Below are 57,031 nucleotides of genomic sequence, written 5' to 3'. Positions count from 1 at the left end.
CTCGGCTCGTTCAGTCCGCCGATCTTGTTGAGCAATACCGGGCTGCACAGCGGCGCAAACTCCACCTCGATGATCAGTTCTACCTGCATCGACGGCCAGTTGCCCGTCCCGAATGCGATGAACACGTCCACGTCGGGGTTGCTGATATCGTCGAGCCGGCGCGGCGTGACGATGGAAATCCGCACGTCCGGATAGGCGTCGCGGAAATGCGAAATATAGCTGCACAGCCAGTTGGAGGCAAAGCCCGGCGGGCAGCTGACGGTGATCGAACCGCTGACACCGCGGCTGGCATGGCGCGAGGCCGACCCGGCAATGGCGTTCAGCGCCTGCCTGATATCGGCGGCATATCCCAGCCCCTGCTCGGTCAGCTCGATCCGCGTACCGACCCGATTGAAGATCTGGAAGCCGAGTTCCCGCTCCAGCAGACGCAGCTGATGGCTGATGGCGCTGCGCGTCAGGTTCAGCTCGTCGGCGGCCTTCCAGACCGTCCCGTGGCGTGCAAAACTCTCCAGCGCACGCAAAGCCTGTGTCGATGGAATTCTCTGCATAGGCGCCCTCCTGATCTAACCGAAGGCTAGTCCGGATTTTGAGCATTGGCGAACTTAATTTGTCGAAGGCGGGAAAACATTTCACTTTTTCGAAGATCCGATCGGCGCTTAACTGACTGCAGCAGCTCAGCCGATCTCTCCAGCGAAACGAAGCCCCCGTGCCGATATCCGCCGCCCAGACATCTGCTTTGACCTATGTCGAGACCCTCCGGGCCGACCTGTCGGACTGGACGGCACGGATCTTCTCGTTGGGCGAAACGGCCTGGCGCGAATATGAATCCGCCGCCTGGTATGTCGATCTGCTGCGCAAACGGGGCTTTTCCGTCGAGGAAGGCTCGGCCGGCATGCCGACAGCCTTCTGCGCCGAATGGAGCAACGGTCCCGGCCCCACCATCGGCATGTACGCAGAATACGACGCCGTACCCGGCAATTGCCAGGCGGCAACGACACGGAGAGAGCCGCGTGAAAACCTGAGCTTCGAGGCTGGCGGCCATACCGACCCGCATTCGGCGCTCGGCATCGGTTCGCTCGGCGGCCTGCTGGCCACCAAGGCGGCGATGCAGCGGCATGACATCAAGGGCACCCTGCGCTTCACCGGCGAACCAGCCGAAAAGGTTCGCGGCTCCAAGCCGATCCATGCGGCGAAGGGCTATTATGACGGACTGGACGGCATGTTCTCGTTCCACCCGTTTTATATGCTGCCGATGTGCAATACGGTGCGCTGGGATACCCATTGCGGTGCGGCCTATTCGATGATCTACCGCTTCGTCTGCGACCAGCCGGAAGCCTGGGGCCGCAGCGACGATGCGCCGATCCCGCAATCGCATTCCGCCGTGCGCGCACCCGGCGCCAACGATGCGCTGATGACCATGTACATGGCGTCCAAGGCCCTGCGCGATTCGATGCTCACCCATCAAGGCGGCTGGTCGATCAGCGAGGCGATCCTGACAGCAGGTCAGGCAACCGCCGACAACCTGCCGGCAGGCCTTGCCGAAATCCAGTACATGATCCGCGTGCCGACCATCGCCATGGCCGAGCAGGTAACCTCGGTGCTCGACCGCAACGCCAATGCCGCCGCCGCCATGACCGGCTGCCGCCACGAGCGCCACTGGGTTTCGAAATCCCGCCCGGGCCTTGCCAACCACGCAATGGCCAACCTCGTCTGGGACGCCCTTCAAACCGTCGGGGCGCCGCGCTGGGATGAGACGGCAAAGACCGCCGCCCGCGAAATCCAGGCCAATCTCGGTGTCGAGGCGATGGAGCACCCGTTTATCGGCGAGATGGAAAAACTGATTGCCCCGCAAGACGTTGAAGCCATCCTGCGGCGCGATCTCGCACCCTCGCAGCTCAATTCCACCTCGGACGATTACACCGACATGAGCTGGCACGCCCCGACCGCCCGTTTCTACATCGCCCGCCCGGCGCTGAAAGCCCCATCCGGCCATACCTACCCCGTCTGGGTCTCCAATGCGCTTGGCGGCATACCCGCCACCATCGACCCGACCGTGCTCTGCGCCGCAAAAACCATTGCCCTCTCGGCTGTCCGGCTTTTGCAAGACGATACCGTTCGCAAAACGGCCAAAACCGAATTCATCGAGCGCACCGGCGGCGGTATTGGCGGATCCAAATGGATCCCGCCGCTTTGCGACTACGAACCACCCATCCATTTCCGCTGGCCCGAATATGTGACCACAGCCCGTGGCCGCGACTGGTGGATCCCCAAACCCTCAACCCAGGAGGCATGACATGCAGTTCAACGAGCCTTTTTCGCTTCAGCGCCGCAACCCGAAGGGCGGCACCGCGCCGCTCACCCGCTGGGGCTTCAAGAACGAAACCGATCCTTTGACCGACGTGCTGCTCGGTTCGCCGGCGCATCTCAGGCATCTGTCGACCAGTTCGCTGTCGCGCAAGCACCTGCGCGAGGCTCCCTGCAATATTCAGGTGGCGCAATCGCAGCACAAGGAGCTGGTTTCGGCCTACGAGCATTTCGGCGTGAAAATCCACTGGCACGAACCGACGCCGGAATTGCCGATGCAGGTCTATTCGCGCGATTCAAGCGTCATGACCCCCTATGGCGCCATCATCACCGCCATGGCCAACTGGTGGCGGCGCGGCGAAAACTACGCCGCCATCCGCACCTATGAAAAGCTCGGCATCCCGATCTACGACATGGTGACGGCAGGGACCTTCGAGGGCGGCGATTTCAACGTCATCGAGGACGGCGTCGTGCTGATCGGCTGCGGCGGCGCCCGCACGCAGGAGGAAGGCGCCCGCCAGGTCGAGGACTGGTTCAAAAAGGAGGGCTGGGAAACCCGCCTCGCCTTCATCGACGAATATTACGTCCATATCGACCTGATGGTCGTGCCGATCGCTCCCAAGCTGACGGCCGTCTGCCTTGCCTGCACCGAGCCGGGCATAGTCGATTGGCTGAAGGCCAAGGGCCACGAAATCATCGACGTCCCCTTCCAGGACACGATGGCGCTGGGCTGCAACTTCATGTCGCTCGGAAAAGATCGGGTCATTGCCCCGACATCGTCGACAACCTTGATCGAAAAACTCCGCGCCCGCGGCTTTGAGGTCGCCGCCATCGACATGAGCGAAATCTCCAAAACCGGCGGCGGCATTCATTGCATGGCGCAGGCGCTGGTCAGGGAAGCAGCGTAAATACTTCAACTGATTAGCCGGCATAGTCTCCGCATCGACGGGAGAACATGCCGGCTGCAATGACCGAAAATGCCACTCGAGGCTTTAACATTGCCAGATTGCGCTTCGTTTTCGGTGTTTATTTCACCGTCAGCATCGTCTGCATACCGGCCTCGTAGTGCCCTTTGAGATTGCAGAAGACAAGATAGGTTCCAGGTTTCAGGTTTGCTTTCAGCTGGCCGCTGGCGCCCGGCTTCAAGTCGGAGACTTCGCCCATGCTCTTGAGTTGATCTTCATCGATCCGATGCTTGGCCTTTATCAAGGGGATCTTCTGATCCGCAGATTTGAGCTTCACCACAACCATTTCGTGCTCTTCGGAGATGGCATCGTTGTGGACGGAAAAGGTAACCGGGCCGGGGCTGGCAATTGCCGGATCAAGTTTCAGAGACATCGCGCCGCCGCCCTCGCCACTTTCAAGAACCTTGATCGTCGTGTCGGCCCAGGAGGAAGAAGCCATGAACGTCAAAGCAGTGGCTGCGATGGTAGCCAGGATAGCGCGTGGAATTCTAACCATGTGAAAGTCCTTCGTTACGTGGCGACAGATGCCGCTTGCCTCTCTCAACGTTTCACCTGACAAGAGGCTGAACATGCACCGCACTCTTCCACCGACGGCGACTTTGGCGATAGGAGCCAGGTCCGGAGCTTGCTTAGCAGCCCGCCGGAAAGCGATGCGAGGAACAGGTGAGCCGATGGGCATAGCAAACAACCGATTGGGCTTGTCCCTGATTGTCCTTGCGATATGGACCGCGATCACCATCATCGGTGGCGCCCTCGGCGCCGGTTTCAATGGCTCCAGCACCGATCCGCTCGGCCAGGGCGTGCACGCAGCCTTTGTTGCTGCGATCGTCTTCCTCCTGGGTATTTCGTTCATCTGCCGCTGGAACGACCTCGGGCTCAATGCGCCGGTCTCCATGCGATCGCTGTCTGTGCTGTGGTTACCGCTGGTCCACATCGCGTTTTTCTGCTGCGTGATGATGGTGTTCGGTGTTCCTGCCCCAGGTGTCACGGCCTCCATCTTTATCAACACTCTCCTGATCGGCATTTCCGAAGAGCTGATGTTCCGCGGCATCCTTTTCAAAGCATTACGGTCGCGCTGCTCGATCCGGTCAACCGTCTTGATTTCCAGCCTGCTGTTCGGTTTTGTCCATCTGCTGAACGGGTTGTCGACGGGCTTCATCGCAGCAATCCCGCAAGCGATTTTCACCTTTTGCCTCGGTGTTTTGTTCATTGCCGTCCGAATCAGGACGGGCTCCCTCTATCCGGTGATCCTGCTGCACGCGGGCTGGGATTTCTGCATATTCATGCTTGATGCCAGTCCCGGCGGCCAGCTTTGGAGTGTTACAGAGCTCTACATTCTGGCATCGGTTCTCCCCCTCTACGGCCTCTATCTTCTCCGCGGGTCAGGCACCGAACCATCGAATAGTGGCACTGCCTAAATGCGGGCTTGCAGAATACCGGCACAATGCAATGGAGCCGCATGGGAACGAAGGAGGCCGTCTTGAACGATTGCAAGCAGCGCCTCTCAGGGCCTTTCCGCCATCCCTTTAAAGCCGCTAAAGTCCCCACCGAATCGAGGAGTATCCGGACCAAGCATGACAGACCTTCACAGACGTTTTCCCTGCATCCCCAATATGGAGAAGGCGGCCGCGCGGCGCATGCCGGGGTTCGTGCATGACTATCTGATCGGCGGCCTTGGCCGGGAAAGCGGCGTCCGGCGCAATGCCGACAGCTTCGACACGATCGAACTGATGCCGCGTTATCTCTCGGAAGTGCCCTCGCCTGATCTCAGCGTCACGCTGTCGGGCAAACGGTTCGACGCGCCGTTCGGCATTGCCCCGCTCGGTCTTGCCGGTTTGCTGTGGCCCGGCTGCGAAATGCCGCTGGCCAAGGCGGCCAAAGCCCACAATATTCCGCATGTGCTCTCCACCTTCGCCAACCGCGCCATGGAAACCATCGGACCGATCACCGGCGACAATGGCTGGTTCCAGTTCTACCCGCCCAACGATCCCACCATGGAAGCCGACATGATCGCGCGTGCTGCCCGGTCCGGCTACCAGACGCTGGTGCTGACCGTCGATATCCCTGCCCCTACCCGCCGCGAGCGCGATATCCGCAACGGCATGTCCGTGCCGCCGATCCTCGATCTGAAGACGATGTTCCAGATCGCCACCCATCCGCATTGGGCAAGCCATGTGCTGCGCCACGGCATTCCCGATTTCGAGAACCTGTCGCCTTACTATCCCAAAGGCTCGTCGCTGAAACAGTCAGCGGAATTCGTCGGCCGCGTCATGACCGGTCATCTCGGCGCTGAGCGTGTCCGCCGCATCCGCGATGCCTGGAAGGGCAGGCTGCTGATCAAGGGCGTGCTCGACGTTTCGGAAGCGCAGGCTTATCTGGCCATGGGTGCCGACGGCCTGATCGTCTCCAATCATGGCGGCCGCCAGCTCGATGCGGCCCCCACCGCCGTCTCCGTCCTGCCGGCTATCCGCCGTGCGCTGGGTCCAGATGCGTTAATCGCCGCCGATGGCGGTATCCGCTCGGGCCTTGATGTAGCCCGTCTGCTGGCGCTCGGCGCCGATTTCGTGCTGATCGGCCGCCCCTTCGTCTTTGCCAGCGCTGCAATGGGTGCTTCCGGCGGCGATCACCTGATTGATATCCTCAAGGCCGAACTGTCCGGCGCCATGGCCCAGCTTGGCTGCCGCACGGTCGCCGAGCTGCCCGCCTTCCTCTATGCGCCCGCCCCTCTCAGTGCCCGGCAGGGCTGAAGCGGAGACCAGAACCATGACCGTCATCGACGACCTGATCGAAGCCCTTGGCACCGACGTGGTGCTCACAGGCGATGCCATTGGCGGCCGCTATCGCAGTGATGCCAGCGGCACCGGCAGGTTTCTGCCGCTTGCCGTGCTGCGTCCCGCAAGTACGGAACAAGTCTCGGCGGCCCTGGCCATCTGCGACCGTAACCGCCAGCCCGTCGTACCGATGGGCGGCCTCACCGGTCTTGCAGGCGGCGCCAATGCGCGCGCCCGCGATATCGCGATTTCGCTGGAGCGCATGTCGGGCGTCGAGGACGTCGATACGGCCGCCGGCACCATGACCGTTCTGGCCGGCACGCCGCTGGAAGTGGCACAGCTGGTCGCGGAAACTGCCGGTTTTCTGCTGCCGATCGATCTCGGCGCCCGTGGCTCCTGCCAGATCGGCGGCAATATCTCTACCAATGCCGGCGGCATCCGCGTCATCCGCCACGGCGTCACCCGCGACAACGTGCTCGGCGTCGAGGCCGTGCTTGCCGACGGTACCGTGCTGTCGTCGCTCAACCGCATGACTAAGAACAATACCGGCTACGATCTGCGCCAGCTGTTCATCGGCTCGGAAGGCACGCTGGGGATCGTCACCCGCGCCGTGCTGCGCCTGCGTCCCCTGCCTGCCGCCCGGCTGACGGCGCTGTGCGCCATCGAAAGCTATGCGCATGTCGTCTCGCTGCTGAAATCCGCCCAGCGCGGGCTTTCCGGCCTGTCGGCCTTCGAGGCCATGTGGCAAAGCTATTTCCGCTTCAATGCCGAGGCGCTCAACCTGACGTTCTTCGACAAAGCCTATCCGTTTTTTGTGATCATCGAGCAGGATGTCGATGGCAGCGATGAGGACAAGGACCGTTTCGAGGCGTTCCTCGGCCAGGCCTTCGACGACGGCATCGTCACCGACGCGCTGGTCGCCCAGTCGGAAAAGGAAGCCCGTGCCTTCTGGTCGGTGCGCGAAGGTCATATGATGGATCATCTGCTGCCCGGCCTGATCAATCTCGACGTCAGCCTGCCGGTCGGTCAGCTCGACGATTTCGCCGGCGATTGCGAGAAAGCGATGCTCGCCCGCTTTCCTGCCGCCCATGTCTCGTTCTTCGGCCATGTCGGCGACAGCAATCTGCATGTGGCGGTCTGGACCGAGACACCGAGCGAGCACGAAATCGACGCGATCGCCTATGATCTCGTCCGCACATACCAGGGTTCGATCTCCGCCGAACACGGTATCGGCACCCTGAAGCGCGATTTCCTCGACCATTCCCGCAGCGAGGCCGAGATCGGCGTCATGCGCCGCATCAAGACGGCGCTCGACCCCAACGGCATCATGAATCCCGGCAAGGTGATTCCGCCGCGATAGCGCGCGAAAGAAAGCCTCGGCGATATTCGATCTTGGAGCGGCATCAGCAAAGACTGGCATTGCCGGCCAATCTCGGCAAAGATGGCTGCTCCGAAAACCGGAACCGGGAGAACACCATGCTGCCTCTGCCCCGTACCGGCGCGCTTGCCGCGCTTATCGTTTCCATCGCCCTCTTGCCATTGTCAGCAGCGCTCGCGGCCTCGCCCGAGCCTGTCAAGGCTGAGCATGGCATGGTCGTCACCGCTCAGCATCTCGCGTCCGATGTCGGCGTCGAGGTGTTGAAGAAGGGCGGCAATGCCGTCGATGCGGCGGTTGCCGTCGGTTATGCGCTGGCCGTTGTCTACCCCACGGCCGGCAATATCGGCGGCGGCGGGTTCATGACCATCCGGCTGAAGGACGGCAAGACCACCTTCCTCGATTTTCGCGAACGCGCGCCGCTGGCGTCCACCAAGACCATGTATCTCGACGACAAGGGCGAGATCGTCAAAGGTGCCAGCACCGCCGGCTATCTGGCAGTCGGCGTTCCGGGCTCGGTCATGGGCTTCGAGACGGCGCGTGAAAAATACGGCACGCTGTCACGGCAAGAGCTGCTGGCGCCCGCCATCCGTTTCGCCAAGGACGGTTTCGTGCTCGACCAGGGCGACGTCGCCTCGCTGCAGAACGGCGCCAAGAAACTGTCTAAGGACAAAGCCGCCGCCGCAATCTACCTCAAGCCGGATGGCAAGACCTTTTCGATCGGCGAAACCCTGGTCCAGCCGGAACTGGCCGCAAGCCTGACCAGCATTTCGCAAAAAGGACCCGACGCCTTCTACAAGGGCGCCATCGCCGACGATATCGTCAAGGCGAGCGCTGCCACCGGCGGCATTCTCGCCAAGGCCGATTTCGAGCAATATTCGGTCCGCGAACTCAAGCCCGTGACCTGCAATTATCGCGGCTACGAGATCGCCTCCTCGCCGCCGCCAAGTTCGGGCGGCGTGATCATCTGCGAAATCCTCAATGTGCTGGAAGGCTACCCGATCTCCTATCTCGGTTATGGGTCGGCTGACACCGTGCATGCGATGGTCGAGGCGATGCGTCATGCCTATGTCGACCGCAACTCGGCGCTCGGCGATCCGGATTTCGTCGAAAATCCGGTCGAAAAGCTCACCGACAAGGCCTATGCCAAGGAAATCCGCGCCAAGATCAATCCGTTCAAAGCGGGAGTTTCAAAGGACCTGATGCCGAAGGGCATGGGCGAAAGCACCGAGACGACGCACTATTCGATCATCGACAACGATGGCAACGCCGTTGCCGTCACCTATACGCTGAACGGCTCGTTCGGCGCCGGCGTCGTGGCGCCCGGAACCGGCATCCTGCTCAACAATGAGATGGACGATTTTACCTCCAAGCCCGGTTCGCCCAATCTCTACGGCCTGGTCCAGGGCGCGGCAAATGCGATTGAACCGAAGAAGACGCCGCTGTCGTCGATGAGCCCGACGGTCATCTCCAAGGACGGCAAGCCGTTCATGGTCATCGGCAGCCCCGGCGGCGCCCGTATCATCACCATCACGCTGGAAGCGATCATCAACGTCATCGACCACGGCATGAGCCTGCAGGAAGCCATCGACGCCCCGCGCATCCATCATCAATGGCTGCCCGACAAGGTCTATATGGAACCGTTTGCTCTCTCGTCCGATACGCTGAAACTGTTGACGGAAATGGGCCATGATGTCGGGATCGATGCCAGCTGGCCGGTCTGGGGCCAGGCTGCCGGTATTCTCGTCGGCGGGGAAAATCTGGCGGAGATCGAAGAGGGCGGCGGCGCCCGCTACAACGGCGCGATGGACAGCCGCGCGACGTCCGGGGCTGCAAGGGGATATTGAGAATACCCTCCCCTTGAGGGGGAGGGTCGGCGCGAAGCGACGGGTGGGGTGACCTGCGGCATATGCTATTGCTTATGGCGTTCGCAGTGATCACCCCCACCCGCAGCTACGCTGCGACCTCCCCCCTCAAGGAGGAGGTAAGCTAAACCTCACCCCAGAAACCGCTTGATCGCCTCGACCTCGTTCGGCCGGATGTCATGACCGCCGGTGTGCCATTCCGTTTCGACGCTCGCCTTTTGTGCGGCAAAATAATCGGCAAGCGCCTGCGTCAACGGAGCCGGGCAGATCGGGTCGCGCTGGCCGGCGGTGATCAGGATCTTTTTTCCCGAAAGCGCCAGATTGTCCTTCGGCTTGAAGGGAATGAGCGGATGCAGCAGGATCGCCTTGTCGAACAGGCTGGTCTCGATCAGCAGGTTGGCGAGAATGTTGGCGCCGTTGGAAAAGCCAAGGCCGATCACTTCAGAGGCCTTGTGTTCCTGCGCCAGCGTGCTGACGAACGCCGCCATCTTATCGGTCGCGCGGGCGAGATCGGCCATGTCGTAGACGCCTTCGCCGGTACGGCGGAAGAAGCGCGCCGCCCCGTGTTCCGACACGTCGCCGCGTGGCGAGACGATCGTCGCATCGGGCAGGACATCGCTGCCGAAGTCGAAGAACTGCCGCTCGTCGCCACCGGTTCCATGGAGGACGAAGAAGATCGGATTTCCGGGTGCACCGGCCTTCAGGCGGTGCACATAGCCATAATCGGTCATAGTATTTCTCCTCAGCCTTCGAGCTTTTGCAACTGCTGCTCCAGAATGGGCCGCAGGTGCTTGTGCTGCTGCGGCAGCTTCAGTGCTTCACCCAGATGTGCCGTATCTTCGTCGCGGTCAAAACCCGGTTCGTTGGTGGCGATCTCGAACAGGACGCCGCCCGGCGTGCGGAAATAGATCGCCCAGAAATAATCGCGGTCGATCACCGGTGTGACATGATACCCGGTGTCCATCAGGGCCTTGCGCACTTCCAGCTGCTTTTCCCGGTTTTCGACCGAGAAGGCGACATGATGCACGGAGCCCGCACCCTGCAGGCCGCGCTGGATGTTCGGCATGGTTTCAAGATCGATCAGGCCTGCTCCATTGCCGCCTGGCACGATCAGCCGGGTGACCCCATCCCTGGCGTCCAGCGTCTCGTAACCCATGAACTTCAGCAGCTCGACTGTAGCCCCTTCGTCGCGAAGACGCATGGCGACCGAGTGGAAGCCGCGGATCGCGTGATCTTCAGACACTCCGTTGGCGGTCCAGGCCAGACGGTTGTCATCGCGGACCTCCACCAAGGCAAAACCGTCGCCATCCGGCCCTGCAAAGTTCAAGCGCTTTTCACCAAAGGTCTGTTCGGCCTTCATCCCCGAAACGCCGCGCTGAGACAGCCGGTCGCTCCAGAAATCGAGCGAGCCCTCGGGAACGGAGAAAACCGTGGTACCGACTTCGCCGGTTCCAGGACGGCCAGGCCCCATGTCGGGAAACGGAAAATAGGTCATCACCGAACCGGGAGTGCCGGTCTCGTCGCCGTAATAGAGATGATAGACATCGGGCGAATCGAAATTGACGGTCTTCTTGACTCGTCGCAGGCCGAGCGTGTCGGTGAAAAACTGGTTATTGGTACGGGCGTCTGCCGCCATCGAGGTGACGTGATGCAGTCCTTTGATCTGAGTGAGCATGATCTGGTCCCTTTCTGCCCGAGATGGGCTTCGTGTCGCCGTTATAGATGTGCCCATTTCTTCAAGAACGGTAGACACGCAGAGCTGCACGCATTGTCTTCATTTGCTGAACAGTCAAAAATTACTGTTCAAGGAAACACTGATCATTGTGCGTGGATTGTCGCGCCGGCCATCAAATCAGGGAAAGCGCGCGGGGCTGCGGATAGATGGTCTGCGGGATTATTGAAGGCGCGGGAAGAAGAAATAATTGCAATCTAAAGAATGATCATGAAATGCGGGAAAAACTAAAAGTTGACAAGCTGGAGAGGACAGCCTATGTCAACGTTCATCGATAGTTGTTTGACTGATATTTGTTTCTGCCCGCGCTCGACGCGTCTCTGACGAACTTCCCCTTCAAAAATCGAGACTAATGTTCTCCGTGCGTCGCACGGTGACGGATACATGTTGCTATTGAAAGGGTTCGTTATGACCACTGGCACAGTTAAATGGTTCAATTCCACTAAGGGCTTCGGCTTCATTCAGCCTGACAACGGCGGCGCGGACGTTTTCGTTCACATCTCCGCTGTTGAGCGTGCCGGCATGCGCGAAATCGTCGAAGGCCAGAAGATCGGCTACGAGATGGAACGCGACAACAAGTCGGGCAAAATGTCCGCTTGCCAGCTCCAGGCTGCCTAAATCGGATTGAGCCTCTCCGGTGACCACGGATGTACTGGCATCGTTGACGAGGCAAAATCCAACGGAAGGTCAGGCAAATCGCCTGGCCTTTTTTCTTGGCTGAACAGCCACTATGCGCACCGTATTCGACAGAACGATCTGGGCGAAGCGCCGGTGCGACAGCACCAGGATTTGATTTTGACCGAAAATTCGACAAAAATCCGCGATCAGGCGGAATCGGCATTCAGCCGTACACAGACCCAGTTCATGGCCCGCACCCGGACGATTTCAGAAATCGATGCGGTCGCCGCCGCGCGTGATGCGAAGACACTGCGGTTGCGCGAATTGCGGCTGGAAAAAGAAGCTGCGGCAACCGCCAAGGCTGCGGCATCAGAGAAGTCAACAAAACGCTGATTTTCTATTGAGGCTTTCCCAGCCGCCATATGGCTGTTATCATTCAGTCTTATTAAGACAGGACAGAAAAGTCCGCCGCATATCTATTTTTTTGCTGCATCCACTCTATCTTGGGGAAGCGCAAAATGCGAAACGAGACTTATGTCGGCTGGCACGGCGACGCATTCTGTCCCGGCTATCACGACCAACCATAAATCCGCAAACAAGGACGACGAAGATTGAGACACGCATCCGATAATGGCTTTGCCGATCGGCGCAAAGCCGCAGCCGAAGCCAAGCAGCAGCTTTTGAAGAAGTATGCATCGGCACCGAAGGCTGACGATCCAGAACTGGCAGCCAAGCTCGCCGAGCGGCAGGCCAATACGGCTGCGCGCGAAGCCCGGCGCGCCGAACGCGACCGCCTGAAGCAGGAAGAAAACGAGCGCCAGCTCGCTGAAGCTGCAGCACTGACGGCAGCTGCTGAACTGGAATCCCGCGCTGAAGCCATCGCCCGCGAAGAAGCCGCCCGGGACCGCATTGCCCGCGTTGTCGCCGACGAGGCCGAACGCAAGGCCGAACGCGATCGCCGCTATGCCGCCCGCAAGGCCCGCCAGCGCTAATTACGAGTGAAGGCCGGACAAGGTCCGGCCTCCTCATTGGCTCCATAGCCGAAAACTCCCGCACCCTTATCAAAACCCGTTATCACATTGTTGTAACGACCCAGTTTGGATGATCTATATCAACCGAACGAGCGGGAGAGTGCGATGTTGAGCGCGGTGAAAAAATTCGGCAATTCGGCTGGCGTCATCATTCCCAAGCCGCTTCTCGTCGAATTCGGCGTCGAAGCCGGCGACAGTGTCGAGCTTAAGGTAGAAGCTGGGAGGATCGTCATCGAGCGTGTGATCAATCCACCTCGCCAGGGCTGGGCCGAGGATGCCAGGAAACTGGCTGCGTCTGGGAACGATATCCCCGAATGGCCTGAATTCGGCAATGAAGACGATGCTGCTCTGACATGGTGACGCGCGGTGAGGTCTGGCTCGCAGCACTCGATCCCCCGATTGGTAGCGAAATTCAAAAAACCGGCCGTGCCTGATCCTCCCACCAGCGGAAATCCACGACCACCTGCGCGCCGTCATCGTAGCGCCAATGACGTCCGGCAGCCACCCAGCAGGCTTTCGGGTCCCCGTCACCTTTCAGGGCGTCAATGGGCTTATCCTCTTGGAACAATCCCGCGCACTCGATAAAAAACGGCTCGTCAAACGTCTGGGTACCGTCCCAGCCTCCGTCCTCAGACAGACGTTGAGGACGCTACGAGAGCTTTACGAGGAATAAGACGCTCATGCGCCCTCGCCGCTCTCTGCCAGTTTTTTCTGCTCCATTGCCGCCTTCACGGTCGCAGCAGCAGCTGCAGCCGCCGATGGGTCGTTGCTTGCGACCTGAACTGTCGGCGAGGCGAAGACGACGCCGTTGGCGGTGAACGCTTCGCGAATCATCATATAGGCCTTCCGGCGGATCGTCGTCTGGTATCCGGGCTTGGTCATCATCGCAAAACTCAGGTTGATACCGTAATCACCAAACTGCTCGACACCCTTCATCTTCAGGGTCTCCAGTATCATCGACCCGTATTCCTCATCCTCAAGCAGCGCCGCTCCGACGCCCTTGACCATCTTACGGACCTTGTTGATGTCCGTGTCGTACCCGACCGAGATCGTGAACTTGTCGATCACCCAGTCACGGCTCATGTTCTGGACCGCACCCAGCGTTCCGAAGGGCACGGTGAAGACGGGGCCACGGTGGTGGCGCAGCCGAACCGAACGGATGCTGAAGGATTCCACGGTTCCCTTGTAGCTGCCGCTCTGGATATATTCCCCGACCCGGAAGGCATCGTCCATCATGTAGAAGACGCCGCTGATCACATCCTTGACGAGGGTCTGAGATCCAAAGCCGATCGCCACGCCAAAGATCCCTGCACCAGCGATCAGCGGAGCGACCTGAACCCCAAGCCCAGAGAGCACCATCAACACCGCGATCACCGCAATAACGACTGCAAGCACGGTCCGCAGCAGCGGCAACAGTGTGAGCAGCCGTCCGTTTCGCGCCGCATGTGCCGTATCGCCCGTAGCGGAAGCCCGCGCTTGTTCCAGCGTGCGGTTGATCACTGCCTTGACGATCTGCCAGAGAATGTCGGCGACAAGCAGAATGACCGCGCCCGCCAGAACACCTTGGATCAGGCGATCGGTCATCGCCTCACCGGTAAACATCGAGGATCGCTTGCTGACGATGACGCCGAGCCAGAGCACGGCGAGCGTTATGATAACCGCCCGGGCGCCGCGTTCCACCAGCACCTCGATGATGGGATTGCCGCTACCGGGCATGTCTGGCTGGCCTGCGAACGCGTTTCTGGCCATCGCGGTGGTCGCTTTCAAAAGCCCCGGCAGAACGAGTGCGTAGATACCCAGCCAGAGAACGACGACCAGACCGGCGACCCACAGCGCCCATAGCAGGCAGAGATAGAATGTCAGCGCCCATTCCATCGCCCCGCGGCCATGCGGCCGTGCGATCGCCGCCGGCCGGTTCCAGACGGTTTCGATGGCGACAAGCAGCAATCCGAGGCCGAGCGCATAAACCACCACGCCCCGCACCGCCGGCATGATGTTCAGCGCCGCCATGACGCCGGCCAGCGCCCAGCCGGCGAACAGGATGCAGGCGAACCGGAAGATGCGTTTGTACCAGAAGGCTCCCGACGCATGATCGGTCAATGCCAGACCGGCCCCGCCTTCAACGCCATTTGCCGTGTCCGGTCCGAGCAGCAGCAACCTGGCGATACGGATGACGAAACGGCAGGCAATAACACCCAAAAGCAACGGCAGCATCATCGCGTCGAGCAGCGGTGGCCATGTCATCGCCATGAACAGGCCAAGGCTGGCGAGACTGAAGGCGACCAGAGGGGCCAGCAAGGCAAAGAGGTGACGGCCGGCCGCGTACAAGGGTTTTTCACGCACGCCGTTTGCTTGAGCCAAACTCGCATGCGCGCGGTTGTGGCGCGCGATACGGTGGAACAGCCATTCAGCACCAAAGCCGATCAGCACCAGCGTCAGAAAAAGCAGGAACACGCCGAAGGGACCGTGGCCGTTGATATCGGATGCGATGGTTTTGCCTGCGCGCATGAACTCGGAGGAAACCAGTGGAATGGCCTCTCCGATGCGGCGCAGATGATCCCGGACCTGGTCCCCCCAGGCGTTGAACGCTGTGGCGGACATGTCCGTATCGGGCTCGACAACCGGTGCGGCCGTCTGCTTGTTGAGCAGGGCGCGGATCTCTGGATCATCCAGCAGCTTGATCAGCTGATCCACCTTGTCCGCCGAAGCCGGCGGGCTTGCAGCCTGTGCAAGGACGGGCTGGATAGACGATGTGGCTGCGCCAAACGCCAAGGCCACAACGAACCAAAACTGCAAAACCAACAGCCGGATGTCACGAGACTTTTTCACGTGCCGAACCCCTCAACTCATTCCACCCCACATGCACTTACGTACATTTGAGAGTGTTAGAGCATTCACCGGGGCCTTTGTCACCTGCATCCGCGCGACGCAAATACAACGCATATGGTTTTACGCCGTACGGCCGATTTCGGGCATGAGCTTCTGCGGAGGCTAACCTTTCGTAACGTAAGCTATGGCTGCAGCCAGCGTCTCACCGGAAAAGGGTTTGACGACCAGTTGCACGTTCGGTCCGGGCGTCACGCCCTCGACATCGCTGTGGCCGGTGGCAAAGATCACCGGCAGCCCGGCGACCAGAGCCTTGGCGCGCTCCGCCAGCATCACTCCCGACATGTCGGGAAGCCCGACATCCGTGACAAGCACATCGATGGGCCGTTCGGACAGAACTCCAAGCGCCGTCTTGGCGTCGGCCGCCTCGAACACGGTGTAGCCCTGGTCTTCCAGCATATCGACCGTACTCGCGCGGATCAGCCAATCGTCCTCGCAGACCAGGATCGTCTGTTTTTCGCCGGGTTGCGGGGTGTACTCGGCCTGCGCCACCGGCGGTTCAGGGGCCGATGGCGCCGCCGGTGCCTTTGCCAGGACATGACGGATACGGCGGGCAAGCGCCTCGCGTGTATAAGGCTTGCTCAACAGTTCGACGCCTTCGTCCAGCCGTCCGGAATGGACAATCGAGTTTTCCGTGTAACCGGAGGTGAACAGGACGCTCAGTTGCGGCAGCCGCTCCCGGGCCTTGCGGGCCAGCTCCGGGCTTTTCAACGTTCCAGGCATGACGACGTCAGTGAACAGAAGGTCGATCGAGACGCCGCTTTCGATAACCGTCAGGGCGCTTTGCGCATCCTTGGCTTTCAAGACCCGATAACCCAGATCGGTAAGGATGGCGACGACGGTTTCACGCACCGCTTCGTCGTCTTCTGCCACGAGGATCGTTTCGCTGCCCCCTGTAATGGGGCCGGCTTCGCGCTCGACAATCAGGTCTTCCGATTGCGTCGAGCGCGGTAGGTAGATCTTGATCGTCGTGCCATGGCCAAGTTCGCTGTAGATCTTGATATGGCCGCCGGATTGCTTGACGAAACCATAGACCATAGACAGGCCGAGCCCGGTGCCCCGGCCCTCGGGTTTGGTGGTGAAGAACGGCTCGAAGACCTTTTCGAGCGTTTCTGGCGACATCCCGGTGCCCATATCGGTAACCGCGAGCAGCACGTATTGCCCAGGCGGAACATCGTCGTAGGCCTCGGTATATTTGGCATCGAGATAGGCGTTACCCGCCTCGATCGTCAGTTTGCCGCTACCATTCATCGCATCGCGCGCGTTGATGGCGAGATTGAGGATGGCGTTTTCGACATTGCCCGGATCGATATGGGTGTTCCATAGGCCACCAGCGATGATCGTTTCGACCTCGATCGCTTCGCCAAGCGATCGGCGCAGAATATCATCGAGATTGCGCACCAGACGGCCGATATTGACAACCTTCGGGGCAAGCGGCTGGCGGCGGCCGAATGCCAGCAATTGCGAGGCGAGTTTCGACCCGCGGGCGACGCCGGCCATGGCATTCTGGATGCGCTGTTCGGCCCGCTCGTTGCCCGGCACTTCGCTGACCAGCAGCTGCAGATTGCCGCTGATCACCTGCAGGAGATTGTTGAAGTCGTGTGCGACGCCGCCGGTCAGATTGCCGATCGACTCCATCTTCTGGCTCTGGCGCAAGGCATCCTGCGTCTGAATCAGCTCTGATGTCCGGGCTTCGACCCGCTGTTCGAGCGTCGCAGCCAGTTCCGCCAGCGCGGCTTCGGCAACCTTCTGCTCCTGGATATCGGTATTTGTGCCGATCCATTTTTCGATCCTGCCGGAGCGGTCCCGCAGCGCCACGGCACGGGCGATATGCCAGCGATAGGCACCGTCATGGCGGCGCAGCCGGAATTCGGCTTCGTACTGCTGACCAATATGACGTGCCGCCGCCCAGGCTTCGGCGGCGTTCTTGATATCGTCCGGATGAACGATGGCTCCCCACCCATCCCCATCCAGCGTGCCGGCGGGCGCGCCACTGTAGCGGTAAACGCGGTCGTTGAACCAGTCCAGCTGGCCATTCGGCTCGGCGGTCCAGACGTGGTTGGGCATCGACTGGGCCAGATTGCGGAACCGCGCTTCGCTCTCGGCAACCACCCTTTCGGCAAGCTTGCGGCTGGAAATATCGACGAAGAGAGCCGCAAATCTGTCCGGCCCCGCCTTGCGTGCCCGAACCTCGAACCAGCGGCCGTCCAGGGCTGCCACCTGAACTTCGAAAACCTTGGCTATGCCGGTATTGACGACCTCGGCATAGGCTTCGAATATGTCATCCGCAATCGCCGGAATGACGTCGCGGACGCTACGCCCCAGGGCACTGTCGACCGGCACCCCGGAATGCCTTTCGAAGGCCGGATTGACCTCGACAAACCGGAAATCGTGGATCAGACCCTGGCGGTCGCGCATCACTTCGCCGACAAAGAAGCCTTCCTGCATCTGCTCGAACAATCCGCGCCAGCGCGCCTCGCTTTCACGCACGGCAGCCTCAGCGCACTTGCGGTCGGTGATATCGAAGGCGATGCCGATGAACCGCCTCTGCCCACTTTCCGGGCTGGACACGACCTCGCCACGCCGGGCGATCCAGCGGACCTCGCCGGTTTTCGGATCGACCCGGCGATACTCGACATAGTCGAGCGGATTGCTCTGGCTCAGTTTTGCCGGGCCGCTATTGGCGCGGTCGTCTGGATGCAGAAGGCCGACCAGGAGCTTGTCGGTCACCACGACGTCGGGGGCAAGTCCCCAGATCCGGCGATACTCGTCCGAGACATCCAGCATGCCGGTGTGCGGATACCATTCGAACGTGCCGATACCGCCCGCCTCCTGGGCAATGCGCAGCCGCTGTTCCGTGCGGACGCGTTGGGTCGTATCCTTGATGATCGCCAGCACGCCAGCCGGCGCGCCGTTTTCGTCCGGCACCGGGCTGTAGTCGAGATTGAGCCAGACGTCCTCCGGCGAACCATTCCGCTCGATGACCAGATGCTGGTCCCGATAGGCGAGCGTCCCGCCGCCGCGCACGACCTTGAGCACATTGGCGTTGAATTCCGCCACTTCGGGCCAATATTCCCGCACGTTCGAACCCAGCGAAACCGGATGGCGCTGGCCGGCAAAGGCGGCGTAGCCCTCATTATAGATCATCACGCCATCCTCGCCCCACAGCAGGATCATCGGCACCTTGGCGCGCAGGATGATGGCAACAATGGATTTCAGATTTTCCGGCCAGCTCGACAGCGGCCCGATCGACGTCTTTGCCCAGTCGAACTGGCGGATCAGCTGTGCGAGTTCGCCACCCTCGGCGAGGAACGGGTATCGCGTGTCGGATGCAGGCGCTTGCATGAAAACCTGAAATGAAAAGAGGAGCCCCGAGCCGCGAAATCAATCGTCAGCAGGGGCTAGATAGCGCGGTTTATCCGCACATCAATCGGGCACCGGCAGATTTTCGCCATTTTTCAGAGAGGCCTCAAACATTCTTTCCTTTCGTATGGCGCGGCAACCATCATCCGGCAGGAGGATCGCGCTGTCATGGCTCAAAAGGCATCAATTCTGCCTTTCGACGCCTTAGATGGAACAAAATGATGCGTTGCACAATTATCATGAGCAAATTTGCGAAAGAGGTTTTTTAATGGATACCAAGGTGAGCCAGTACAGGACGGAACCGGGCCGATGGCAGCAGCTTGGCGCCATGCCGGACAAGGACGGCGTGAATTTCGCGCTGTTTTCGGCGCATGCGGAGCGCGTCGAACTCTGCCTGTTCGATGACAGCGGGTCGATCGAGACGGCGCGGATCGAGTTGCCGGAATACACAAACGAAGTCTGGCACGGCTACGTCCCCGGCCTGAAGCCCGGCACGCTGTACGGTTACCGCGTCCACGGCCCCTATGATCCGGCAAACGGCCATCGCTTCAATGCCAACAAGCTGCTGATCGACCCCTATGCCCGCGAATTGGTCGGCGATATCGCCTGGTCGAAGGCGCATTTCGGCTATGATGTCGAAGCGGAGGACAAGGACCTGTCCTTCAGTGACACCGACAGCGCCGCTGGCATGCCGAAATGCCGGATCATCGATCCGAAATCCTACGACTGGAAGGCCGATCGCCGCCCCGACATTCCCTGGTCGAAGACGATTTTCTACGAAACCCATGTGAAGGGCTTCACCCAGCTGCACCCGGCCGTTCCCGAAAACCTGCGCGGCACGTTCGAGGGGCTTGGTCACAAGGCGATCGTCGACTATCTGAAGAGCATCGGCATTAGCTCGGTCGAACTGCTGCCGATCCACTTCTTCCCGGATGATAGCCATCTGACGGAGAAGGGGCTGCGCAATTTCTGGGGCTATAACAGCCTCGGTTTTTTTGCGCCGGCGAACCGCTACTACGGCCCGCGTGGCATGGACGGCTTCCGCGATATGGTGCGGGCGCTGCACGACGGCGGTATCGAGGTCATCCTCGACGTGGTCTATAACCACACTGCAGAAGGCAACGAGCTCGGGCCGACCCTGTCGCTCAAGGGCATCGACAATTACTCCTACTACCGGACGCTGCCCGACGATCACCGCTATTACATCAACGACACCGGAACCGGCAATACGGTCAACACATCGCATCCGCGCGTGGTGCAGATGGTGACGGACTCGCTGCGGTACTGGGTTGAAGACATGCATATCGACGGCTTCCGCTTCGATCTTGGCACCATCCTTGGCCGGGAGCCGGACGGTTTCGACCAGCGCGGCGGCTTCTTCGACGCAGTGTCGCAGGATCCGGTGCTCTCCAAGGTCAAGCTGGTCGGCGAGCCGTGGGACATCGGTCCCGGTGGTTATCAGGTCGGCGGCTTTCCTCCGGGCTGGGCCGAATGGAACGACAAGTACCGGGACACGGTGCGTGACTACTGGAAGGATACCGACGGCACGGCGCCCGATTTCGCCGCGCGCCTGCTCGGCTCCGGCGATATCTACGACCAGCGCGGTCGGCGTCCCTGGGCGAGCGTCAATTTCATCTCGGCCCATGACGGCTTCACCCTCAATGACCTGGTTTCCTACAACGAGAAGCACAATGAGGCGAACGGCGAAGACAACAAGGACGGACACAGCCACAATCGCAGCGACAATTACGGTGCGGAGGGGCCGACCGGCGATGCCGCGATCAACGCCATGCGCGACCAGCAGAAGCGCAATCTGCTGGCCACGCTGCTGTTATCCCACGGTACGCCGATGCTGCTTGCCGGCGATGAATTCGGCCGTAGCCAGATGGGCAACAACAATGGCTATTGCCAGGACAACGAGATCAGTTGGGTGCACTGGGACAATCTGCCGGACAGCGCTGAAGAATTGCGCAATTTCGTCCGGAAACTGACGGCGCTGCGTGCCGCCCAACCCCTGCTTCGCCGGGAAAGCTGGCGTGACGGCATGACCGTGACCTGGCTCAATCCCGGCGGCGGCGAGCAGACGCAAGAGCAGTGGCAGGACCAGGGCGGCACGACGCTCGGTGTGCTTCTTTCCCGTGCAGACCTCAAGCATGTCGAAGGCGTCTGGTCCGAGACCTTGATCCTCTTCAATCCGCATGATGGGCCTGTGCCCTTCACGCTGCCGGGGTCACCATCCGGGACGTGGGCTTTCGCCCTCTCGACAGCGGACGTTTCGGAAACTGGGACCGCGAAAAACGCGCAAACCGTCTTGGAGCTTCCAGCTCGCAGCCTGACACTGCTTCATCCCGTGTGACACGGCATAACGGCTAACCAGCGCCACCAATGGGGCGCTTTATTCCGCAGCCTTTGCCCTCTGGGATGGCCGCGCCCTGCGCCCTGGAATGAGCTGGGTGTAGAGCGCCGCATACTGTTCGGCGCTCCGCTCCCAGGAGAAGTTGGCCTTCATGCCCTGGTTCTGCAGACGGGCCCATTTTTTCGGCTCGCGATAGGCGGCAAAAGCGCGATGGATGGAGAGCCGCAGGTTCTCGGCCGTTGGCGGATGAAACTGGAAGCCGGTAGCCACGCGGGCGGAAATTGCCGCGTCGTTGGCATCGATGATCGTTTCCGAGAGACCGCCCGTGCGCGACACAACCGGAACGGCACCATACCGCAAGGCATAAAGCTGGGTGAGACCACAGGGCTCGAAGCGCGACGGCTGGATGATGACATCGCAGCCGCCATGGATGAGATGGGCGGTGGCCTCGTCATAGCCGATGCGCACGCCGATGCGATCGGGGTGGCGGCCGGCGATAGCCAGAAGTGCCGTCTCGATATGCTCCTCGCCCTTGCCGAGCACGATCAGCCGGCCGCCGAGGGCGGCAACTTCCTCCGCCACCTCGGCCAGCATATCGCCGCCCTTTTGCCAGGTCAGCCGCGTCACGGCGGCAAAGACCGGCCCGGGGCCGTCGTCGAGCCGAAAGGTCTCCAGCAGTTTGGCACGGTTCTGACCGCGCAGCCTGATCCGCTTGTGATCGTAGTTGACCGGCAGGTAGGCGTCCGTGGCCGGGTTCCAGATCTCCATGTCGATGCCGTTGACGATTCCCGTCAATGTCCGTGGACGGGAACTCAGCGCACCGGCCATGCCCATGCCGAGCTCCGGCCCGATGACTTCGCGCGCGTAGGTGGGGCTGACGGTCGTGATAGCGCTGGCAGTGCGGATACCGCCCTTCAGATAGCTGACATCGCCGTAATATTCGAGGCAATCGAGCGACACGGCTTCCGGCGGCAGACCGATCTGGCTGACGACGGAGGTTGGAAACTGCCCCTGGAATGCCAGGTTGTGGATGGTCAGGACGCTCGGAACCTTCTTGGCATTGCTCGAATACTGCATGTAGACGGAGGTCAATGCAGTCTGCCAGTCGTGGGTGTGCACGACATCTGGAGACCAGTCCGCAAGCAATCCGCCTGCGATGGCCGATGCCACATAGGACAAGACTGCAAAGCGTTTCCAATTGTCCGGATGATCGCGGCCAGTCTCGTCGAGATAGGGACCGCCGGGACGATTGTAGAGGGCCGGCGCATCGAGGATCAGCAGATCAAGTTTCTCGTACCGGGCTTCCAGAAGCGAGGCCGGGGCACCGAACAGGTCGGGGAAGAAATAGACCTGCCTGGCATCGGGAAGTTTTGCAAACAGCTGCGGGTAACCAGGAACCAGCGTGCGCGTATAGCAATTGTAGCCCTCAAGGGCCTTTGGCAGCGAGCCTGTCACATCCGCAAGCCCGCCGGTCTTGATCAATGGGAAAATTTCCGACGTCACCGAAAGTATCTTCACGCAGGTCACGTTCCTTTTACCACCGGTTGGCACTGCAACGCACATTCACGAGCACGTCGGCGAACCCCATGATGTTGTAAAGTGACGCCGCTGTCCGCAGAAAAGCGCAGCGCGGTGCAAAAAATTTTGCATCGCAAAATCAACCGGCGGGAACGGCTGAACTTTCCATTGCCTCTCGCGCGCCGGAACGGTGGTGCCGCGAGACCCTGACGCCGAGACGTGGAGTGCCGATCCCGCGGCACCCCACGGACTGTCGAAACTCAGGCAGTCTTGCCGCGTTTACGCGCGATGGGTTCGATTGGGGTTTCGTTCTTTACGACGGAAAGTTTGGAGGTCTTGACCGGCGCTTGGATGTCTTGCGCCGCCGAATCGGCCTCCTCGGTCAATTCCCTCAATGCCTGCAACCAATGCACGTCATGACTGCCCTCAGGGCGGCCATCGGCTTCCCACAGAGCGTAAGCCCGCAGTTTGATGTCGTCTTCACTGATATCCGTCATCTGCTTCTTTCCTTGCAACGTGGCCAGATAGAAAACTGCGACGAGAGCGCTTGGTTCCGCCCGGTAAGCCCTTGGCGGATTCTATCGTGTGCATCCCGGCGATGGCTGAACCGGACGGTTTTGCAACGCAATTACACGCTCCCAAGATTGCGAAATGGACGCGGTTAAAAACGATTCGCATTCTGATGCTACGCTTAATCGGCGTACGGGCGATGGTTATCACCACCCATAAAGGCGTTTTGCACCATCTTCTGTGGAACCAAAAGCGACCATCGCCGTTAAGTCGAGCGTATCGGCTTTGGGGGCCGGCGATATAGGAGTGTGTCATGAGAAAATTGGTGTTTGCCCTGGTGCTGCTCGCCTCGCCGGCTGCAGCTCAGTCGATGAAGGTTGAAGATCTCTGTGTGAAGGTGGCAAAGAACCTGCTGATGACCGACACCCTGCATACGGGCGTTGTCCAGTCCTTCCCGGAACTGAAACCACCGGGCGCGCGCATGACCTATTCGACTCGCGACGGCGTCGAAAAGAAGGACATGGTCGATACGATCGAATGCCAGTCTGACAACGCCAAGGCACCGTTCGGACTGAAGCGGTTTTGTCTCGCCAGCACCTGCTATTCCGCTGAAGAGAAGAATGAGGAAAACAAACGCCGCTTCGACGAGGTACGCATCTTGCTGGAGCGCGAAGGCCTTTAACGGCTGGACAAGGTCAGCGGCCGGTCTTCGTCGCCATCCAGATCACATGCCGGGCACCGCGGCCCTTGATGCTGGCGCGCACTGACAGTTCTTCGACAGCAAAGCCGGCTTGTTTCAGCCTGCGGGTAAAGGCTGCATCCGGGGCTGATGACCAGACGGATAGAACGCCGTTTGGCTTGAGTGCCGTGCGCGCTGCGCGCAGACCGCCGACGCTGTACAGATCATCGTTTGCACTGCGGGTCAGCCCCTCCGGACCGTTGTCGACATCAAGCAGGATTGCGTCGTATTCGCCGGCCGCAGATTGGATAAGACGACCGACATCGCCTTCGCGGATCGATACCCGTGCGTCATCAAGACAACCGGCAAACACCTCCGCCATCGGTCCGCGTGCCCAGGCAACAACGGCAGGCACAAGCTCTCCGACCGTTATTCGGGCGTCCAAGGGGAGTTCAGCCAGTGCCGCTCTCAGCGTAAACCCCATTCCAAGCCCGCCGATCAGCATATGCGGACGTGGATGACTGCGGACCCGCTCATACGACAGGCGGGCCAGTGCCTCTTCCGAACCGCTCAACCGGTTGTTCATCAGTTCGATCGTACCGAGCATGATGGAAAATTCGCTGCCGCGTTGCTTCAGCCGCAGCTCGCCGCCGCCATCGGGCATCATCGCGGTATCAATCAGGGTCCAGGGTATCACGGGCGCTTCCAATCCTTGAGGCCGCCCGCGATAGCACAAATGGGCCTCGAAAACAGCCGAGAGCGCTTCATCTTTAAACGGAAGCATTCTGCCGGAAGGAATTTCGGCCAGGACCAAGGCGGTTGGCGAAGAGCGCAGCAGAAGCTGCGGTCGAGACGGCCGCCGCCGGTAATGGCCGAAATTCATCCGGCCCTACGGGTTGGCAGAAAACGGCCGTCCACTGTGTCGGATGGCTTGACCGATGGATCGGCATCGCTCGGCGCCATCCTTCGTGTGGAGCGGCCGTTTTGAGCCAACAGAACCGCTTCCGTTTAAAGATGAAGCGCTCTAAAGCGTCGCCAATGCCCGGTTCGACATGGCACCGCCATAGGCCTTGCGGATGGCCGCCTTTGTCTCCAGCGCTTCAATGATGTCTTCGGAAAAATCGACCTTATGCATGGCGGCGATCTCCGGAAGCCCGCCCGGCGTGAACACGTTGATCTCGAGGATCTTGTCGCCGACGATGTCGAGGCCGACGAGGAACATGCCGTCTTCGATCAGCTTCGGGCGAACCATCTCGGCAACGGCGAGGATCTCGTCGGTGATCTTGACGGCCTCGGCCGTTCCGGCTGCGTGCATGTTGGAACGGACCTCGCCCTTGGCCGGAACCCGGCGGAAGGCTGCATAGGCACCATCGCGTTCGAGCGGCTTGCCGTTCATCATGAAGAACCGGATATCGCCCGCCTTGGCTTCAGGCAGATAGCCTTGAGCGATGAGGTAACCCTCGCCGCTGACGGCTTCGAAGATCTGGTTGAGATTGGCATCGTCGGGTGTGGCGATCTTGAAGACGTTCTTGCCACCGGACCCTTGAAGCGGCTTCAGGATAACGCCTTTGCGATGATTGGCGATAAAGGCGCGGATTTCTTCGATGCTCTTGGAGATCAGCGTTTCCGGGCGCACCGCCTCGGGGAAACCCTGAAAATAGAGCTTGTTCTGAGCCAGCGCCAGACCGGCGGGGTCGTTGACGACGATCGATCCCCTTTCGCTCGCCAGCCGCCCGAACATCGCGCCGATATGGGCAGCCCACGGCCGGTCGTCGGAATCGAGCGACGGATCGTTGCGCAGGAAGATGACATCGACCTCGCGCACATCGATCGTCTGGACCTTGGCGTCCTTGCCCTGGAAATGATCGTGGAAAGCCTGGGCGTTCTTGTATTTTCCGGCGGCGACCGTCGTCGCCCGCACCATCAGGCTATCATCCGGGCGCAGGACAAAATCGCCCGGCGCGATATAGCAGACGTCATGGCCACGGGCGAGTGCCGCCATTGCCAATGCGGTGGTGCTGAAAAAAGGTTCCTCACTCTCGATCGAGTTGACGAAGAATGCGACGCGCATGGTGGCTCCTAACTGATGATCATATCCAGGGGGTTCAGTCCTGCCCGCGCCTTGTCGAGGCGGACCTGTGCTTGCGGATGGGTGAGAAAAGCCGGGCGGATGACGGGCGCCTTGAGCAGGCCACGCAGGCTCAACTCCTGCATCACCCGGAAATGCGAAGCGGAAATCTTGCCCATCCAGAACGGGTCCAGCGCACCGCCCGACTTCAGGTGGCTGAGCAATTCCAGCAGGCCGCGCAGATAGATCGCGTCCTTGGCAAGCCCGCCGCCCCGATAGAGCCGCATGGCCAGGTGGAAGGCGGCAACCGGACCGAACCCATGTTCATCGACGAGCATGGCGTAGGTGCTGGTGAACGGACGTCCCTCCAGCATCGCCGAACAGGCTACCACACGGGCGGCGATCAGCCGTAGCCGCCCGACGGTCATGCCGCCGGCCATGTATTCGGAAAACACGGCAAGGCCTTCCTGCATGCCCTCGTACCCGGCAAGGCCAGAGCGGAAGAGCCGCAGCCCCTGCGCCGAACCGTTGAAATAGGTCAGGAGATGGACCCCGATCTCGTGACTCAACAGCGCATGAACGCGGGCCTTTGGCATCAGGGTGTGGCGGGAAATCAGCAGGCGTTCGCCCGAAACCAGCATGCCGGACGGCAGGTCGTCCCGCAATTCGACCTCGGCCGAAAAACCCGGATACTGGCGGTGATACTCTGCGATCATCGCACGGGCCGCAGCTTCGACCTCATGACAATCGGCGGTGTGGGGATCGCTCTCGATATCATCGCCATCGCCACCGAGCACTGCCGTTTTCGCCAGTATCTCGGTCGCCGCCCGATAGAGCGACGGCTCCACCGGACCATAGAGGGCACGGCCATATTCGACGAAGCGTCGGGTTTCGCGCGCTGAGATCAGCGACAGTTGCAGATCCAGTTCCTGCTGCTTCTCCCGGTAGAGATGGTAGAGAACCGGATCCTCGAAGCGGTCGAAAGCGACGGAAAACAGTTTCCGTTTTTCGGCCTCCACCTGCACCGACAATGGCCTGTAAAGAAATTGCGGTTCCTTCTTGAACTTGCCCGCCTTGAACCCCTGCCAGGCAGCATCGGTATTGATCGGCGTGACCGCCAGCAGGAAATCGAAGCTTGAAGCAACGTCATCGATGCTGCGGTCGGCGCGGCTGACGGCATCGACGAAAGCCTTGCGGCCGAGCGCCCGGTGCGTCGTCAGCTTCAGGCTTTGCGTCGCGCCGACAAAGGCCGCGAACGCCTTCAGGCCGGCGTCGAAGATGTTGGCGACCAGCCGCTCGCGCAAGTCGGGATAGATGTTGCCCGATTCAGGCTGCCGGTAGATCGGCGCGAACCGGAAGGCGACAAGCGGGAAGCCGGTTTGCCCGGCGAGGGTCGCGGCCTGGGAATCCGCCTTGAGGTCAACCCGATCGACGTGCGGGGTCCGGAACTTGACCTGTCGCAGGTCGGCGCCCTCTGCCAACGCCGTCGCCGCTTTTTGAGCGCCCATGTCATCTGTCGAGGCAATCCGGATCTCGAAGGGTGGCAGATAAGGCGCGTCATCGGTGATCAGCGTGTCATGATCGAGTTCGTCGATGTCCAAGAGCAGGAAGGCGCCAAAACGCTCGCTCAGAACCGCTCCTACCGCCTCTATGATCGGCAGGGCGTCCTCGATGTCGTCGACCACCAGATAGGACGCGTTGGCAGCGGCAATATCTCTTGCCGCAAGATCGTCCCTGCCCTTGCCGATATGGACGGACAGGAAGGGCAAGGGCCGGTCGATATGAAGGCGGCCGCCATTGCCGAAATCCTTGCGCACCGATTTGCCGATGCGGATGCTGTCCAGGATTTCCCCCAGCCATTTTGGGTAACCGGCACCGGCATCGCCATATTTATGGCCCGGGTTGGTCATGACCGCACCTTCAGGGTCTCATGCAGAACGGGAAGCGACAGGCGGATCATGTCCCGCATCGCCTTCAGCGTCTCCATATCCGGCTCGCCGGTCCACTCGTCCATGAAGAATTTCTTGAACTCGATGGCGATGGCGCAGCCGGTGTCCGGAAACCGTTCGTGGACGAACCGCGTCTGCTCGCCTTTACCCTGAAAGGCGACGTTTTCACGAACATCCATGCGCCGGCCACGAAATTCAAAGCTGCGTAACTGTTCGATCAACGGATCGAGGACCGGTGCCCAGCGCTGGCGATCCATCGACGACGTGCCGATGTTGATCTGCGGCGCTTTTTCAAACGGCGTTTCGGGGCCATCGGCGCCGTCGCGGCGGTGATTGTAGCTGTGAATGTCGAGAAGGACGAAGGCCCCATACTGTTGCTCGATGCCGCGCAGATAGGTTTCCAGCATGGCATAATAGGCGTCGTGCACGCCAAGCGAAGCCGCGATTGCATCATCCGGCAGCGGCTGCGCCCAGACCTGCAATCCCCAGGCCTGTTCCGGCGACAGATAGATGGCGCCTTCACGGGCACGGTTGATATCGATCTCGAAGCGGGAGCGGTGGACGATGATGCGGTTGGGCAGATCGCGGATGAAGAATTCGGTGAACGGATCCTCTTCCCGCAGCCGCTGATCGGCGCTGAGACCAAGGTAATCCTGCAGTCCGCTACGGATATGATGGCCGTTGTGAATGGCCGTGCCGATAATGGGTGAGGCGCCACGGTGGGCGGACCACCAGGCCGTGGGGTCCGGATCGACAATATAGTCTTGGAAAGGGGGCATGCCGTCCTTCTCGTTGACGCGCAGCAAGAGGGCAACGCTTTTCAATCACCGAGTAAATGGACGCGACGCCAATTTGTTCCATCGAAAGCTTCGATGTAAGCGGCCATCATCCTATGCGGGCAAGATCGTACAGGCCGTTTCAGGCGTCGGAGCCAACGGCTTCGGCCGCAGCGTTCGCCGGCTGGCGGAAAGAGGCGATCGCCGCCTCGCAGGCGCGCAAGAAGCGCATCGACGGGCCTTCGCTGCCGGTCGCCAGCTTGCTCACCTGCGCGCCCTCCATCAGCATGGACAGGGTATCGGAGAGCAGCTCCGGCTCGCTCACGCCGGCATCGCGACAAAGCTTTTCAAGACGGCGTTGTTGGTCGAGCTTGAAGTTTTCGATCACCGCATGGGCGGGATGGCCCTGCTCCTTCAGTTCAACCGCCGCATTGGCGAGGTCACAGCCATATTTATCGTCGGCTAGACACCGTGCCCGGGCTTTCACCCAGCTGTGAAGCTGCGCCATCGGATCGTTTGGATGGGAGGCTTCGAGCTGATCCCAGAAGGCGGCGGCTTTTTCCGAGGTGAACCGCAATGTCTCGCAGATGAGGTCGTCTTTCGAGCCGAAATGACGGTAGAGCGTCATCTTGTTGGTCTCGGCAGCTTCGGCGATCGCATCGACGCCGATACCGCGGATGCCGTGTTGCCGGAACAGCTCACAAGCCGTTGAAACAATACGATCGCGCGGCGCCTGGCGCACCTGCACAGCGTCACCGTTTTCCAGCCTTACATCTGCCGGTTTCGCAGACGATACGGATTTCGAATTTTTATTGACGAGGCTTCTTGACATAGGTGTGACCGGTCGGTAACTATTCGAATGTTACTTACTAGTAACACCGCAATGCAACGATGTCAAGTTTAAGACACCGGCCGGGATCCGCCCGCCGGAAAAGACGACGAACCCGAAGGAATACCCCAATGCACCAGGCAAACAGTGATCTGACCATCCATGAGGTCCTGCTGGACCCGATGATCCGTGCCGTTATGCGTGCGGATGGCGTCACGACCAATGAAATGAAAACGCTTCTCTACTCCGCTGCCAGCGCCCTTCGCCAGATGCAGCCGGGAACGGTGAGCGCCAAAAATCATACGGCCAACCTGCTCGCGGCTCCCAAGCGCCGCCTGCTGTCGATGGTCCATCCGCTCGCTTCGCGCTCCGACTGTCTACGTATGAGCGCGTAACGAGACCAGTTCTCCCGGCGCATCCCTCAAAAGAATGCGCAACAGACCCAGCCGGGCACCTCCGCCGGCTGGGTTTTTTTATGGGATCACCTTCGGCGGCCCACGCTCAGACCTTGACGTCCAGCTCGGCAAAATCTTCCGTTCCGAAGAACGTGAGATAGCGTTCGACTTCCGAAGGCTCGCCCGTCGCCTTGCGCGGATTGTCCGACAGTTTGACAGCCGGATGGCCGTTGGCATCGCTGACCTTGCAGACGATGGAAATCGGATTGAGGCCGCTGATTTGCGTCGGCGCGCAGCCGGCAAAATCGTTCGTCAGGTTGGTCCCCCAGCCGAAACTCATGCGCACGCGCCCCTGAAAATGCCGGTAGGTTTCCAGGATCGTTTCGACATCCAGACCGTCCGAGAAAATCAGCAGCTTTTCCTTGGGATCGCGTCCCATCTTCTTCCACCAGGCGATGATTTTTTCGCCGCCTTCGATCGGCGGTGCGCTGTCGGGCCGGAAGCCGGTCCAGTCGGCAACCCAATCCGGAGCATTGCGCAGGAACGCCGCCGTGCCGAACGCATCGGGCAGAACGATCAGCAGGTTGCCGCCATACAGCTGGTTCCAGTCCTGCAGAACCTTGTAGGGCGCCAGGCCGAGTTCCTGGTCGCTGCGGGCCAGCGCCGCCACCACCATCGGCAGTTCGTGCGCGTTGGTGCCGAGTGCTTCGAGGTCGGTATCCATGGCGAGAAGCACGTTGCTGGTGCCGGAAAAGGATTTGCCGATGCCTTCCTTCAGCGCCTCGACGCACCAGCGCTGCCACAGGAAACTATGACGGCGGCGCGTGCCGAAATCGGAAATGCGCAGATCCGGATGGATCTTGAGCTGCTCGACCTTCGACCACATCTTGGCTTTGGCGCGGGCGTAAAGCACATCCAGCGCAAACGGCCCCATGTCCTTCATGGCGGTGCGGGATCGCAGTTCGTTGATGATCGCCAAGGCCGGGATCTCCCACATGGACGTGTGGGTCCATTTGCCAGGGAAGGTCAACTCGTATTGACCGTGTTTGCGGGAGAGTTCGTAGTCCGGCAGCTGGAAATCGGCGAGCCAGGCAAGGAAGTCCGGGGCGAAGATCTGCTTCTTGCCATAGAACGTGTTGCCGGCGAGCCAGATCATTTCCTTCTTGGTGAACCGCAGGCCGCGCACATAATCGAGCTGCTCGCGCAGTTCCTGCTCGTCGATCTCGTCGGTCAAAAGCACGGTCTTGGTGCGGTTGATCACCGAGAAGGTTGCATCGACCTCCGGGTAGAGGCGCCAGATCATCTGGAGCATCAAAAGCTTGTAGAAATCCGTATCGAGCAGGCTGCGCACAACAGGATCGAGTTTCCAGGCATTGTCGTAGACCCGGCGAGCGATGTCCGTCTTGGTCATGAAAGGTCTCTCCGCGCTCCGGTACCCAATGGCTATGCCCATGGTTCACCTTACTGTCATGACACGGCATTCGGCCTCGCCGCAACAGATTGATGCAACAAAGCAAATCTCCAAAGCTGAAAGCGCGGCGGGAGGGCGTTTGCCGCCGGTCATGGAATGACATAAACCATGTCATCACAACAAAATATCACATAGTATCATTCATGTGGTTGAATTTATCACAATAATCGTTATCTTTAAAACCATCACAATCGTGCGAGAGCATCCCGATGAAGCCTGAAGACCGGCGCCAAGCGATCATGGATATCCTGATGGAAATGGGCTCGGCCTCGGTCGAGGATCTCGCCGGGCGGTTCGTCGTCAGCAAGATGACCGTGCATCGCGATCTCGACGATCTCGAGCAGGCCGGTCTTTTGCGCAAGGTGCATGGCGGCGCCTCGATCCAGTCCAGCCCGCAGTTCGAGAGTGATTTCCGTTATCGCGAAAAGATCGCTGCGGAAGAAAAACGGCGGCTGGCGCAGCATGCGGCGACGCTGATCGAGCCCGGCCAGATCATCATCATCGACGATGGCTCGACGGCAGGCGGTGTGGCCGACTATCTCAAGGAGATCCGGCCCCTAACGGTGATCACCAACAATCTCGGCGTGATCAACAAGCTGGCCGCGGTCGCCGGGATCGATGTCATCTCGCTCGGAGGCCAGTATTCAAAGAAGTTCAACGGCTTTTTCGGCATCACCACGGAAGAGGCCCTGCGCTCGCTCAGAGCCGACATGGCGTTCCTGTCGAGCTCGGCCATCCATGGCGCGTCCGCCTTCCATCAGGATCAGGAAGTCGTCCAGACCAAGCGGCAGATGATGACGTCGGCGGCGCGCAGCGTCCTGCTTGTCGATCACGGCAAGTTCGGCAAATCCGCCCTGCATTTCCTGACCGGGCTGGACGCATTCGACATGGTCCTGACCGGCGCGGAAATCGAACCGTCCTTCGAACAAGGCCTCAAGGAGGCCGGCATCACGCTTCAGAAGATTAGCGGCAAGACCGCGGAGGAAATAGCATGACAAAAACATCGGTCTGGGTTGGTACCAGCTGGAAGATGAACAAGACGCTCGCCGAGGCGATGGTTTTTGCTGATGGACTGGCAGAGGCCGATGCTGCACGCGACAACCGCGTCCAGCGTTTCGTCATTCCGCCGTTCACGGCTACCCGTCAGGTGAAGGATCGGCTTGCCGCAACCAGCGTCAAGGTCGGCGCGCAAAACATGCATTGGGATGATGCCGGCGCCTGGACCGGTGAAATTTCGCCGGTCATGCTCAAGGATTGCAACCTCGACATCGTCGAGCTCGGCCACAGCGAACGGCGCGAACATTTTGGCGAAACGGACCGCACGGTGGGCTTGAAGACGGCCGCTGCTGTCCGCCATGGCCTGATCCCGCTGGTCTGCATCGGCGAAACGCTGGCCGAACGCGAAGCCGGACAGGCCGATATCGTCCTGCGCCGCCAGGTCGAAGGCGCTCTTGCGCTGCTCGAAGGAGCCGACAAGGCCAAGCCTATCTTGCTTGCCTACGAGCCCGTCTGGGCAATCGGCGTCAACGGCATTCCCGCCTCATCCGCTTATGCCGACGAGCGCCACGCCCTGATCGCCGGGTGGGCGAAGGCCAGCCTTGGCGTTTCCGTGCCGGTTCTCTACGGCGGCAGCGTCAATCCCGGCAATTGCGAAGAGCTGATTGCCAAACCGCATATAGACGGCCTGTTCATCGGCCGCTCGGCCTGGGATATCGCAGGCTATCTCGACATTCTCAACCGCGTCGCCTCGGCGCTCTGAAACAACCGTCAACGGAAGGATACAGCCATGAAAATCGCAATCGGCGCCGACAGCGCAGGCAAGCCGCTTCTCGACGTCATCGAAGCCCATCTCGCCACCAAGAGCGGCCTTGAAGTCTCCAATCTCAGCCAGTCCGGCTTCTATGCCGACTTGTCCAAGGGATTGGCCGAAACCATCGTCAACGGCCAGAACGACCGCGGCATCCTGATCTGCGGCACCGGCATCGGTGTCTCGATCTCGGCCAACAAGGTGCCCGGCATCCGCGCAGCCCTGACCCACGATACCTATTCGGCCGAGCGCGCCGCCAAGTCCAACAATGCCCAGATCATCACCATGGGCGCCCGTGTCATCGGGCCGGAACTGGCCAAGGCCATCGTCGACAAGTGGCTGGAATCCGAATTCGATCCGAACGGCTCATCGGCCGGCAATGTCGAGGCCATCGACCGCCTCGACGCCGGCAAGTGATACCCTGATCAAACACCTTCCGCAGGATATGTAGATCCTCCCTCACATCCTGCAGAATGAGCGCCCGGCGAAAATGCCGGGCGTTTTTGTTTGGGGTGACAAACCCGAAATTCGCGACCTGACGAGAGCAGCACTCCACTCTCCGTCATGTCAGCCCTTGTGGCGGGGATCCAGCGACCCGACGTCTGTCGGGTCAAAAGACTCTTTCAGCTCAAGGACTTGAGCTGGCTGGATTCCTGTGACGAGCACAGGAATGACGGAGAGTTTGGCAATCGCATATTTTCCAAATGACCTGCAAAATGCGTAGAAAATGACATGAGTTTGAACGCCCAGCGAAACTAGGCGTTTTCGCTACGGCGCTCAGCTCCAGTCCTTCGCCACGCTGCCCTGCGTGCAGATCGTGCCAGGCGACAAAAAGCAACGCGCAGGCAAGTCCAGTCTCAAAAACATGTTTTTCCCAAACCGCCGGGGATGTTCAAACGGGATGCAACAGACCAGGACATTGATATCGAACAGTTTTCTCCCAATTGTCTGCCCCCAGAATCCCCGCCCAAAAAAACCGTGCCATGATCATGGCGTTCTGTCACGGATGCACCGCAAGACGTTTGCGGCGAGGCAGGGCTGGCGCTCCACGTGAAGCCTCGTGGTCTCCGATGAGGAGGCTGCGAACGTCAGGCGGACCGGAAGGAGAGCCCCCGGAAAATGGATTCCCCCTGTCCCTCTGGGGCGGGTGTGCCTGTGTGGCACGCATGCCGGGTCGAGAACCGTGACGTACCGGAGCCGTGAGCTTAATGCCGGAACCGGAACCCTATGTCGCGGCGATCGTCCCGGGTCAGAGAATCCGCAGTCGGGGTCTGTAGGGAGGAAAGCTCCCGAGAGAACGCCAAACGGGGCGCTGGAAAGCGTCAAACATATTTACTCATTAGAGGCGGTTTCCAGTGCCCCGTCCGATTGAGTGCATGTTTTGAAAACCACGGCGGACACCGCGCGGGGATGCTTTTTGCTGCCGTTCGTGTCGGCCGATAAGAGGAAAACCGGTATGCCCTATCAGGAGCGCCAGCGATATGTCCCCGCCCGGCGGCTTTTTTGGCGATGAGTCTCAAATCTGCACAAAAGCGGAAGGCCGTTAATCTTCCCGCGCAAGTTTGTTCTTGACCCCACCGCAACCCTCCCTTCTGATCAGGTGCAAGCGTACAAGCTGCGTTGATACGGAGGGGCCCCATGTCATTCCTGCAGTCGATTTTTCACCAATCTCCTGAAATCGCTCTGTTTCTTTCGCTGGCCGGGGGATACTGGCTCGGCAAGTTCCAATTCGGCAAATTCCAGCTCGGCGGCGTCGCCGGCTCGCTTCTGGTCGCGGTCGTGCTCAGTCAGATCGGCATCACCATCGACAATGGCATCAAGGCGGTTCTTTTCGCACTGTTCATCTATGCCGTCGGTTTCGAGAGTGGGCCGCAATTCTTCCGCTCGCTCGGGCGCAAGTCGATCCGCGAGATCATCATGGCGGCCGTACTCGCCATCAGCGGTCTGGTGACCGTTGTCGTTCTGGCCAGGATGTTCGGTCTCGACAAAGGGCTTGCCGCAGGCATCGCTGCTGGCGGTCTTACCCAGTCGGCGATCATCGGCACTGCCAGTTCGGCGATCGGCAAGCTCGGCCTTGCGGCCGACGAGACCCAGCGTCTGCAGGCCAATGTCGCCATCGGCTATGCCGTCACCTATATTTTCGGTTCCTTCGGGGCGATCATCGTCTGCGTCAACATCCTGCCCTGGTTCATGGGCCGCAGCATCCGCGACGACGCGGTCAAGGCCGAGGCCGAAATGCTGGCCGGTGCAAAGGTCTATGGCCCCGGCGAAACCCCTGCCCTTCCCGATCTGGTCGGACGCCTGTTCCAGGTCGGGCAGGCCGCTGGCCGCAGCATTGGCGAGATCGAGGCGGGCGCAACCGGGGCAGCCATTGCCATCGAACGGGTCAAGCGTGCCGGTGCCATCATCGGCGTCGAACCCGATCTCAAACTCCAGGCCGATGACATTGTTCTCGTGGTCGGCCGCCGCGCCGGCGTGGTTGGCATGGCCAACACCATCGGGCCCGAAACCCAGTCGTCCGACGGCATGGACATGGTCGTGGCAACACGGGATGTCGTTATCGGCAACAAGGACTATGCCGGAAAGACGGTCGCCGAAATCATCGAGGCGACCAAGGAGTTGCGGCACGGCGTCTTCGTTCTGCAGGTCAAGCGCGCCGGCAATCCGTTGACGCTTGCGGCCGATACCCGCATAGAAGCCGGTGACGTCGTGACCGTGCATGGCCTGCAGGAAGATCTGCAGCGTATCGCCAAGCGCGTCGGAACGGTGATCGTGCCCAGCGACAAGACCGATTTCGTCTTCCATGGGCTGGGCATCGTCGTCGGTCTGCTGGTCGGACTTGCGGTCATTCGCATCGGCTCCATTCCGCTGACGCTCGGCAGCGGCGGCGGCGCCCTGCTGGCGGGTCTCGCCTTCGGCTGGTACCGCAGCCGCAACATGGCGCTCGGCAACATGCCGACGGCAGCCTCGACGCTGCTGCGCGATCTCGGCCTTGCCGGCTTCGTTGCCGTCGTCGGGCTGCAATCGGGACAACAGGCCGTACACACGATCGCTGCAAACGGCATTTCGATCTTCCTGATCGGCGTCGTCGTCACCATCCTGCCGCTGATCATCACCATGCTGGTGGGCCGCTATATCCTGCACTATGACAACACCGCCATCTTCGCCGGCGCGCTGTCCGGATCGCGCAGCGCCAACCCTGCCTTCGGCGAAATCCTCGACAAGGCCGGAAATACCGTTCCAACCACACCCTTCGCCATCACTTACGCGCTGGCCAATGTCTTCCTGACATTGCTCGGCCCGCTCGTCGTCGCTTTCGTCTGACTTGTTCGACTTTGCAAGGAGTGAACCTCATGACCGACTATAGCAGCTTTGAAAAACTGAGCCCGTTCGAGCTCAAGGACGAACTGATCAAGCTGGCTTCGGCCAAGGAAAACCGGACAATGCTGAATGCCGGGCGCGGCAATCCGAATTTCCTGGCCACACTACCGCGCCGCGCCTTTTTCCGCCTTGGGCTTTTTGCCGCGTCGGAATCCGAACTGTCCTATTCCTACATGCAGAAATGGATCGGCGGCCTGCCCAATATCGAGGGCATCGAGGCGCGCTTCGAGCGCTTTACCAGCGAGAACCGCGATCAGGCGGGCGTCGCCTTCCTGCAGCGGGCGCTGAGCTATGTGCGCGATCAGCTTGGCCTGTCCGGCTCGCAGTTCCTGCATGAAATGGTCGAGGGCATTCTCGGCTGCAACTATCCGGTCCCGCCGCGCATGCTGAAGATCAGCGAGCAGATCGTCCGCCAGTACATCGTCAAGGAAATGATCGGCGGGTCGCTATCGGCTGGAAATGTCGATGTCTTCGCCGTCGAAGGCGGCACGGCGGCGATGACCTATATCTTCAACACCCTGAAGCAGAACGGCATCGTCACCAAGGGTGACAAGGTGGCCATCGGCATGCCGGTCTTCACCCCGTATATCGAAATTCCGGAACTGGACGAATATGGCCTGAAGGAAGTGGCGATCAATGCCGATCCGAAACAGGGCTGGCAATATACCGACGAGGAGCTCGAAAAGCTGAAGGACCCTGACATCAAGGTGTTCTTCTGCATCAACCCAAGCAACCCGCCCTCGGTGAAGCTCGACGACCGCAGCCTCAACAAGATCGCCGATATCGTCAAGAACCACCGTCCGGACCTGATCATTCTCACCGACGACGTCTACGGCACCTTTGCCGATGACTTCCGCTCGCTGTTTGCGATCTGCCCGAACAACACGATCCTGGTCTATTCCTTCTCAAAATACTTCGGCGCGACCGGTTGGCGTCTTGGCGTCATCGCCACCCATCAGGACAATATCCTCGATGGCAAACTGCGCGAACTGCCCAAGGCCATCAAGACCGCGCTTGACCGGCGCTACGGCTCCCTGCTGCCTGATGTCAGCTCGCTGAAATTCATCGACCGGCTGGTGGCTGACAGCCGCACCGTGGCGCTCAACCATACCGCCGGCCTATCGACGCCGCAGCAGGTGCAGATGGTGCTGTTCTCGCTGTTTGCGCTGATGGACGAGAACGATGTCTACAAGTCGACGCTGAAGAAGGTCATTCGCAACCGTGAATCGGCGCTTTACCGGGAGCTCGGTATTCCCGTCACCGACAACCCGAATTCGGTCGATTATTATACCCTGCTCGACCTGGAAGACATTTCCCTGAAACTTTACGGCCCCGAGTTCGCCAAATGGGTCAAGGAGACGTTCTCGACCAACGAGCTGCTGTTCCGCATTGCCGAAGAGACCGGTATCGTGCTGCTTCCCGGCCGTGGTTTCGGTACGCAGCAACCGGCCGGACGCGCCTCCCTCGCCAATCTCAACGAATTCGAATACGCCGCCATCGGCCGCTCGTTGCGTTCCATGGCGGACGAATATTACGAGACGTTCCAGAAAAAGAAGTAGCGGAACCAATTCGTCACAACGACAAAAGGGCAGGTCCACCTGCCCTTTTCCTGTGCCCTTTCCGGAGGCTCCGAAGTCTCGATGTTTGCGGCCGGACTGGCGGACCTGTCAGGAATTAAGCGTATAGCCGTCCTGGGCCTCAGCCGCCAAACGGTCCGAATAACGCCGCATCATCTCCACCTGGACTTCCGTTTGGAAAGACATGACCTGGTGGCGGACGGCTTCCTCGGAGCAGCCCAGATTGCTCAGGCGCTCCGCCAGCGCGCGGCATTCGGTTTTCCAATACTGCAGAGCCTCGTCGCCATGGACGTTTTCAAGCTCGCGGGCGCAGCGTCTGATGGTGCTGGCCTGCCCCGACAGCGGGAACGGCACAACCCGGTCTTCCGTTTCCGAAAAACGCACATCCTTCAACGCAGCACTCATCAGGCGGTTCTCCATGTTGGTGATTCTGATTTACAAAGCATATAGTTAACGCTTGGTATCCAGCGGCGGGCTTTGCCGGTTTTAGCAGCCGAAAAAGCCCTTTCAGGCGGGATGGAGTGTTCAAGCCGGTCAATCCGGGTAACGCATCACATTCATCTACCCTCCCGCATTTCCCGCCCTGCCGTTCATTCCCCTCATCAGATTGCACCTTGTTTTGCTTCCGCGCGCTCATCGCAGCCGGCCGCAAGTGCGCGCAAACGTCGGTTGCCGCTTGCAAAAATCATCCATATGTGAAAATCTTCTTTACATAAGAAAACTGGAGGACGCACATGGACATGACAAGGCGAGGCGGAATTCGCGTGGCGGGAAAGCCATGAGCACCCTTTCCCCAACCGTGGGCGTGTCCTCCACTCACCCTTCGGACATGCCGACGGACCATGCCTCGCTTCCGGTCTGGAATGCCGAAAACTGGTTTTATGAGGATTGGCCGGCCGGACAGCGCATCCGCTCTTTGCGGCGCACCATGGCCGAGGGCGACAGCCATCTGTTCAACATGCTGGTCACCGATATTCATCCTTATGTGCAGGACCAGATGTTTGCCGAGCGCGAAGGCATTTTCGGCAAGCGGCTGATTGCCGGTGCGTTCGTGTTCTCCGCCGGCCTCGGGCTTGTCGCCACCAACTGCGTCAACGCCTTTTCCTATGGCTATGACAAGCTGCGCTTCATCAAGCCGGTCTTCATCGGCGATACGATCTACGCCATCCGCACCAACCTGGATAAGGCGCCGCGCTACAAGGACATGGGCCTGATCCGCGCCAGTTACGAGGTGTTCAAGGGCGAGGGCGAACTGGTGCTCTACTGCGAGCATCTGCAGACCGTAAAATACAAGAACCCGGCCGATTTTGCCGGCAAGACGGAAAAACAATAATGTCAGCAGATACCGACCTTCCCCTCGCCGGCCTGATCGTCGTCGATCTCAGCCAGTTCCTGTCCGGTCCCTACTGCTCCCTACGATTGATGGATCTTGGCGCCCGCGTCATCAAGATCGAGCGGCCGGATGGCGGCGACCTGTCGCGGCGCCTCTATCTGAGCGATACCGAGATCGGCGGCGATTCCACCATCTTCCATGCGATCAACCGGGCGAAGGAAAGCCTGGCCATCGATCTGAAGGACGAGAAGGATCTGGCTTCGCTGCGGACGCTGCTCGCTCAGGCCGACGTGCTGATCCAGAATTTCCGGCCCGGTGTCATCGAGCGGCTTGGGCTGGATTACGAGGCCGTCAAGGCCATCAATCCGCGACTCGTCTACGCATCGATCAGCGGCTATGGTGAGGAAGGCCCCTGGGTCAAACGGCCGGGACAAGACCTTTTGGCACAATCGCGTTCGGGCGTGATGTGGCTGAACGGCGATGAGGATCAGGGGCCGGTTCCTTTCGGCCTGGCGATCGGTGACATGCTGGCCGGTGCAGCCCTTGCCCAGGGCATTCTGGCGGCGCTCGTCCGCCGCAGCATCAAGGGCACCGGCAGCCATGTCGAGACCAGCCTGCTCGAAGCCCTGGTCGATTTCCAGTTCGAGGTTTTGACGACCCATCTGAACGACGGACGGCGATTGCCGAAGCGGGCAAACTTTCGCAGTGCCCATGCGTATCTTTCGGCTCCATACGGCGTCTATGCGGCGGCCGACGGCTATCTCGCCATCGCCATGACGCCGATCCCCAAGCTTGCCGATCTGCTCGGCATGGACGAGCTTGCGCCCTACCGCGACAACTCATCCACCTGGTTTACCGCCCGCGACGAGATCAAGGCGCTGATCGCCAGGCGCATTGCCATCAAGACCACCGACGAGTGGCTGGCAATCCTCGAACCGGCGGATATCTGGTGCGCCCGGGTACTGAACTGGAACGAGCTACTGGAGAGCGAGGGCTTTCAGGTTCTCGACATGCTGCAGACGGTCACCCGCGAGGACAAAATTTCGATCACCACGACCCGCTCGCCGCTCCGCGTCAACGGTGTGCGGGCCAAGGTCGATCGTGCAGCACCCCGCATCGGCGAACACAGCCAGGCTATTCGCGACGAGTTCGGCCTATGACCATTACACTCAAAGGCATGACCTGGAACCATCCGCGCGGCTACGATCCGATGGTCGCCTGCTCGAGCCGCTGGTTCGGCGAAACCGGCGTCAGGGTCGAATGGGAAAAACGTTCTCTGCAGGATTTCGAAACATTTCCGGTAGAGGAATTGGCAAAACAGTTCGACCTCATCGTCATCGACCACCCGCATGTCGGGCAGATCACCCATGAGAAATGCCTGCTGCCTCTGGATGTCGCCGGCCGCGAAAACGAGCGAGCCGCGCTGGCGGCCGCCAGTGTCGGGCAGTCCTATCCGAGTTATACCTGGCAGGGCCGCCAATGGGCTTTTCCGATCGATGCGGCAACGCAGGTACAGGCCTGGCGGCCTGATCTGCAGGCCGCACCGCCCGTCAATTGGACCGAGGTGCTTGAGCTGGCGCGGGAAGGAAAAGTCCTTATCCCGCTGCGCCCGCCCCATTCGCTGATGAGCTTTTATACGCTGTGCGGCAATCTCGGGCGGCGTTGCGCTGTTGGGGGGCCAAGCGAACTGATCGACGTCGAGACCGGCATCCAGGTTTTCGAAATGCTGCGCGAGATCGCCGCTCTGGTTGATCCTGCCTGTTTCGAGATGGACCCGATCGCGGTTCTGGAGCGGATGGCAGTGCCCGAGGCAAAAGCTGTCGTCTCGCCGCTGATCTATGGCTATGTCAGCTATTCGGTGAAGGATTTCCGGCCTGGACTCATCCGTTTCGGCGATATTCCGCCGGTGGGCGAGAACGGGCCATCAGGTTCGGCGCTGGGCGGGACCGGTATTGCCATTTCAGCCTTCTCCGAGAACCCGGACGCCGCCATCGACTTTGCCTACTGGATCGCCAGCGGCGAAGTCCAGAAAGCAGATTACGCCGTTGCGGGCGGACAGCCCGGCCATGCGCAAGCGTGGGAAGATGTTGGCGTCAACCTCGCCACCGCCCACTTCTACCGCGCCACCCGCGCGACACTGGATTCGGCCTGGGTCCGGCCGCGTCACGATGGTTACATGGCCTTCCAGCAAGCTGCATCAGACCGCTTGAACGAAGGCCTGCTGCAGCGTCAATCGGCCAGGACGGTTATCGGCGACATCAACCGATTGTTTGCAGAGAGCTTTCGATAAGAAGCAGGGCGGCGGATCACGCCGGCCGCCTGTTTAGAGCCGCCAAAGTTTCTTGGCGTTGCCCGAAAACAGCTTGTCGCGCTCGCCTTGCGAACAACCGGTCAGCAGCGCGTGGGTTGCGGCCATCCAGGTCGACAGGCCACCGCCCAGCGTGCAGACCGGCCAGTCGCTGCCCCAGACGACGCGATCCCAGCCGAATTGCGCGATCGTGTGCTCGACATAGGGGCGCAGCGTCTCGACAGACCAGCTTTCCGCTTCGGCATAGGCGACGACGCCGGAAATCTTGGCGGTCACGTTCGGGCGTTTGCCAATCTCGGTCATATTGTCCCGCCACGGCTGCACCGCGCCGGAAGCGACGTCCGGGACGCCGCAATGGTCGAGGATGAACTGAACGTCCGGCGCAAGATCGGCAAGCGCAATGGCTTTCGGGATCTGATGCGGCAGGACGCAGAGGTCGAAGGACAGGCCGGTTACGCCCAGCCGCTTGATATTCTCGCGAAACAGCCCGCCTTCCGACACATCATCGGGCACGACATGCAGCACGCGGCGGAAACCCTTGACGAACGGATTTGCCTGTTGCCGCTCAAGATAGGCGGCAAAACCCGCTTCTTCGGGGCGGCAGGCGGCGATAGCGCCGGCAATCAGGTTTTCGGGGCGTTTGGAAAGATCCTGGACATAGTCGATTTCAGCTTCAATCTGCGCAGTATCGACATCGACCTCCATATGAAGGGCGGCGCCAATGCCACAGCGTTTTGCCTCTGTCGCATAGGTTTCATAGAGAAAATCGCGATCGAGCGCCGGTACGCCCGACAGCCACGGATAGGCAAGTGCGGCCCTGTCGATCAGGTGCAAATGGGTGTCGATGATCATCTCTTGTGCCCTCCCCGGCGTCCCAATCAACTATTTCACATAAGAAGATATCATTCAAATAGGAATTTCAGCCTCTACCCGTGTATCTAACCGATGCTCATTCCGCGTGGTTCACGTCCGATCCGGCCAGCAGCGAAAGCTGCGCAGCGGTCTTTTGCAACAGCGCAATGCTCTCGGTGATATCCGGTGCGGACGGGGCGTTGACCAGCGCGATATAGGGGCAGGTCAATGCGGCAATGCCGCGCCCGTCCGGCCCCAGGATCGGCGCTGACAGATTGTAGACGCCGGCGGTCTGCGCGCTGGCCATCATTTCGTAGCCGCGCTGGCGGATACGGTCGAGCCGTTCGAAGAAGTCCTCAGACAGCGGTGGCTCCGACTGGCTTTTGACATGTTCGGAAATCATCATCTGGCGCTCTTCCTCGCTGCGGAAGGCGAGCAGCACATGCCCAGATCCGGTATCGAACAGGCTGATATGCGAGCCGACCCGGATCGAGATGCCCCAGTAATCCGGGGCTTCCTGCTGGGCAATCACCACGGCAAAACCACGGTCGAACACCGCGAGGTGATTGGCTTGGCGGCTGCGTTGAGCAAGCTCGCGCATCAGCGGCGTCGCATAGGATGCCAGCCGCCGGACCGGCGCATGCAGCTGCGCCAGACCGAACAGCTTGAGCGTCAGCGAATAACGGTCGCCATCGATCCGCGTCACGTAACCGCGCCGTACAAGCCGGTCGAGCATGCGGTAGAACTCGTTCGGACTGCGCTCCAGCTTCTTGGAAATCTCGGCCTGCGTCAGGCCGCCATCGACACCGGCCAGAAGCTCGAGAATATCGAGCCCTTTGTCCAGCGCCGGCGCGCGGTAACGGTCGGATTCATCAGCGTCCATCAACACATCCCCCTGTAAATGACTTACTTCATATACGCATACGAGGCGCGCGACAAAGCAAAGTTGCGGCTTGACGCAAGGGTGCATTTGCTGTTTGTATATAAATCAATTCCTCACAAATGAGGAATTCCCACCATTGGGAATGGTGTGGACGTGAGGAGGAGAAATCATGAACAAGCTGCTTTCCGGCGTATCAGCCGGAGTAATGTTGTTTGCCTGCTCGGTCGCGGCACAAGCCGCAGACCTGCCCGGCAAATTCGACGGCGTGACCATCGATGCGAAGCTCATCGGCGGCCAGCAATATGAAAAGCTCTATGAGCGCATCGGCGAGTGGGAAAAGGCGACAGGCGCCAAGGTCAACATCCTCTCGAAGAAGAACCATTTCGAGCTCGACAAGGAAATCAAGTCGGATATCGCCACCGGTGGCCTCAGCTGGTGCGTCGGCTCGAACCATTCGTCGTTCGCGCCGCAATATCCGGATATCTACACCGACCTGACGCCGCTGATCCCGGCCGAGGAAATCGCCAAGTTCGTGCCGGCGCTGATCGCCGCCTCGACGCTTAACGGCAAGCTGGTCATGCTGCCGCGCGCCCAGTTCGACGTTTCGGCGCTGTATTACCAGAAGAGCCTCTATCAGGACGAAGCCAAGAAGACCGCATTCAAAGCCAAATACGGCTATGACCTGACACCGCCAGATACCTGGGCGCAGGTCACCGACCAGGCCGAATTCTTCTCCTCGCCGCCGACATTCTACGGCACGCAGTTTGCCGGCAAGGAAGAGGCAATCAACGGCCGCTTCTACGAAATGCTGGTTGCCGAAGGCGGCGAATATCTCGACAAGGACGGCCGCCCGGCCTTCAATTCGGACGCCGGCGTGCGCGCGCTCGACTGGTTCGTCAAGCTTTACAAGGACAAGGCCGTTCCGGCCGGCACCACCAACTATCTCTGGGACGACCTTGGTCAGGGCTTCGCGTCCGGCTCGATCGCGCTTAATCTCGACTGGCCTGGCTGGGCGAGCTTCTTCAACGATCCGAAATCCTCCAAGGTTGCCGGCAATGTCGGCGTGAAGGTTCAGCCGGCAGGTTCGTCGGGCAAGCGCACCGGCTGGTCCGGTCACCATGGCTTCTCGGTTACGGAATCCTGCGCCAACAAGGAAGCCGCCGCATCGCTGGTCTGGTGGCTGACCAACGAAGACAGCCAGAAGCTGGAATCGGCAACCGGTCCACTGCCGACACGCAGCGCCGTCTGGGATTTCAACATCAAGGCCGCCGAGGGCGACGCCTACAAGACCGAAGTGCTGCAGGCCTTCCAGGAAGCGGCAAAACACGCCTTCCCGGTTCCGCAGACAGCCGAGTGGATCGAGATTTCCAACTCGGTCTATCCGGAGCTTCAGGCTGCGATCCTTGGCGACAAGACCTCCAAGCAGGCGCTCGATAGCGCTGCCGAAAAGGCCACGACCATCCTGCAGGATGCCGGCAAGCTTTGATTGAACTGACGCGGCGCCACGGCTTTTGCCGTGGCGCCGCTTTCAATTTCCGGCGCAAATCAAAGGGCGCGACATGAAACTATCCAGATTATCGGCACCGGTGCTGCTGCTGTTTCCGGCGTTCCTGGTTCTCGCGGCAGTCGTCGTTGTGCCGCTGGCGCTGTCTTTCTATTCGAGCTTCACGCCGTTTCGCCTGACCAAGCCGGAATCGCTCTACGTCTTCATCGGCCTGCGCAACTATATCACCGTCATTTCGAGTTGGGATTTCTGGGTCGCGTTCGGCCGCACGGTGCTGTTCCTGACGATTGCGCTGAATGCCGAAATGCTGCTCGGCCTCGGCCTTGCGCTGCTGGTGTCCAAGGCTGTGCGCGGCCAGCGACTGCTGCGCACCATGATGATGTTTCCGATGATGTTTTCACCGGTACTCGTCGGCTTCCAGTTCAAGTTCCTGTTCAATGACAATATCGGCCTGGTCAACAACGGCCTGCAGGCACTGGGGCTGACAGACCAGGCGATCCCGTGGCTGATCAATGGCAATCTGGCGCTGTTTTCGATCACCGTTGCCGAAGTCTGGTCCTCGACCTCAGTCTTTGCCATCCTGATCCTAGCTGGGCTTCTGGCCATGCCGCGTGATCCGATCGAGGCAGCCCATGTCGATGGCTGCACGCCGCTGCAAACCTTCCGCTACATTACCTGGCCCTATCTGATGCCGTTCGCCTTCATCGCCATGACCATCCGTTCGCTCGATGTTGCGAGAGCCTATGACATCGTCAAGATCATGACGGATGGCGGCCCGGCCAAGCGAACCGAATTGTTGTGGACCCTGGTTGGACGCACCGCCTATGGCGACGCCCGTATGGGATTGGCCAATGCCATGGCCTATTTTGCAATCGTGCTGTCGATTCTCTTCACCGTCTATTTCTTCCGCAAGCTCGCAGCCGCGCGCCAGCAGATCGGAGCTGAGTGGTAATGGATATCAATTCGTCCCACCGCCTGCGCAAGCGCCTCTATTCGCTCGCCCATATCATCACCCTGTTCGTGGCGATGATGATCATCTGCCTGCCCGGCTTCTGGATCATCCTGTCCTCGCTGCGCCCGACCGTCGAGATCATGGCCAAGCCTCCCGTATGGATTCCGCAGGACCTGTCGCTCGACGCTTATCGATCGATGTTTTCAGGGGCCGGCCAGGGCGGTATTCCGGTCTGGTCCTATTTCCGCAATTCGCTGATCGTCTCGATCACCTCGACATTCATTGCGCTCGGGATCGGCATGGCCGGGGGCTACGCTTTTGCGCGCTACAAGTTCAAGGGCAAATCGGCTATCTTCTTAGGTTTCATGCTGACACGCGCCGTACCCGGCATCGCGCTGTCGCTACCCCTGTTCATGATCTTTGCCCGCACCGGTATCATCGATACGCATTTCGCGCTTATCCTCACCTATGTCGCGCTCAACGTGCCCTTCACCATCTGGCTGATCGACGGGTTCTTCCGGCAAGTGCCGAAGGACCTGGCCGAAGCTGCCCAGATCGACGGCTGCACGCGCTGGCAGGCCTTCTGGCAGGTGGAATTTCCGCTGGCAGGCCCCGGCATCGCATCAGCCGGCATCTTTGCCTTCCTGATCTCGTGGAACGAATATGCGCTGGCGTCGCAGATCACCCGCTCGGTGAATTCCAAGACACTGCCGGTCGGCCTGCTCGACTACACCGCCGAGTTCACCATCGACTGGCGCGGCATGTGCGCGCTCGCCGTCGTGATGATCATCCCGGCGCTGACCCTCACCTTCATCATACAAAAGCACCTCGTCTCCGGCCTCACCTTCGGCGCGGTCAAAGGATAATTTCATGGCTCCCGTCAGTCTCAAGAAACTGGTCAAGCGCTACGGCGCGCTGGAAGTGGTGCACGGCATCGATCTCGAAGTGAAGGACCGTGAGTTCATCGCCCTGGTCGGCCCGTCCGGCTGCGGAAAATCGACGACGTTGCGGATGATCGCTGGCCTCGAAGATGTCAGCGGCGGCACGATCGAGATCGGTGACAATGTCGTCAACGACCTGCCGCCCCGCGCCCGCAACATTTCCATGGTATTCCAGTCCTATGCGCTTTATCCGCATATGACCGTTGGCGAGAATATGGGCTTTTCGCTGAAGATTGCCGGCCGTCCGGTCGAGGAGATCAAGGAAAAAGTGGCGGATGCCGCCGCCATCCTCGATCTCTCGCATCTGCTCGAACGCCGCCCGTCGCAGCTTTCCGGTGGCCAGCGCCAGCGCGTGGCCATGGGCCGGGCAATCGTCCGGCGCCCGGACGTATTCCTGTTCGACGAGCCGCTGTCCAATCTTGATGCCAAGCTGCGCACGCAGGTTCGTACCGAGATCAAGAAGCTGCATGCCCGCATGCAGGCAACGATGATCTATGTCACCCATGATCAGGTCGAGGCGATGACGCTGTCCGACCGCATCGTCATCATGCGCGACGGCCATATCGAGCAGATCGGCACGCCGGAAGAGGTGTTCAACCGCCCGCTGACCAAGTTCGTCGCGGGTTTCATCGGCTCGCCGCCGATGAACATGGACGACGTGACGGTTGCCGACGGCAAGCTGGTCTTCGCCAGCGGCGCCACCCTGCCGATCCCGCCGAAATTCCGCCCGAGCCTGACGGCCGGTCAAAAGCTGACATTTGGTCTTCGGCCCGACGATTTCTTTCCGACCGGCCATGGCCTGAATTCCGGCGATGCCGAGGCGGTTGCCGAACAGGAACTGCCGGTTTCCATCACCGAACCGCTGGGGAATGAGACGCTGGTCTTTGTCGGCTTCAACGGCCGCGACTGGGTGTCGCGCATGCTCAATCCCCGCCCCCTGCCCTCTGGCCAGACCATCAAGATGAGCTTTGATCTTTCGCAAGCGCACCTGTTTGACCTGACGACCGGCAAGAGCCTGGTAGCCTGAGGAATTTTTGATGGCCCGTATCGAAAAAATTGAACTGCGCATGGTCGACCTTCAGCCGAAGGTGAAGCGGACCGACGCGATCCAGAGCTTTGTCAGCCAGGAAACCCCCTTCGTCACCATCACCGATTCCGATGGGGCGACCGGTACAGGCTACAGCTACACAATCGGCACAGGCGGTTCGTCCGTCATGCGGCTTTTGTCGGACCATCTCGCACCGCTGCTGATCGGCGCGGATGCCGATTGCATCGAGGCGATCTGGCACAAGATGGAATTTGCCACGCACGCGACGACCATCGGCCCGATCACCGCGCTGGCGCTCGCCGCCGTCGATATTGCGCTGTGGGATCTACGCGCGAAGAAGCAAAATCTGCCGCTGTGGAAACTTGCCGGTGGCGCCCGCGACCGTTGCGCACTCTACACGACCGAAGGCGGCTGGCTGCATATCGACAAGCAGGCGCTGGTCGATGATGCGCTACAGGCCAAGGCGAAGGGCTTTTCCGGGTCCAAGATCAAGATTGGCCGTCCGCACGGTTCGGAAGATTACGACCGGTTGTCGGCTGTGCGCGCCGCCGTCGGCCCGGCCTTCGAAATTATGACCGATTGCAATCAGGGCTTTGCCGTCGATGAAGCCATTCGGCGGGCCGGGCGTTTGCAGGAACTCGACCTCGCCTGGATCGAGGAGCCGCTTCCGGCCGACGATCTCGATGGCCATATCCGGCTGTCGCGCTCGACCACGACGCCGATTGCCGTCGGTGAATCGATATATTCGATCCGCCATTTCCGCGAATATATGCAGAAAGGCGCCTGCTCGATCGTTCAGGTCGACGTCGCCCGTATCGGCGGCATCACGCCATGGCTAAAGGTTGCCCATGCGGCGGAGGCCTTCGACATTCCCGTCTGCCCGCACTTCCTGATGGAGCTGCATGTCAGTCTCGTTTGCGCGATACAGAACGGCAAATATGTCGAGTATATTCCCCAGCTCGACGATCTGACTGAAAAGCGTATGGAGATTGTCGATGGTAAGGCGCTCGCACCGTCCGAGCCAGGCATCGGCATCGCCTGGGACTGGGATGCGGTCAAATCGCGCTCAGTCGAAGAATTCACCCGCGAATTCCGGGCCTGACGGGAGACGATAATGCAGCGCATGAGCATGGTAATCGGGCTTGAGCCCACAAAGGTCGAGGAATACAGGCGCCTTCACGCGGCTGTATGGCCAGAGATTCTTGCCCTGATCTCGGACTGCAACATCACCAACTATTCGATCTTCCTGAAGGAACCGGAAAACCTGCTGTTCGGCTACTGGGAATATGTTGGAACCGATTTCGGCGCCGATATGGCGAAGATGGCGGCGCATCCGAAAAACCAGGAATGGTGGTCCGTCTGCATGCCCTGCCAGAAACCGCTTGTCACCCGCAAAGACGGGCAGTGGTGGGCAATGATGGAGGAGGTGTTTCATCATGACTGAATTGTCCGGCCGAACTCACCTTTTGTGGATGACACGTCACGCGGCGACAGAAGAGGTCGTGGGGCACTCGCCCTTTACCTCCCCCTTGAGGGGGGAGGTCGCGCGGAACGAGCGGGTGGGGGTGATAACCACGCACTCCGAGTTCGCAGCCGTCACCCCATCCCGGACCTGCGGTCCGACCCTCCCCCTCAAGGGGAGGGTATCATGACCTTCGATCCGGCAACGCTGCGCCAATGGTGGCCAAAGCCCGCTGCACCGCGCCCCATCGTCATTTTCGGCGCCGGCAGCATAGTCGGCGACGCGCATCTGCCTGCTTATACGAACGCCGGTTTCCCGGTCGCTGGTCTCTATGATCCGAATCCTGACAAAGCACGCGCACTGGCAGAAACTTGGGGCATCCGTGCCTTTGCCAGCGAGAATGAGGCGCTCGCGGTAAAGGACGCCATTTTTGATCTGGCGACGCCGCCTGCAACACATGCCGCCATCCTGTCGAAACTGCCCCATGGATCGGCAGCGTTGATACAAAAGCCGATGGGCCCGGATCTTGCGACAGCAACGGAAATCCTGAATATCTGCCGCGCCCGGCAGCTGAAGGCCGCGGTCAATTTCCAGCTGCGTTTCGCACCGATGATGCTGGCCCTGAAAGATGCGGTCGAGCGCGGTTTCCTTGGCGAAATCGTCGATTTCGACGCCTGGCTGGCGTTGGCGACACCGTGGGGCCTGTGGCCTTTCCTCAAGGGCCTACCGCGCATCGAGATTGCCATGCATTCGATCCACTATCTGGATTTCATCCGTGGCCTGATCGGTAATCCCCTCGGTGTGCACGCCAAAACCATCGGCCATCCGAACCATGACGTCGCCCAGACCCGTACGGCGGCCGTTCTCGATTACGGCGACAGGCTGCGCTGCGTTCTCTCGGTCAATCACGACCATGATTTCGGCCGCAAATTCCAGGCCTGCGAGTTCCGCATTTCGGGCACCAAAGGTGCTGCCTATGTCAAGCTCGGCGTCAATCTCGACTATCCGCGCGGTGAACCGGACGAGCTCTGGATTCGGCCCGCCGGTGGCGACGAATGGGTTTCCGTGCCGCTGCAAGGCGCATGGTTTCCCGATGCCTTTGCCAATCGCATGGCCAACCTGCAGCGCTTTGCCACCGGCGAGGACGATGTGCTGATCGGCTCCGTCGAGGATGCCTGGCAGACCATGGCGCTGGTCGAGGCCGCCTATCAATCCAGCGCGCGGCCAGCGACCCCAATTGCGCCGCTACCGGGATTTCAACCATGAGCGAACAGATTATCCATTTCGAAGAGTACGAACTCGGCTCTGTCCGGCTGACCACCGGGCGCACGATCACCGAGACCGATTTTGTTGTCCATGCCGGCCATACCGGCGATTTCTTCCCGCATCACATGGATGCCGAATTCGCCAAGACCCTGCCCGGCGGCCAGCGCATCGCCCATGGCACGATGATCTTTTCCATCGGTGTCGGCCTCACCGCATCCCTGATCAATCCGGTCGCATTTTCCTACGGCTATGATCGATTGCGGTTTGTCCGTCCGGTTCACATTGGTGATACGATCCGCACGCGCGTGACGATCGCGGCCAAGGATGACGACCCGAAACGGCCTGCATCCGGCCGCGTTACCGAACGCTGCGAAGTTATCAACCAACGCGGCGAAGTCGTGCTCGCCGCCGATCACATTCTTATCGTCGAACGCAAGAGAACCTAAAAGAGGCCAATGACATGACCGCCAATCTGACCGGCAAGAAAGTCCTGATCACCGCAGCAGCGCAAGGCATAGGCCAGGCGTCCGCCCTCGCCTTCGCTCGCGCGGGCGCGATTGTCCACGCCACCGACATCAACGCCGATGCGCTGGCCAATCTGGCCAAAGAGACCGGCATCACGACGCATATTCTCAATGTGCTGGAAGTCGATGCCGTTTCGACGCTGGTTGCCGAGATCGGCGACATCGATGTTCTGTTCAACTGTGCCGGCGTTGTTCACGGCGGCTCGGTGCTGGAGATGAAGGATAGCGATCTCGAATTCGCCTTCGACCTCAACGTCAAGGCGATGATCCGGACCATTCGCGCCGTCCTGCCCGGCATGCTGGCGCGCGGTGACGGTTCGATAGTCAACATGTCATCTGTCGCCTCCAGCATCAAGGGTGTACCGAACCGCTTCGCCTATGGCGTCACCAAGGCTGCCGTCATCGGCCTGACCAAGGCCGTTGCTGCCGACTATGTTGCGCAGGGAATCCGCTGCAACGCAATTTGTCCCGGCACGGTCGAAAGCCCGTCGCTGCAGGAGCGCATGCGCTCGCAGGGCGATTACGATACCGCCCGCGCCGCCTTCATCGCCCGCCAGCCGATGGGCCGGCTCGGCACGCCGGAAGAGATCGCCGACCTCGCCGTCTATCTCGCAGGCGCCACCTATACGACCGGCCAGGCCTACGTCATCGACGGCGGCTGGACGATTTGACGCCTTAAAACAGGAAACACACCCATGAAACTTCTTCGCTATGGCGCACCCGGCGCTGAAAAGCCTGCCATCCTCGACGCTGACGGGGCAATCCGGGATCTCTCCGGCCATGTCTCCGATATCGGCGGCAAGGATATCGACCCCGCAGCACTTGCCGCGCTGGCAAAGCTCGATCCCACGACCTTGCCGCTTGTCACCGGCACACCGCGCATCGGTCCGTGCGTGACTGGAACCGGCAAATTCATCTGCATTGGCCTCAACTATGCCGACCATGCCGCCGAATCCGGCATGGCCGTTCCGCCGGAACCCGTCGTCTTCATGAAGGCGACATCGGCAATCGTCGGCCCCAATGACGATGTGCTCATCCCGCGCGGCTCTGAAAAGACCGATTGGGAAGTCGAACTCGGTGTGGTCATCGGCAAGACAGCCAAATATGTCTCCGAAGCCGACGCCCTCGATTATGTAGCCGGCTATTGCACCGTTCACGATGTTTCCGAGCGCGCCTTCCAAATCGAACGCTCCGGCCAGTGGACCAAGGGCAAGTCCTGCGACACGTTCGGCCCGATCGGCCCCTGGCTGGTGACGAAGGACGAGATCGCCGATCCTCAAAATCTCGGGCTCTGGCTGAAGGTCAACGGCGAAACCGTGCAGAACGGCACGACCAAGACCATGGTCTACGGAGCGGCCTTCCTCGTTTTCTATCTCAGCCAGTTCATGTCGCTGCATCCCGGCGACATCATCTCCACCGGCACCCCGCCCGGCGTCGGCATGGGCATGAAGCCGCCGCGCTACCTGAAGCCCGGCGATGTCGTCGAACTCGGTATCGAGGGTCTCGGAAGCCAGAAGCAAACCACACGGGCAGACATTTGAGGTTCTGGCCGACGTAGCCTTTTGCTCGCGCCGGCCAGTTACCAAGACAATAGCCTGCCGTCCTACCTTTTCGGAGCAAACCCATGACCCGCATCACCGATCTCCGCGTCTTCGACCTGCGCTTCCCCACCTCGCAAAGCCTTGATGGTTCGGATGCGATGAACCCTGATCCGGACTACTCCGCAGCCTATGTCATTCTCGATACCGACACGGATGGACTTTCGGGTCACGGCCTCACGTTTACCATTGGCCGTGGCAACGAAATCTGCTGCGCAGCCATCAATGCGATGAAGCATTTGGTCATCGGCGCCGAACTCGGCGGAATTCTCGCCCATCCCGGCAAATTCTGGCGGCATCTGACAGGCGACAGCCAGTTGCGCTGGATCGGTCCCGACAAGGGTGCCATGCACCTTGCCACCGGCGCCGTCGTCAATGCTGTCTGGGACCTGCTCGCCAAGCAGGCCGGAAAGCCCGTCTGGCGGCTGGTTGCCGATATGACGGCCGAAGAAATCGCCGATATCGTCGACTATCGCTACCTCACCGATGTGCTGACCCGCGATGAGGCCGTCGCCATTCTGAAGCGTGCCGAGGCAGGTAAGGCAGAGCGTATCGCGACGCTCGAGTCTGAAGGCTACGCCTGCTACACGACATCGGCCGGATGGCTCGGTTACGACGACGAGAAACTGCGCCGTCTCTGCCAGGAAGCGATCGATGCCGGTTTCAACCACGTCAAGATGAAGGTCGGTCGCGATCTTGACGACGACATTCGTCGGCTGCGCATCGCCCGCGACGTCATCGGTCCGGATCGTTACCTGATGATCGATGCCAACCAGGTCTGGGAGGTCAACGAGGCGATCGAATGGGTGAACAAGCTGGCGTTCGCCAAGCCGTTCTTCATCGAGGAGCCGACCAGCCCGGACGACGTGGCCGGACACCGCAAGATTCGTGCAGGTATCGGCGCCGTCAAGGTCGCAACGGGTGAGATGTGCCAGAATCGCATCATGTTCAAGCAGTTCATCGCCGAAGGCGCAATCGATATCGTCCAGATAGATTCATGCCGCATGGGTGGGTTGAATGAAGTGCTGGCGGTTCTTCTGATCGCGGCGAAATATGATCTGCCGGTCTGGCCGCATGCCGGTGGCGTCGGCCTTTGCGAATATGTCCAGCATCTGTCGATGATCGACTATGTTGCCGTGTCCGGCACCAAGGACGGTCGGGTGATCGAATATGTCGACCACCTGCACGAGCATTTCATCGAGCCCTGCGTGATCGAGAATGCTGCCTATATGCCACCGAAGTCTTCCGGGTTTTCCATTGAGATGAAAACGGCGTCGATTGAACAATATCAGTTCAAGGGTTGATGGACTGGGGGCGGTTTTGCCGCCCCCTTAAACCTTAGCTGCGTTTGCGGATAATGCCGTAAACGATATGGCGGTTTTCGCCGAATTCCACACGTGCTTCGACCGCATTGCGGTCGGCGCTGGCATTGATGATGTTCCACATTTCCACATCCGAACGCAGCAACAAAGCCCAGTTCATGAAGGTTTCCATGTAACCGTCGTCATCGACGTCACGCGAGAAATTCGCGAACAGAAACACGCCGTTCGGCTTGAGCATATCCAGGCAAGTCTGCGTCAGCTTGATCGCCACCTTGTCGGCCAGATAATCGTAGAGACCTGCCGCATAGATGAAGTCGAACTTGCCGAGCGTGTGCGATTTCGTCAGCAGGCCACGAACGGAACCATCGATCGCCTCGACACATGTGCCGTTGAAATCGCGAACCATAGACCCAACACTGAGCGGGTCCTGGTCAAGGGCGACCCAACGTTTGATCCGCTTTTCCCGCAGAGCGACAGAATTGTCGGCCTCGCGCAAATGGCCGGCTGCCACCGTCAGGATCTCAGTTCCAGGGCCTTTTTCAGTTGCAATTTCATCGACATAGCGCGTCAGAAGATCGCGCCGTTCCCGCACAGCCACAGGTGACGGCGACTGGCTGGTATAGCCGTAAAGCTCCTTGCCAAGCGGCGAAGCCTTGGCAATTTCGTCGGCAACACTCGGGTGACCATAGATGAAATCAATCAGCTGAGCATCGCCGGAATAACCACGCGGCTTCATGAACGACCAGCGTGTGAAGGGATCCTCGTGAAAAAAATCCGCGACCGGGTGGTTCTGAACGATCGGGATCAATTCTTGCCAGACATTATGATGATACCTGCGACGCGTCTCATGAAGCGTGCCAATCAGACGATGGATGATTAGCGCCGGGTTTTGGTCGTCCTGAATTTGCTGCTGCGCAATCTTCAGCGCAAGGGCAACCTCCACACGGCCAGTTGCCAGCTGCTCATAATGGAGGTCAGTTTGGGAGGAAGATAGTTCTGTGTTGATGGCCGCAGGGGTAATCAGGCTTTCGCCGTCAAAAGCAATCTTGATTTGGGTCACACGAGCCTCATGCGTTAATAGATCATTAACACTATGGGGAAAAACGAGTGCAGTGCCAATCAAAATTGCACGTATCCGCATGGCATGGTTAACGCGCTCGCGTATCAGTTGGTTCTGTCGAACTAGACGCTAACCTTCGGCAAATTCAGGAAAACTTAATGTACGTCCAATATCGTGCCGAAAAGTGCTGCCTTTTATTGATAGGCTTCGTCTCTGCCTTGCGCGTTCAAACGCGTCGGTTGATGAAAGTTGTCGGAAGGGCAGTTCTAGGGCGGAAGGATGCGACGCAACCCCATGGAACGTGCATGAAGCACACGCTGGCCGATGTAGTAGAGATCGATCTCAATGCTGAGCCGCCGAGACCGGCTTCGGCGGAGCTTCGTACACTCTACCTGGAACAGGGCCAGAGCATCCGTCGCCAGGATACCCGACAGGGAATGTGGATCGCGATTGCCGTCTATCTCCTGTTTTCGATCACCGACATCCTGCTTGTCCCAGACGTTGCGAACTATGTGATCGCATCGCGTTTCATTATCGGTACGATTGCCTTCTTCGTGTTGGAAGCGGAGGTTCGCTGGAATGCCAGTGCCGATGTCATCGATACGACCTGCGCGGCTGGCCTCGTCATGGCCTACGCCGGGTGGCTATATCCATCGTTGATGACGGCGGACACCATCAGTATCTCCTATTACATGGTGTTCGGCGCAATCTTCATGATGAGCGTCAACCTGTTCTTCAGCTTTCAATTCCGCCTTTCCTTGGTTGCCTCGGCCATCATTCTTCTAATTTTCCTGGCCGCATTGCTATCATTTCCGGTCGTAGACCCGTCCTACAAGCTCGCATTTGGCACTTTTTGCATCTCCTGTTTTGTTTTTACCTCTTACGTCAACTGGAAGCTGAACAGAGAGCGGTACAAGGTTTTCCTGAACGCTCTTGAAGCAAAGGTTCAGCAAAAAGAGGCGTCCGAACGAGGCGATGCGCTGCTCAGACTGTCCAATACCGATCCTTTGACGGGACTGGAGAACCGAAGAGCCATCGATCAAAGGCTCAGGGACTATTGGAGCGGCTGGCAGAAATACGGCACCAGTTTTACGGCAATCCTCATCGATGTCGATTTCTTCAAGAAGTACAACGACTGCTATGGTCATCAGGAAGGCGATCGCTGTCTTATATTGGTTGCCGACGCCCTTGCCGATTCCATTAAAAGGTACAACGGTTCGATCGGTCGCTACGGCGGCGAAGAATTCATTGTGCTCGCGCGGCTGGAGACACTGGAACAGGTGGCGGAACTGGCGGAAAATATCTGCCGGACCGTGGAAAACCTCGGTCTGTTGCACCAGCAGCGCCGCGATGGGATGTCGATCGTCACTGTCAGTGTCGGTGCTGCGTTCACCCGAAGCCAAGCTGGCACGAAACTCGAAAAGATCATTCATGAGGCCGATCGCGCCTTGTATGGTGCCAAGGCAAGCGGACGCAACTGCGCCAAACTGTTCGACCCCAATGATCCGCATAGCAGTGACGAAAGCGAAAATATCGCGGCTCTCCTCAAAATAGCCACCAGTCAGAACCTCGTATCGTTGGTCTATCAGCCGATCCGCAATGTCTCATCTGGACGCGTCGAAGCCGTCGAGGCTCTCATGCGCCTGAAGATGCTCGACGGAACGGCTGTCGCTCCCGGCCTTTTCATCCCGATCGCGGAGCGGACAGGCGCCATTCTGAACCTTGGATACTGGGCGATCCGAACGGTATGCG

52 protein-coding genes (2 of these 52 only partly in view) are annotated in these 57,031 nt (G+C 60.0%); 34 read left to right on the top strand and 18 right to left on the bottom strand.

Annotated elements, in window-relative coordinates; genetic code table 11:
• A protein-coding gene (locus ACP7BS_RS20125) for a LysR substrate-binding domain-containing protein (protein WP_426239530.1) crosses the window boundary here: on the bottom strand, positions 1-548 show its 5' portion. The gene continues 349 nt to the left of window position 1, outside the view; the window shows 548 of its 897 coding nt (coding positions 1-548); its start codon is at positions 546-548; the stop codon falls past the left edge of the window.
• Between the two features lie 158 nt (positions 549-706).
• Here ACP7BS_RS20125 and ACP7BS_RS20120 point away from each other — a divergent pair, with 158 nt between their 5' ends.
• The gene (locus ACP7BS_RS20120; protein WP_426239529.1) at positions 707-2,293 is read left to right on the top strand and encodes an amidohydrolase; all 1,587 of its coding nucleotides are present in this window, start codon (positions 707-709) and stop codon (positions 2,291-2,293) included.
• A gap of 1 nt (position 2,294) precedes the next feature.
• Complete coding sequence (locus ACP7BS_RS20115; RefSeq protein ID WP_426239528.1) at positions 2,295-3,212, top strand: dimethylarginine dimethylaminohydrolase family protein; 918 nt, start codon at positions 2,295-2,297, stop codon at positions 3,210-3,212.
• Positions 3,213-3,330: 118 nt separating this feature from the next.
• Here the strand turns inward: ACP7BS_RS20115 and ACP7BS_RS20110 are convergent, their stop codons facing one another.
• Entirely contained in the window at positions 3,331-3,765 is a 435-nt protein-coding gene (locus ACP7BS_RS20110; protein ID WP_426239566.1) for a copper resistance protein, read from the bottom strand.
• Between the two features lie 73 nt (positions 3,766-3,838).
• On the opposite strand from ACP7BS_RS20110, the gene ACP7BS_RS20105 reads away from it, so the two are divergent.
• The 4 genes from ACP7BS_RS20105 to ggt all read left to right on the top strand — a co-directional run bounded on the left by ACP7BS_RS20105 (position 3,839) and on the right by ggt (position 9,262).
• On the top strand, positions 3,839-4,687 hold the full coding sequence (locus tag ACP7BS_RS20105; RefSeq protein ID WP_426239527.1) for a CPBP family intramembrane glutamic endopeptidase: 849 nt from the start codon (positions 3,839-3,841) through the stop codon (positions 4,685-4,687).
• A gap of 156 nt (positions 4,688-4,843) precedes the next feature.
• Positions 4,844-6,016, top strand: coding sequence for an alpha-hydroxy acid oxidase (locus ACP7BS_RS20100; protein WP_426239526.1), 1,173 nt, complete (start codon positions 4,844-4,846; stop codon positions 6,014-6,016).
• 16 nt (positions 6,017-6,032) lie between these two features.
• Entirely contained in the window at positions 6,033-7,400 is a 1,368-nt protein-coding gene (locus ACP7BS_RS20095; protein ID WP_426239525.1) for an FAD-binding oxidoreductase, read from the top strand.
• A gap of 116 nt (positions 7,401-7,516) precedes the next feature.
• Entirely contained in the window at positions 7,517-9,262 is a 1,746-nt protein-coding gene (gene ggt, locus ACP7BS_RS20090; RefSeq protein ID WP_426239524.1) for a gamma-glutamyltransferase, read from the top strand.
• 149 nt (positions 9,263-9,411) lie between these two features.
• On the opposite strand, the gene ACP7BS_RS20085 is transcribed toward ggt, so the two are convergent.
• A complete protein-coding gene (locus ACP7BS_RS20085; RefSeq protein ID WP_426239523.1) occupies positions 9,412-10,011 on the bottom strand; it encodes an alpha/beta hydrolase in 600 nt (199 codons plus the stop codon).
• Between the two features lie 11 nt (positions 10,012-10,022).
• Entirely contained in the window at positions 10,023-10,955 is a 933-nt protein-coding gene (locus ACP7BS_RS20080) for a VOC family protein (RefSeq protein WP_426239522.1), read from the bottom strand.
• 465 nt (positions 10,956-11,420) lie between these two features.
• Here ACP7BS_RS20080 and ACP7BS_RS20075 point away from each other — a divergent pair, with 465 nt between their 5' ends.
• From ACP7BS_RS20075 to ACP7BS_RS20055, 5 genes are all read left to right on the top strand, one after another.
• Positions 11,421-11,630: a cold-shock protein gene (locus tag ACP7BS_RS20075; RefSeq protein WP_113242549.1), complete on the top strand. Its 210-nt coding sequence runs from the start codon at positions 11,421-11,423 to the stop codon at positions 11,628-11,630.
• A gap of 6 nt (positions 11,631-11,636) precedes the next feature.
• On the top strand, positions 11,637-12,023 hold the full coding sequence (locus tag ACP7BS_RS20070) for a hypothetical protein (protein WP_426239521.1): 387 nt from the start codon (positions 11,637-11,639) through the stop codon (positions 12,021-12,023).
• 218 nt (positions 12,024-12,241) lie between these two features.
• Positions 12,242-12,622 carry a DUF6481 family protein gene (locus ACP7BS_RS20065; RefSeq protein WP_426232453.1) on the top strand — a complete coding sequence of 127 codons (381 nt, stop codon included), beginning with the start codon at positions 12,242-12,244 and terminating at the stop codon, positions 12,620-12,622.
• A gap of 144 nt (positions 12,623-12,766) precedes the next feature.
• Positions 12,767-13,021: an AbrB/MazE/SpoVT family DNA-binding domain-containing protein gene (locus tag ACP7BS_RS20060; RefSeq protein WP_426232452.1), complete on the top strand. Its 255-nt coding sequence runs from the start codon at positions 12,767-12,769 to the stop codon at positions 13,019-13,021.
• A gap of 70 nt (positions 13,022-13,091) precedes the next feature.
• Complete coding sequence (locus tag ACP7BS_RS20055; protein WP_426239565.1) at positions 13,092-13,334, top strand: type II toxin-antitoxin system PemK/MazF family toxin; 243 nt, start codon at positions 13,092-13,094, stop codon at positions 13,332-13,334.
• Positions 13,335-13,339: 5 nt separating this feature from the next.
• Here the strand turns inward: ACP7BS_RS20055 and ACP7BS_RS20050 are convergent, their stop codons facing one another.
• Both ACP7BS_RS20050 and ACP7BS_RS20045 read right to left on the bottom strand, forming a co-directional pair.
• Positions 13,340-15,490 carry a mechanosensitive ion channel family protein gene (locus tag ACP7BS_RS20050; RefSeq protein ID WP_426239519.1) on the bottom strand — a complete coding sequence of 717 codons (2,151 nt, stop codon included), beginning with the start codon at positions 15,488-15,490 and terminating at the stop codon, positions 13,340-13,342.
• 162 nt (positions 15,491-15,652) lie between these two features.
• Positions 15,653-18,892, bottom strand: a complete 3,240-nt coding sequence (locus ACP7BS_RS20045) for a PAS domain S-box protein (RefSeq protein ID WP_426239518.1) — start codon at positions 18,890-18,892, stop codon at positions 15,653-15,655.
• A gap of 286 nt (positions 18,893-19,178) precedes the next feature.
• Here ACP7BS_RS20045 and glgX point away from each other — a divergent pair, with 286 nt between their 5' ends.
• Positions 19,179-21,266 carry a glycogen debranching protein GlgX gene (gene glgX / locus ACP7BS_RS20040; RefSeq protein ID WP_426239517.1) on the top strand — a complete coding sequence of 696 codons (2,088 nt, stop codon included), beginning with the start codon at positions 19,179-19,181 and terminating at the stop codon, positions 21,264-21,266.
• A gap of 39 nt (positions 21,267-21,305) precedes the next feature.
• Here glgX and glgA read toward each other — a convergent pair whose 3' ends face one another.
• Together glgA and ACP7BS_RS20030 are read right to left on the bottom strand one after the other, a co-directional pair.
• On the bottom strand, positions 21,306-22,784 hold the full coding sequence (gene glgA / locus ACP7BS_RS20035; protein ID WP_426239516.1) for a glycogen synthase GlgA: 1,479 nt from the start codon (positions 22,782-22,784) through the stop codon (positions 21,306-21,308).
• A gap of 260 nt (positions 22,785-23,044) precedes the next feature.
• Positions 23,045-23,281 (bottom strand): DUF2934 domain-containing protein, encoded by a 237-nt coding sequence (locus ACP7BS_RS20030; RefSeq protein ID WP_426239515.1) that lies wholly within the window; start codon positions 23,279-23,281, stop codon positions 23,045-23,047.
• Between the two features lie 326 nt (positions 23,282-23,607).
• Here ACP7BS_RS20030 and ACP7BS_RS20025 point away from each other — a divergent pair, with 326 nt between their 5' ends.
• On the top strand, positions 23,608-23,976 hold the full coding sequence (locus ACP7BS_RS20025) for a hypothetical protein (protein WP_426239514.1): 369 nt from the start codon (positions 23,608-23,610) through the stop codon (positions 23,974-23,976).
• 13 nt (positions 23,977-23,989) lie between these two features.
• On the opposite strand, the gene ACP7BS_RS20020 is transcribed toward ACP7BS_RS20025, so the two are convergent.
• From ACP7BS_RS20020 to ACP7BS_RS20000, 5 genes are all read right to left on the bottom strand, one after another.
• Positions 23,990-24,670 carry a spermidine synthase gene (locus tag ACP7BS_RS20020; protein ID WP_426239513.1) on the bottom strand — a complete coding sequence of 227 codons (681 nt, stop codon included), beginning with the start codon at positions 24,668-24,670 and terminating at the stop codon, positions 23,990-23,992.
• Between the two features lie 327 nt (positions 24,671-24,997).
• Positions 24,998-26,044: a glutathione synthetase gene (locus ACP7BS_RS20015; RefSeq protein ID WP_426239512.1), complete on the bottom strand. Its 1,047-nt coding sequence runs from the start codon at positions 26,042-26,044 to the stop codon at positions 24,998-25,000.
• 8 nt (positions 26,045-26,052) lie between these two features.
• Positions 26,053-27,951: a flavohemoglobin expression-modulating QEGLA motif protein gene (locus ACP7BS_RS20010; RefSeq protein WP_426232441.1), complete on the bottom strand. Its 1,899-nt coding sequence runs from the start codon at positions 27,949-27,951 to the stop codon at positions 26,053-26,055.
• Positions 27,948-28,769 (bottom strand): N-formylglutamate amidohydrolase, encoded by an 822-nt coding sequence (locus ACP7BS_RS20005; protein ID WP_426239511.1) that lies wholly within the window; start codon positions 28,767-28,769, stop codon positions 27,948-27,950. Before ACP7BS_RS20005 ends, ACP7BS_RS20010 begins: the two co-directional genes overlap by 4 nt.
• Before the next feature lie 139 nt (positions 28,770-28,908).
• Positions 28,909-29,598 (bottom strand): TetR/AcrR family transcriptional regulator, encoded by a 690-nt coding sequence (locus tag ACP7BS_RS20000; protein ID WP_426239510.1) that lies wholly within the window; start codon positions 29,596-29,598, stop codon positions 28,909-28,911.
• 128 nt (positions 29,599-29,726) lie between these two features.
• Here ACP7BS_RS20000 and ACP7BS_RS19995 point away from each other — a divergent pair, with 128 nt between their 5' ends.
• Positions 29,727-29,990: a hypothetical protein gene (locus ACP7BS_RS19995; RefSeq protein WP_426232438.1), complete on the top strand. Its 264-nt coding sequence runs from the start codon at positions 29,727-29,729 to the stop codon at positions 29,988-29,990.
• 106 nt (positions 29,991-30,096) lie between these two features.
• Here ACP7BS_RS19995 and pncB read toward each other — a convergent pair whose 3' ends face one another.
• Positions 30,097-31,401 (bottom strand): nicotinate phosphoribosyltransferase, encoded by a 1,305-nt coding sequence (gene pncB, locus ACP7BS_RS19990; protein ID WP_426232437.1) that lies wholly within the window; start codon positions 31,399-31,401, stop codon positions 30,097-30,099.
• A gap of 269 nt (positions 31,402-31,670) precedes the next feature.
• Between pncB and ACP7BS_RS19985 the strand changes: the two genes are divergently transcribed.
• From ACP7BS_RS19985 to ACP7BS_RS19965, 5 genes are all read left to right on the top strand, one after another.
• Positions 31,671-32,456 (top strand): DeoR/GlpR family DNA-binding transcription regulator, encoded by a 786-nt coding sequence (locus ACP7BS_RS19985; protein ID WP_426232436.1) that lies wholly within the window; start codon positions 31,671-31,673, stop codon positions 32,454-32,456.
• The gene (locus tag ACP7BS_RS19980) at positions 32,453-33,220 is read left to right on the top strand and encodes a triose-phosphate isomerase (RefSeq protein WP_426232435.1); all 768 of its coding nucleotides are present in this window, start codon (positions 32,453-32,455) and stop codon (positions 33,218-33,220) included. Before ACP7BS_RS19985 ends, ACP7BS_RS19980 begins: the two co-directional genes overlap by 4 nt.
• A 27-nt stretch (positions 33,221-33,247) precedes the next feature.
• A complete protein-coding gene (locus ACP7BS_RS19975) occupies positions 33,248-33,685 on the top strand; it encodes an RpiB/LacA/LacB family sugar-phosphate isomerase (protein ID WP_426232434.1) in 438 nt (145 codons plus the stop codon).
• 1,221 nt (positions 33,686-34,906) lie between these two features.
• Positions 34,907-36,592 carry an aspartate-alanine antiporter gene (gene aspT / locus ACP7BS_RS19970; RefSeq protein ID WP_426232433.1) on the top strand — a complete coding sequence of 562 codons (1,686 nt, stop codon included), beginning with the start codon at positions 34,907-34,909 and terminating at the stop codon, positions 36,590-36,592.
• Between the two features lie 29 nt (positions 36,593-36,621).
• A complete protein-coding gene (locus ACP7BS_RS19965; protein ID WP_426232432.1) occupies positions 36,622-38,208 on the top strand; it encodes a bifunctional aspartate transaminase/aspartate 4-decarboxylase in 1,587 nt (528 codons plus the stop codon).
• Positions 38,209-38,316: 108 nt separating this feature from the next.
• Here ACP7BS_RS19965 and ACP7BS_RS19960 read toward each other — a convergent pair whose 3' ends face one another.
• On the bottom strand, positions 38,317-38,646 hold the full coding sequence (locus ACP7BS_RS19960; protein WP_426232431.1) for a DUF6074 family protein: 330 nt from the start codon (positions 38,644-38,646) through the stop codon (positions 38,317-38,319).
• 358 nt (positions 38,647-39,004) lie between these two features.
• On the opposite strand from ACP7BS_RS19960, the gene ACP7BS_RS19955 reads away from it, so the two are divergent.
• From ACP7BS_RS19955 to ACP7BS_RS19945, 3 genes are read left to right on the top strand one after another with little or no spacing between them, the layout of a single operon-like run.
• Complete coding sequence (locus tag ACP7BS_RS19955) at positions 39,005-39,559, top strand: MaoC family dehydratase (protein WP_426239509.1); 555 nt, start codon at positions 39,005-39,007, stop codon at positions 39,557-39,559.
• Positions 39,559-40,719, top strand: coding sequence for a CaiB/BaiF CoA transferase family protein (locus tag ACP7BS_RS19950; protein ID WP_426239508.1), 1,161 nt, complete (start codon positions 39,559-39,561; stop codon positions 40,717-40,719). The genes ACP7BS_RS19955 and ACP7BS_RS19950 overlap by 1 nt, the downstream gene beginning before the upstream one ends.
• Positions 40,716-41,849 carry an extracellular solute-binding protein gene (locus ACP7BS_RS19945; protein ID WP_426239507.1) on the top strand — a complete coding sequence of 378 codons (1,134 nt, stop codon included), beginning with the start codon at positions 40,716-40,718 and terminating at the stop codon, positions 41,847-41,849. Before ACP7BS_RS19950 ends, ACP7BS_RS19945 begins: the two co-directional genes overlap by 4 nt.
• Before the next feature lie 33 nt (positions 41,850-41,882).
• On the opposite strand, the gene ACP7BS_RS19940 is transcribed toward ACP7BS_RS19945, so the two are convergent.
• Both ACP7BS_RS19940 and ACP7BS_RS19935 read right to left on the bottom strand, forming a co-directional pair.
• Positions 41,883-42,719 (bottom strand): amidohydrolase family protein, encoded by an 837-nt coding sequence (locus tag ACP7BS_RS19940; RefSeq protein WP_426239506.1) that lies wholly within the window; start codon positions 42,717-42,719, stop codon positions 41,883-41,885.
• 97 nt (positions 42,720-42,816) lie between these two features.
• Positions 42,817-43,602 (bottom strand): IclR family transcriptional regulator, encoded by a 786-nt coding sequence (locus ACP7BS_RS19935; RefSeq protein WP_426232426.1) that lies wholly within the window; start codon positions 43,600-43,602, stop codon positions 42,817-42,819.
• Positions 43,603-43,771: 169 nt separating this feature from the next.
• On the opposite strand from ACP7BS_RS19935, the gene ACP7BS_RS19930 reads away from it, so the two are divergent.
• The 11 genes from ACP7BS_RS19930 (at position 43,772) to ACP7BS_RS19880 (ending at position 54,201) form a co-directional block, all read left to right on the top strand.
• Positions 43,772-45,088: an ABC transporter substrate-binding protein gene (locus ACP7BS_RS19930; protein WP_426232425.1), complete on the top strand. Its 1,317-nt coding sequence runs from the start codon at positions 43,772-43,774 to the stop codon at positions 45,086-45,088.
• A gap of 73 nt (positions 45,089-45,161) precedes the next feature.
• Positions 45,162-46,058 (top strand): carbohydrate ABC transporter permease, encoded by an 897-nt coding sequence (locus ACP7BS_RS19925; protein WP_426232424.1) that lies wholly within the window; start codon positions 45,162-45,164, stop codon positions 46,056-46,058.
• The gene (locus tag ACP7BS_RS19920; protein WP_426239505.1) at positions 46,058-46,924 is read left to right on the top strand and encodes a carbohydrate ABC transporter permease; all 867 of its coding nucleotides are present in this window, start codon (positions 46,058-46,060) and stop codon (positions 46,922-46,924) included. The genes ACP7BS_RS19925 and ACP7BS_RS19920 overlap by 1 nt, the downstream gene beginning before the upstream one ends.
• Positions 46,925-46,928: 4 nt before the next feature.
• On the top strand, positions 46,929-48,026 hold the full coding sequence (locus tag ACP7BS_RS19915) for an ABC transporter ATP-binding protein (RefSeq protein WP_426239504.1): 1,098 nt from the start codon (positions 46,929-46,931) through the stop codon (positions 48,024-48,026).
• Between the two features lie 10 nt (positions 48,027-48,036).
• Positions 48,037-49,149, top strand: coding sequence for a mandelate racemase/muconate lactonizing enzyme family protein (locus tag ACP7BS_RS19910; protein WP_426239503.1), 1,113 nt, complete (start codon positions 48,037-48,039; stop codon positions 49,147-49,149).
• 12 nt (positions 49,150-49,161) lie between these two features.
• Positions 49,162-49,491 (top strand): L-rhamnose mutarotase, encoded by a 330-nt coding sequence (locus ACP7BS_RS19905; RefSeq protein ID WP_426239502.1) that lies wholly within the window; start codon positions 49,162-49,164, stop codon positions 49,489-49,491.
• Positions 49,492-49,695: 204 nt separating this feature from the next.
• Positions 49,696-50,775, top strand: coding sequence for a Gfo/Idh/MocA family protein (locus ACP7BS_RS19900; protein WP_426239501.1), 1,080 nt, complete (start codon positions 49,696-49,698; stop codon positions 50,773-50,775).
• Positions 50,772-51,221, top strand: coding sequence for a MaoC/PaaZ C-terminal domain-containing protein (locus tag ACP7BS_RS19895; protein WP_426239500.1), 450 nt, complete (start codon positions 50,772-50,774; stop codon positions 51,219-51,221). The genes ACP7BS_RS19900 and ACP7BS_RS19895 overlap by 4 nt, the downstream gene beginning before the upstream one ends.
• 14 nt (positions 51,222-51,235) lie before the next feature.
• Positions 51,236-51,970, top strand: a complete 735-nt coding sequence (locus ACP7BS_RS19890) for an SDR family oxidoreductase (RefSeq protein WP_426239499.1) — start codon at positions 51,236-51,238, stop codon at positions 51,968-51,970.
• A 24-nt stretch (positions 51,971-51,994) separates the two neighbouring features.
• Positions 51,995-52,840 (top strand): fumarylacetoacetate hydrolase family protein, encoded by an 846-nt coding sequence (locus ACP7BS_RS19885; protein WP_426239498.1) that lies wholly within the window; start codon positions 51,995-51,997, stop codon positions 52,838-52,840.
• Positions 52,841-52,923: 83 nt separating this feature from the next.
• Positions 52,924-54,201: an L-fuconate dehydratase gene (locus ACP7BS_RS19880; protein ID WP_426239497.1), complete on the top strand. Its 1,278-nt coding sequence runs from the start codon at positions 52,924-52,926 to the stop codon at positions 54,199-54,201.
• Between the two features lie 34 nt (positions 54,202-54,235).
• On the opposite strand, the gene ACP7BS_RS19875 is transcribed toward ACP7BS_RS19880, so the two are convergent.
• Positions 54,236-55,279, bottom strand: a complete 1,044-nt coding sequence (locus ACP7BS_RS19875) for a class I SAM-dependent methyltransferase (RefSeq protein WP_426239564.1) — start codon at positions 55,277-55,279, stop codon at positions 54,236-54,238.
• 305 nt (positions 55,280-55,584) lie between these two features.
• On the opposite strand from ACP7BS_RS19875, the gene ACP7BS_RS19870 reads away from it, so the two are divergent.
• Positions 55,585-57,031, top strand: the 5' portion of a protein-coding gene (locus ACP7BS_RS19870; RefSeq protein WP_426239496.1) for a putative bifunctional diguanylate cyclase/phosphodiesterase. Its footprint extends 551 nt past the window's final position; 1,447 of the gene's 1,998 nt are visible here — the first part of the coding sequence; it begins with the start codon at positions 55,585-55,587; the stop codon falls past the right edge of the window.

The sequence above is a fragment of the Pararhizobium sp. DWP1-1-3 genome (assembly GCF_049896125.1).
GTDB lineage: Bacteria > Pseudomonadota > Alphaproteobacteria > Rhizobiales > Rhizobiaceae > Pararhizobium.
The sequence above is the reverse complement of the archived record's forward strand: the minus strand, read 5'-3'. Positions and strand labels throughout refer to the sequence as shown.

What these genes read in the sequence shown, in the direction of transcription:
- ACP7BS_RS20005 (WP_426239511.1), bottom strand. Translation starts at nt 28,769, where the DNA reads ATGCCCCCTTTCCAAGACTATATTGTCGATCCGGACCCCACGGCCTGG.
- ACP7BS_RS19895 (WP_426239500.1), top strand. Translation starts at nt 50,772, where the DNA reads ATGAGCGAACAGATTATCCATTTCGAAGAGTACGAACTCGGCTCTGTC.
- ACP7BS_RS20110 (WP_426239566.1), bottom strand. Translation starts at nt 3,765, where the DNA reads ATGGTTAGAATTCCACGCGCTATCCTGGCTACCATCGCAGCCACTGCT.
- ACP7BS_RS19985 (WP_426232436.1), top strand. Translation starts at nt 31,671, where the DNA reads ATGAAGCCTGAAGACCGGCGCCAAGCGATCATGGATATCCTGATGGAA.
- ACP7BS_RS19930 (WP_426232425.1), top strand. Translation starts at nt 43,772, where the DNA reads ATGAACAAGCTGCTTTCCGGCGTATCAGCCGGAGTAATGTTGTTTGCC.
- ACP7BS_RS19890 (WP_426239499.1), top strand. Translation starts at nt 51,236, where the DNA reads ATGACCGCCAATCTGACCGGCAAGAAAGTCCTGATCACCGCAGCAGCG.
- ACP7BS_RS20100 (WP_426239526.1), top strand. Translation starts at nt 4,844, where the DNA reads ATGACAGACCTTCACAGACGTTTTCCCTGCATCCCCAATATGGAGAAG.
- ACP7BS_RS20105 (WP_426239527.1), top strand. Translation starts at nt 3,839, where the DNA reads ATGCACCGCACTCTTCCACCGACGGCGACTTTGGCGATAGGAGCCAGG.
- ACP7BS_RS19885 (WP_426239498.1), top strand. Translation starts at nt 51,995, where the DNA reads ATGAAACTTCTTCGCTATGGCGCACCCGGCGCTGAAAAGCCTGCCATC.
- ACP7BS_RS19945 (WP_426239507.1), top strand. Translation starts at nt 40,716, where the DNA reads ATGACCATTACACTCAAAGGCATGACCTGGAACCATCCGCGCGGCTAC.
- ACP7BS_RS20060 (WP_426232452.1), top strand. Translation starts at nt 12,767, where the DNA reads ATGTTGAGCGCGGTGAAAAAATTCGGCAATTCGGCTGGCGTCATCATT.
- ACP7BS_RS19910 (WP_426239503.1), top strand. Translation starts at nt 48,037, where the DNA reads ATGGCCCGTATCGAAAAAATTGAACTGCGCATGGTCGACCTTCAGCCG.
- ACP7BS_RS20075 (WP_113242549.1), top strand. Translation starts at nt 11,421, where the DNA reads ATGACCACTGGCACAGTTAAATGGTTCAATTCCACTAAGGGCTTCGGC.
- ACP7BS_RS19960 (WP_426232431.1), bottom strand. Translation starts at nt 38,646, where the DNA reads ATGGAGAACCGCCTGATGAGTGCTGCGTTGAAGGATGTGCGTTTTTCG.
- ACP7BS_RS19925 (WP_426232424.1), top strand. Translation starts at nt 45,162, where the DNA reads ATGAAACTATCCAGATTATCGGCACCGGTGCTGCTGCTGTTTCCGGCG.
- ACP7BS_RS20000 (WP_426239510.1), bottom strand. Translation starts at nt 29,598, where the DNA reads ATGTCAAGAAGCCTCGTCAATAAAAATTCGAAATCCGTATCGTCTGCG.
- ACP7BS_RS19965 (WP_426232432.1), top strand. Translation starts at nt 36,622, where the DNA reads ATGACCGACTATAGCAGCTTTGAAAAACTGAGCCCGTTCGAGCTCAAG.
- ACP7BS_RS19975 (WP_426232434.1), top strand. Translation starts at nt 33,248, where the DNA reads ATGAAAATCGCAATCGGCGCCGACAGCGCAGGCAAGCCGCTTCTCGAC.
- ACP7BS_RS19955 (WP_426239509.1), top strand. Translation starts at nt 39,005, where the DNA reads ATGAGCACCCTTTCCCCAACCGTGGGCGTGTCCTCCACTCACCCTTCG.
- ACP7BS_RS19905 (WP_426239502.1), top strand. Translation starts at nt 49,162, where the DNA reads ATGCAGCGCATGAGCATGGTAATCGGGCTTGAGCCCACAAAGGTCGAG.
- ACP7BS_RS20085 (WP_426239523.1), bottom strand. Translation starts at nt 10,011, where the DNA reads ATGACCGATTATGGCTATGTGCACCGCCTGAAGGCCGGTGCACCCGGA.
- ACP7BS_RS20115 (WP_426239528.1), top strand. Translation starts at nt 2,295, where the DNA reads ATGCAGTTCAACGAGCCTTTTTCGCTTCAGCGCCGCAACCCGAAGGGC.
- ACP7BS_RS19950 (WP_426239508.1), top strand. Translation starts at nt 39,559, where the DNA reads ATGTCAGCAGATACCGACCTTCCCCTCGCCGGCCTGATCGTCGTCGAT.
- aspT (WP_426232433.1), top strand. Translation starts at nt 34,907, where the DNA reads ATGTCATTCCTGCAGTCGATTTTTCACCAATCTCCTGAAATCGCTCTG.
- ACP7BS_RS20010 (WP_426232441.1), bottom strand. Translation starts at nt 27,951, where the DNA reads ATGACCAACCCGGGCCATAAATATGGCGATGCCGGTGCCGGTTACCCA.
- ACP7BS_RS19915 (WP_426239504.1), top strand. Translation starts at nt 46,929, where the DNA reads ATGGCTCCCGTCAGTCTCAAGAAACTGGTCAAGCGCTACGGCGCGCTG.
- ACP7BS_RS19880 (WP_426239497.1), top strand. Translation starts at nt 52,924, where the DNA reads ATGACCCGCATCACCGATCTCCGCGTCTTCGACCTGCGCTTCCCCACC.
- ACP7BS_RS20095 (WP_426239525.1), top strand. Translation starts at nt 6,033, where the DNA reads ATGACCGTCATCGACGACCTGATCGAAGCCCTTGGCACCGACGTGGTG.
- pncB (WP_426232437.1), bottom strand. Translation starts at nt 31,401, where the DNA reads ATGACCAAGACGGACATCGCTCGCCGGGTCTACGACAATGCCTGGAAA.
- ACP7BS_RS19995 (WP_426232438.1), top strand. Translation starts at nt 29,727, where the DNA reads ATGCACCAGGCAAACAGTGATCTGACCATCCATGAGGTCCTGCTGGAC.
- ACP7BS_RS20025 (WP_426239514.1), top strand. Translation starts at nt 23,608, where the DNA reads ATGAGAAAATTGGTGTTTGCCCTGGTGCTGCTCGCCTCGCCGGCTGCA.
- ACP7BS_RS20030 (WP_426239515.1), bottom strand. Translation starts at nt 23,281, where the DNA reads ATGACGGATATCAGTGAAGACGACATCAAACTGCGGGCTTACGCTCTG.
- ACP7BS_RS20015 (WP_426239512.1), bottom strand. Translation starts at nt 26,044, where the DNA reads ATGCGCGTCGCATTCTTCGTCAACTCGATCGAGAGTGAGGAACCTTTT.
- ggt (WP_426239524.1), top strand. Translation starts at nt 7,517, where the DNA reads ATGCTGCCTCTGCCCCGTACCGGCGCGCTTGCCGCGCTTATCGTTTCC.
- ACP7BS_RS19920 (WP_426239505.1), top strand. Translation starts at nt 46,058, where the DNA reads ATGGATATCAATTCGTCCCACCGCCTGCGCAAGCGCCTCTATTCGCTC.
- ACP7BS_RS20045 (WP_426239518.1), bottom strand. Translation starts at nt 18,892, where the DNA reads ATGCAAGCGCCTGCATCCGACACGCGATACCCGTTCCTCGCCGAGGGT.
- ACP7BS_RS19900 (WP_426239501.1), top strand. Translation starts at nt 49,696, where the DNA reads ATGACCTTCGATCCGGCAACGCTGCGCCAATGGTGGCCAAAGCCCGCT.
- ACP7BS_RS19980 (WP_426232435.1), top strand. Translation starts at nt 32,453, where the DNA reads ATGACAAAAACATCGGTCTGGGTTGGTACCAGCTGGAAGATGAACAAG.
- ACP7BS_RS19940 (WP_426239506.1), bottom strand. Translation starts at nt 42,719, where the DNA reads ATGATCATCGACACCCATTTGCACCTGATCGACAGGGCCGCACTTGCC.
- ACP7BS_RS19935 (WP_426232426.1), bottom strand. Translation starts at nt 43,602, where the DNA reads ATGGACGCTGATGAATCCGACCGTTACCGCGCGCCGGCGCTGGACAAA.
- glgX (WP_426239517.1), top strand. Translation starts at nt 19,179, where the DNA reads ATGGATACCAAGGTGAGCCAGTACAGGACGGAACCGGGCCGATGGCAG.
- ACP7BS_RS20080 (WP_426239522.1), bottom strand. Translation starts at nt 10,955, where the DNA reads ATGCTCACTCAGATCAAAGGACTGCATCACGTCACCTCGATGGCGGCA.